Raw genomic sequence first — 57,671 nt, forward strand, 5'->3', positions numbered from 1 at the left:
CACAGCACGTCCCGCAGCCCCGGGTCGAAACCCGCCAGCGCCGCGTCGAACGCCGCCGCGAAGCCGGGGTACGCGTCGTACAGGTCGCGGCCCATCCCGAGGCGCTGCGCGCCCTGGCCGGTGAAGAGCGCCGCGGTCGGGCCGGTCCGGGCAGTGCCGGACAGGCCGGCGCCGTCGGCGATCTGGGTCAGTGCCGCCAGCAGCGAGTCGCGATCCGCGCCCAGCGCGACCGCCCGGTGCGCGAAGAGGGACCGGCCGGCCAGGGTGGCCGCCACGTCGACCGGCGCGAGGTCCGGGTACGCCCGCAGGTGGGACGCGAGCCGGGCCGCCTGGTCCGCCAGGGCCGGCGCGGTCCGGGCCGAGAGCACCCAGGGCAGCACCGGGGGTATGCCGACGGCGCCGGTGCTCGGCTCGTCGGTGGCTGGCTCGCCGGTGGCCTGTTCGATGATGACGTGGGCGTTGGTGCCGCTGAGGCCGAAGGAGGAGACGGCCGCCCGGCGGGGCCGGTCCGGCGACGGCCACTCCCGGTTCTCGGTGAGCAGCTCCACCGCGCCGGCCGACCAGTCCACGTGTGGGGTGGGCCGGTCGACGTGCAGCGTCCGGGGCAGCACCCCGTGCCGCATCGCCTGCACCACCTTGATCACGCCGGCCACGCCGGAGGCGGCCTGGGTGTGGCTGATGTTCGACTTGATCGAGCCCAGCCACAGCGGCCGGCCGGCGGGACGGCCCTCCCCGTACGTGTCCAGCAGCGCCTGCGCCTCGATGGGGTCGCCCAGCGTCGTGCCGGTGCCGTGCGCCTCGACGAGGTCCACGTCGGCGGGGACCAGCCCGGCGCCGGCGAGGGCCTGGCGGATCACCCGCCGCTGGGAGGGCCCGTTGGGCGCGGTGAAACCGCTGGATGCGCCGTCGGAGTTGACCGCCGACCCGCGTACCACCGCGAGCACCGGGTGACCGTTGCGGCGGGCGTCGGAGAGCCGCTCGAGCAGCAGGACGCCGGCGCCCTCCGCGCAGCCGGTGCCGTCGGTGGCGGCGGCGAAGGACTTGCACCGGCCGTCCGCGGCGAGGCCGCGCTGGCTGCTGAAGTAGAGGAACATGTCCGGTGTGGACATCACCGTCACGCCGCCGGCCAGGGCCAGGGTGCAGTCGCCGCGGCGCAGCGCCTGGACCGCCCAGTGCAGGGCGACCAGGGACGAGGAGCAGGCCGTGTCGACCGAGACGGCCGGCCCCTCCAGGCCCAGCGTGTAGGCGACCCGGCCGCTGACGAGACTGCCGCCGCTGGTGCCGCCGGCGTCGTCACCGAGCCCGTAGTCGTGGTACATGACCCCGGCGAAGACGCCGGTGGGGCTGCCCCGCAGGGCGGTCGGGTCGATGCCGGCCCGTTCGCACGCCTCCCAGGAGATCTCCAGCAGGATCCGCTGCTGCGGGTCCATGTGCAGCGCCTCGCGCGGGCTGATGCCGAAGAACTCAGGGTCGAAGTCCCCCGCGTCGGGCAGGAAGCCGCCGTTGCGGGTGTAGGTCCGGCCGGGTTCGCCGGGGCGGGGGTCGTAGAGGTCGTCGACCGGCCAGCCCCGGTCGTCCGGGAACGCGCCCACCGCGTCGACCCCGTCGGCGACCAGCCGCCACAGCTCGTCCGGCGTGCCGACACCGCCCGGGTACCGGCAGGCCATCGCCACCACCGCCACCGGTTCGTCGTCCCCGCGCGCCTCCGCCTGGGCGAGTCGCCGACGCGCCTCCCGCAGGTCGGCCGTGGCGCGACGGAGATAACCAAGCAGTTTTTCCTCATTGTTCACAAGGACGACCCCGCATTTCCGTCGGCCCGTCGGCATTTCCGGGACACTTTTTCTCCGCCGTCCGAATCAATTCCGAATGCTGCCGGACCGCTTTGAAACTATTCAGCGGAACCGGGCGGGCCAACCCCTGCGACAACCCCGACGACCCCTTAACCCGGCGGTCGCCGCGGCCGGCACCGTCACCACTCGGGCGGCACCGTCTCCCGCGCGGTCACCAGGTCGCCGAGCTGCGGGAACTGCGCTATCGCCTCCGGCGCGGTCAGCAGCGGCCGGCGCGGGCCACGCAGCACGGACCAGAGCACCCGCGGCGTCATCATCGACGTCGGCGGCGCCATCTGCGCGGCCACCCGGAATAGCGCACCGGCGACCCGCGGGTCCGCCCCGGCGGTCACGGTGTACCGGGCCGCCATCCGCTGCTGGCCGGCGCTGGGCGGCTTGCTGACCGTGGAGCTGGCCTCGGGGAACCAGCGGTCGGCGCCGAGCGCCATCTGCCACGGCCCGTCGGCGGCCTTCGCGACGTCCTTCTGGACCCGCCGGGACAGCCCGCGCACCAGGCCCTTGCGGTCGAGCGCCGCGCGGAAGGCGACGGCGCTGCGGGCGGCCACCGACATTCCGGTGGCGTACGTCGGGTTGACCACCGAGGCGGAGTCGCCCAGGGCCAGGAAGCCGTCCGGCACCGGCAGCTTGTCGTAGAACCGCCGCCGGCTGGCCAGGTCCTTGTAGGACCGGATCTCGCTGACCGGCTTCGCGTGCTCCAGCAGGTCGGCGACGATCGGGTGGCGCAGGTTCCGGGCGAACTTCAGGAACCCGGCCTCGTCGGTCGGCGGCTGCCCGCCCCGGGTGCCGATCAGCGCGACGATCCACCGGCCCTGCTCGTTGGGGACGAGCGCGAGGCCCTGCCCGGGTCGGCCGGTGGCCGGCTGGGCCTGGATGAGGATGCCGGGGAATCCCTCGTGGAAGCCGGCGGGCGCCTCGAAGAAGCGGCTGGAGTAGGCGAAGCCCGCGTCCACGACGTCCTCCCGGACGGCGGGCAGGCCGAGGTCGGTGAGCCACTGCGGCGCCTTGGACCGGCGGCCGGTCGCGTCCACCACGAAGTCGGCGGAGACGGTCGTGGTGCCGCCGTCGCGCCCGGCGAGCCGTACGCCGGTGACTCGGTTGGCGTCGCCGAGCAGCCCGGTCGCGGTGGTGTTCTGGACGACCCGGATCCGGCCGTCGCGCAGGGCGTGCTCGCGCACCACGTGGTCGAGCAGGACCCGGCTGCACGCCAGGACGAAGGGCTCCTGGGCCTCGGTGCGCCGGTACCACCCGCCGGCGGAGAGCACCAGGAAGCCGCCGAGCAGTTCGCGGCGCTGGGCGCCGGCCCGCTCCAGCGCGGCGGCGACGCCGGGCAGCAGCGAGTCCAGGGCGAGCACCCCGCCGCCCATCAGCATGTGGTTGTGGTGGGCCTGCGGCAGTCCGCGCCGGTGCTGGGGGCCGTCCGGCAGCTCGTCGTGCTCGTAGACGGTGACGGTGTCGGCGTGCGGCAGCAGGGCGGTGGCGGCGAGCATCCCCGCGAAGCCGCCGCCCAGGACGACCGCGCTGGTCACCGGTTGCTGCCGGCGGCAGCGGCGCGACGGCGCGCCTCGTTCCCGAGCTCCTGCAGCGTGCGCCGGAGGTCCCGCTGCATGGCCTTGAGGTAGAACAGCTTGAAGATCGGCACGAAGCCGCCGTGCAGTTCGTTCTGGCGGCGGACGGTCACCTTGCCCGGCCCGGCCTGCGTGAAGGTGTTCTCGATGACCATCTTGCCGCCCGGCATCCGCGACTCGGTGGCGTAGAAGCGCTCCGGCTCGACCTTCAGCACGACGAACGAGCCGAGCGGGGCGCCCTTCGGCCTGGTCCAGCCGATGGCGCCCGGCTCGAAGGCGCCCTCGAAGCGGGAGACCTTGAAGTGGGGGTCCCACTGTGCCCAGTTCGCCACGTCGATGGCCGTCCGCCAGACCGTGGCGAGATCGCCGTCGATCGTGGCCGTTTCGCTGAATCTGCACAGCATCGGGATACCTCGCGTCCTTTTAATGGTCGGCAACCGGCCTTCATCCGCGTGTTATTCAAGCGTGGCGTGGTTTTGGACGCCAGACACCCGCTCCCCCTGAGAACGCCTGCCCACCCCTACCATTTCCGTGGACCTGGAGTGAGCCCCTAAGTCTGGTGCGGGCGCGCACTTTAGGGGTCCGTCCGGAGCCGGATTCTCTGGTGGGGTTGGTAGGAAGTTCCGCAGGCCGTCGACGGCACAGGTTGATCGCTGGCGCCGGCGAATTCAACGAACCCATTCACCGAGGAGGGCCTGATGGGCCGAGTCGAAGGCAAGGTCGTGGCGATCACCGGCGCGGCGCGGGGGCAGGGCCGCAGCCACGCGGTACGGCTGGCCGAGGAGGGCGCCGACATCATCGCGCTCGACATCTGCCAGGAGAGCGGCGTCACGCCGTACCCGCTGGCCACCAGCGAGGAGCTGGACGAGACCGCCCGCCTGGTGGAGAAGGCCGGCCGGCGGGTCTTCACGAAGATCGTCGACGTCCGCGACCGGGCCGCACTGCAGGCCGCGATCGACGAGGGCGTCGCCGCGCTCGGCGGCCTGCACGTGGTCGTCGCCAACGCCGGCATCTCGGCGCTGGGCGCGGACAAGCCGGTGGAGGCGTTCACCGAGACCATCGACGTGAACCTCAACGGCGCGATCAATACCGTGCACGCCGCCCTGCCGCACCTCGGCGAGGGCTCGTCGATCATCGTGATCGGCTCGGCGGTGGGCCTGATCCCGGGTCACGGCGACCCCGGCCCGATGGGCCCGGGCGGGGCCGGCTACTCGGTGGCCAAGCAGACGCTGGTGCTCTACGTCAACTCGCTGGCGCTCCAGCTCGCCCCCTCCAACCGGCGGATCAACGCGGTGCACCCGGCGAACTGCAACACCCCGATGATCCAGAACGACACCATGTACGGCATCTTCCGCCCGGACCTCGAGAACCCCACGAAGGAGGACGGCGAGCAGGGCTTCTACGCCTTCCAGGCGATGCCGATCCCGTACGTGGAGCCGGTCGACGTCTCGCACGCCGTCACCTACCTCGCCTCCGACGAGTCGCGGTACGTGACCGGGCTCCAGCTCAAGGTCGACGCCGGCGCCCTCGTCAAGCGCGGCGCCTGAGCCGGCCGGCGTCACACTCCATTTCGGAAGGATCAGCAGATGCGCTTCGGCCTGCTCTACCACCACCAGATTCCCCGGCCGTGGTCCGAGGACAGCGAGGAACGACTGCTCCGTGAGTCCCTGGAGCAGATCGAGCTCGCCGACAAGCTCGGCTTCGACTACGCCTGGGCCACCGAACACCACTTCCTCGACGAGTACTCGCACGCCTCCGCGCCGGAGGTCTTCCTCGCCGCCGCGGCGGCGCGTACCAAGCAGATCCGGCTGGCCCACGGCATCGTGTCGCTGCCGCCGGCGGTCAACCACCCGGTCCGGGTCGCCGAACGGCTCGCCACGCTCGACCTGATCTCCGGCGGCCGGGTGGACTTCGGCACCGGCCAGGGCAGCACCCAGATGGAGCTGGCCGCGTTCGGCGTCGACCGGGCGACCAAGCGCGAGCAGTGGCGCGAGGCGCTCGGCGTGGTCACCCGGATGATGACCGAGACCCCGTTCACCGGGCACCAGGGTCAGTGGGTCGACGTGCCGCCGCGCAACGTCGTGCCGAAGCCCAAGCAGAAGCCGCACCCGCCGCTCTGGGTGGCGTGCAGCTCGCCGGAGACGATCGAGGCCGCCGCCCGCAACGGGATGGGCGCGCTGTCGCTGGCGTTCGTCACCGTCGAGGAGGCGGCGCAGTGGGCCGAGACGTACTACCGGACCATCGAGTCCGACGAGTGCGTGCCGGTCAGCCAGGCGGTCAATCCGAACTTCTCGGTGGTCATGCCGTTCATGTGCCACCAGGACGAGGAGGTGGCCCTGGACCGCGGCCTCGACGGCGCGCACTTCTTCGGGTACGCCTTCATGCACTACTACATCCACGGCGCCCACCACCCGGGCACCACCGACCTGTGGGCCGAGTTCGAGCAGATGCGGGGCGTCTACGGCTTCGTCCGGGACCGCGACCCCGCGATGGACGCGGCGATGGACCCGACGGTCAAGGCACGGCTCGACGCCCAGCGGCGCGCGATCGGCACGCCGGAGCAGCTGGCCGCGGTGGTCCGCCAGTACGAGGAGGCCGGCGTCGACCAGATGGTCTTCCAGGTGCAGATCGGGAACACCAAGCACGAGCACATCATGGAGTCGCTGGAGCTGTTCGCCCGCGAGGTCATGCCGGAGTTCACCGCCCGGCGGTCGGCCAGCGACGCGGCCAAGGCGGAGCGGCTGGCGGTGCCGGTGAAGGCGGCGCTGAGCCGGGTGCCGCAGGCGAAGGTCGACGTCTCCGACTACACGGTGGTCACCGACATGCAGCAGGGGCCGCCGCCGGCCGAGGCGCCGGCGCCGGCGCAGGCCGGGTAGCCACCGGCAGGTACGGAACCGAGAGCGTCTGACCCGGCCCAGCCGGGATCAGGCGCTCTTTTCCGTCAGGTCGCCCGCCCGGTGCCGCGCGGTGATGATCCGCAGCGCGGTCGCGACGTCGTGACCGGAGGGCGAGTGTTCCGGGTCGATCAGCCACTGGGCGAGCAGGCCGGTCAGCAGCGCCTGGTAGAACGAGCCGACCGCGCGGGACTCCGCCTCACCGGCGCCCTCGGCGACGGTGCCGAACATCTGGGCCAGGCCCTGACGCCCCTGCTCCAGGCCGGAGGAGAGGATCTCCTTCACGGCCGGCACGTGGTCGACGTGGGAGATCGCCTCGAAGCTGGCCAACAGCACCTGCCGGTGCTTGGCGAAGAGGGCGATGATCTCCGTCCAGATGACCTCGAACTGGGCCATCGGCTCCAGGTCGCTGACGGCGTGGGTGGAGAGCGTACGGGCCAGCTCCGTGCCCCAGTCCCCGATCGCCTCGATCAGCGCCTGGTTGAGCAGGGCCTCCTTCGACCCGAAGTGGTAGCCGATGGAGGCGAGGTTCGTCCCCGAGGCCGCCACGATGTCCCGCGCCGTCGTGCGGGCGTATCCCTTCTCGGCCAGGCAGCGCTTCGCGCCGACCAGCAGGGCCTCACGATGTCCCATCGACCGTCGGGGCCACGACCGGGAAGGCCGCTGCCCCGTACCTCCTCCGCGCCGTCCGTCTGGTGCCGGATGCGGTGGTCGCGGTCATCGGCGACCTCCGCGGTACGTCGAGCCGTACCGCACCTGGCAGCCACTTTACTTCGTCCCCGCCGGGCGACCGGTATGTCGGATCGGCGGGATCCGGGTGGGACGGTCCGGCGGACGGCCCGGACCGGGACAGGGAGCAGCGCCCGGGCCACGGGGGAGGCCCAGGCGCTGCACGTGCCGGAGAGGCGGGCGGGTGACCCGCCTCCCCGACGGCTTCAGGGGGTCGGCACCAGTGGCGGCCGGGCGGCGGCCGGCGCGGACTGCGCCGGCGACTCCCGGCTGAGCCGGCTCGGCCACCAGATCCGCGGGCCGATGTGCACGGCCAGCGCGGGGATGAGCAGGGTCCGCACGATGAACGTGTCGAGCAGGATGCCCACCGCGACGAAGATGCCGATCTGGATGGAGGGCACCAGCGGCAGGGCGATGAAGGTGGAGAAGGTCGCGGCGAGCACGAGGCCGGCGCTGGTGATCACCCCGCCGGTCACCGTCAGCGCGTGCAGGACGCCCCGCCGGGTGCCCATCCGGCGGCTCTCCTCACGGGCCCGGGTCATCAGGAAGATGGTGTAGTCGACGCCCAGGGCGACCAGGAAGAGGAACGCCTCCAGCGGCATGCCGTAGGAGATGTTGGCGTAGCCGAGGGCGTGCAGGATGAAGCCGGTCAGGCCCAGGGCCGCCGCGAACGACAGCACCACGCTGAGGATCAGCAGGATCGGTGCCACCAGGGCCCGCAGCAGCAGGATGAGCACGAGCAGCACCACGCCCAGGATCAGCGGCATGATCAGGAAGTCGTCCCGCTCGGCGGCCGTGGCGGTGTCGAGCTCGACGGCGCTCATTCCACCGACCACCGCGTCCGAGCCGGGCACCGCGTGGACGGCGTCCCGCAGCCGCTCCACGGTCCGCTGGGCGGCGGCGCTGGCCGGCGGGTCGGTCAGCACCGCCGAGATGGCGACCCACCGCCCGTCGGCCGACGGCAGCGGAGCCTGCACGCTCGCCACGCCGGGGACACCACCGGCCGCGGTGGCGACCGCGCTGGCGGAGCCCGTCGTCGCGATGATCTGGGCCGGGCCGGTCGAGCCGCCCGGGAAGTGCTGATCGATCATCTTCTGGGCCCGGACCGAGCCGACATCGTCGGCGAAGTAGTCGGTGCTGGGCAGGCCGAGGTGCAGGTTGGTGGCGCCGAAGACCATCGCGGCGAGCACCACCGCGGTGCCGATCCAGACGGCGCGCGGCCGCCGGCCGACGAACCGGGCGAGGCCGCCGTAGATCCGGTGCTGCGCCGTCGGTGCGGGCGCGTTCTCGGTGTAGCGCGGCACGAACGGCCAGAAGACCCAGCGGCCCAGCACCAGCAGCAGGGCCGGCAGCAGCGTGGTCATCGCCACCAGCGCGGTCACGATCCCCACCGCGCCGACCGCGCCGAGGCTGCGGTTGGAGTTGAGCTGGGCGAAGAGCATGCAGAGCAGGGCCGCGGTGACGGTGGCCGCCGAGGCCAGGATCGCGCCGAACGACGCCCGCAGCGCGGCGCCCATGGCCCGGTGCCGGTCGGGGTGGCGGCGCAGTTCCTCGCGGTAGCGGCCGATCAGCAGCAGCGCGTAGTCGGTGCCGACGCCGAACACCAGGACCGTGAAGATGCTGCGGCTCTGCGGGTCGACGGTGAGGTCGGCGTACCGGGCCAGCAGGTAGACCACCGCGGTCGCGACCTGGCTGGCGAGAGCGACCGCGAAGAGCGGTACGGCCCAGAGGATCGGGCTGCGGTACGTGATGAGCAGCAGCAGCGCGACGATGCTGCCGGTGGCGATGAGGACGGTGACCTCCATGCCGGAGAACGCCTCGTCGATGTCCGTACCGGCGCCGCTTGACCCGCCGAGCGCCGAGCGCAGGTCGCCGGGCGCGTCGGCCAGGTGCTTCTTGATGGTGACGCTGTTGGCGGCCTGGGCGTCCTCGTCGCCCGCGAGCGAGAAGGCCAGCAGCAGCGCCTTGCCGTCCTGACTCTTCACCGCCGGCGGGATGGCACCGTCGCGGGCGAAGCCGAGGAAGGCCGCCCGGTCCTGCTCGACCCGGCCGGCGTCCGCGGCGGTCACGCCCGACGCCCGGTTGTAGACCACCACCGCCAGGTGGGCGTCGAGGCCGGGGAACTGCTGTTCCACCCGGTTGAAGGCCTCGGTGGCCTCTGCCGAGTGCGGCAGCCAGACCACGCCGTCACTCTGCTGGTAGTCGCCGAGCTTCATGGCCATCGGTGTGACACCGACGGCCACCCCCAGCCACAGCATGAAGACTGCCCACTTGCACCATTTCCAGGCCACCGCACACTCCCTCCGTCGGGATCCATCCTGTGCGGACGGCGGCGGGATGGACACCGGCCCGGCACCCCTATCGTTGGTGGGCCTAACCCCCCAAAGTCGGTGGGGCGTGGGGCCGTCAGGGCAGCTCGACCCTTACCAGCCCGGCGTCACACCACTCCTCCACCCAGATGTCGACCTCGGCGCGCATGTTGACCGGGTCGATGTCCCAGAGCTCCGCCAGCATGTCGGCGGCGGCGGCGCACTGCCCCTCGTGCTGGCGCAGCGCCATCCACACGGCCGCGCCGATGCGCCCGCACCGGATCCGCCGGCCGGTGTCGCCGAGGAGGAACTCGAGGTGGCCGTCCTCGAGCATCCGTGACGTGACGCCCCGCGCCGGTCCCACTCGCACGTTGCCCCCCGTACCTTCGGATGCCGCGGGAGATCCCCGCCAGCTCGCCCGTCGTCCGGCGCCGCCTCGGCGCGGTGCGCCGCCGGCTGCCGTACTCCGATCAGCCCTGCGCGGACGTCTCCACGTCCGCTACGACGGTGGACATGATGCTCTCCAGGGCCTGGGCCAGCTCCCGGCCGGACGGGGCACGTTCGTCGTCGACGAGCCACTGCGCCATCACGCCGGTGACGAGCGCCTGGTAGAAGGATCCCACCGCCCATGCTTCGGCGCCGTCCCGGACCGGGTCCAGGTCGTGCAGCATCCGGGCGAGACCGTAGCGGGCCTGTTCCATGCCGGCCGCGAGCTGCTCGCGTACCTGCGGCACGTGGTCGACCTGGGCCAGGAACTCGAAGCTGGCCACCCAGGTGCGCCGGTGCCTGATCACCACGTCGACCAGGCGGGTCCAGGTCGCCTCGAAGCGTTCCAGCGCGTTCTGCCCCTCCTCGGGCGGTTCCGCCACGGCGCGGGCGATCTCGTCGCCCCAGTCCTGCACGGCGTCGATGAGGGCGGCGTTGAGCAGCGCCTCGGTGCTCTTGAAGTGGTAGCCGATGGCGGCCAGGCTGACCCCCGCCTCGGCGGCGATGTCGCGGGCGGTGGTGCGCGGATACCCGTTCTGGTACAGGCATCGCTTCGCAGCGGCCAGGAGGGCTTCGCGATTTCCCATGCCGCAGAGCGTAGCTCAGATCTATACGGATGTTTTAGAAAGATGTCGTGGACGTTTGTTTCATACGGTTGTACAGTACGGGAATGACTGACCTGGAAGCGACGGCCGGCGCCGAGCCCGGCGCCAAGGCGACCGCCAAGGAATGGCTGGGACTGAGCGTCCTGACCCTGGTTTGCCTGCTTCTCACCATGGACATCGGCGTCCTGTACTTCTCGGTTCCACTGATGAGTGCCGATCTCGAGCCCTCCGGCTCGCAGCTCCTGTGGATCATGGACAGCTACGGGTTCGCGCTCGCCGGCCTGCTGATCACCATGGGGTGGCTCGGCGATCGGATCGGCCGCCGCAAGGTGCTGGTCATGGGGGCCATCCTCTTCGGCACCGCGTCCGCGCTCGCGGCGTACTCGACCAGCCCCGAGATGCTCATCGCCTCGCGCGCCCTGCTGGGCATCGGCGCCGCGACCCTCACCCCGACCACGCTGGCGCTCATCCGCAGCATGTTCCACGACCCCAACCAGCGCAAGACCGCCATCGCGGTGTGGAGCGGGGCGCTCACCGGCGGCGCGACCCTCGGCCCGATCATCGGTGGCCTGTTGCTGGAGAAGTTCTGGTGGGGGTCCGTCTTCCTCATCAACGTCCCGGTGATGGTCCTGCTGGTGGTGCTCGCGCCGATCGTGCTGCCCGAGCAGCGCGACCCGTCGCCGGCCCGGTTCGACCTGCTGGGCGTCACCCTCTCCCTCGCCGCGATCCTGCCGACGATCTGGGGCATCAAGGAGCTCGCGGTCAACGGCTACAGCAACGCGGCGGTCGCCGCCATCGTGGTCGGCGTCCTCTTCGGCTGGGCGTTCATCCAGCGCCAGCGCACCCGTGAGCACCCGCTCATCGACCTGGTGCTGTTCCGGTCGCGGGCCTTCACCGGCTCCGTCATCGTCAACCTGATGGTGATGCTGGCCTTCGTCGGCATCAGCCTCTTCACCAACCAGTTCATGCAGCTGGTGCTCGGCAAGAGCCCGTTCGTGGCCGCCCTGTGGTCGCTGGCGGTCGCACCGGCCATCGGCATCGCGATCGGCGTCACCACCGCGGTGTCCAAGAAGGTCCGTCCGGGCTACATCATCTCCGGCGGCCTGCTGCTGATGACCGCGGGCTTCATCGTGCTGACCCAGGTCAGGGTGACCTCGCACATCCTGTTCCTGCTGGGTGGCGTGGCCTGCCTGGCCGCCGGCATGCTGGTGGCCAAGACGCTGATCGCCGAGATCATCGTCACCGCCGCCCCGGCGGAGCGCGCCGGCTCGTCCGCGGCGGTCTCCGAGACCGCCAGCGAGTTCGGTGGCGCGCTGGGCTTCGCCGTCCTGGGCAGCGTCGGCACCGCCGTCTACCACCGGGAGATGCTCGACGTGCAGATTCCGGGCGCGCCGGAGGCCGTCGTCGAGGCGGCCCGCGGCACGCTCGGCGGTGCCACGGCCGTGGCGGCGAACCTGCCGGAGGGCATCGGCAACGCGCTGCTCGCCACCGGGCGGCTCGCGTTCACCCACGGCCTCAACAACGCCGCCCTGGCCGGGGCCATCGCCATGGCGGTGGTCGCGGTGCTGACGGGTTACCTGCTGCGCAACGTCCCCGTCTCGCCGGCCGGCGCGGCGACGAGCGAAGGGGCGGAGGCGACGGCGTCGCCGCAGACCGGCACGGTCGACGCCTCGGCGTAGTCAGTCATGCTCGGCCCCGGCGCCGGTGAAGCCACGGCTTCACCGGCGCCGCTCCGCGTCGGGGGCGACGGCGTCCGCCCGTGGGCCGCCACCACCGACCGGGTACGGAGAACGGGGCCGCCCCCTGAGGGACGGCCCCGTCGACGTGTCCGGGCTCAGCCGGGGAGCCGCACGGCCGGCACCAGCTCCTCGGCCAACAGGTCGATCACCCGGGTCGCCTGCCGGACCAGATAGAAGTGCCCGCCGGGAAAGACCCGCAGGTCCATCCGTCCGGTGGTGTGCGCCGACCAGGCCCGCGCCTCGTCCATGCTGGTCATCGCGTCGCTGTCCCCGGTCAGCACGGTCACCGGGCACTGGAGCACCGGGCCGGGCCGGTGCCGGTACGTCTCGACCGCCCGGTAGTCGTTGCGGATCACCGGCAGGAACATCTGCTGCAACTCGGGATCGGTCAACAGCCGGCTGTCGGTCCCCTCCAGCTGCCGCAGCTCCGCGAGGATGCCGGCGTCGTCGCGCAGGTGCACCGACTCGTCCCGGTAGCGCGACGGCGCGCGCCGCCCTGACGCGAAGACGTGGGTGAGGCGGTGCCGGCCGGCCCGTTCGAGCCGCAGGCCCACCTCGTACGCCAGGATCGCGCCCATGCTGTGCCCGAAGAAGGCCAACCGGCGGTCGTCCAGCGGGGCGAGCGCCGCCGCGATCCCGTCCGCGAGGGCGTGCAGATCGCCGACGGGCGGTTCGGAGCGGCGGTCCTGCCGGCCGGGGTACTGCACGCCGAGGACCTCCATCCGCGGCGCCAGGGCGGCGGAGACCGGGAAGTAGAAGCTCGCCGAGCCACCGGCGTGCGGGAAGCAGACCAGCCGTAGGTCACCGCCGGGCGCGGGATGGAATCGGCGGAACCACGGACCGGGATCGGGCGCTTGCTCGGTCACTCGGGACGTCCTTTCGGTGGGCCGGGCCGCGCGGGGGCGCCGACGTCCTGCCCGGCGCCGCCGTACCCGTTGCCGCCGGACCCGCCGGCGCGGCCGGGCGCACGTCGCGCGGGATCTGCCGGCGGACGGTCTGCGCGAACTGATCGTTCGGACGCTATGGGCCGCCGGGAGGGCCCGCCAACCCTTAGCGCCCCCTGACTCGGGGCCGGCCGGACGGGCACGCGGTGGGCGTCCCCGCGTGCCCGGCGATAGGGGTTGGCCCGGTCACCGGCGGCTGGCTAGCGTCGGTACACCGGATCGGCCGGCACTCGGCGGGGGCGGACGGAGAGCATCGGGAGCGGCGGCCATGACGACCGGTAGCCTGCTGGCCACCAGCGACCTGCACGTGGCCCACCCCGCCAACCGCGCCATCGTCGAGGGGCTCCGCCCGGAGCACGACGACGACTGGCTGATCGTCGCGGGCGACGTCGGCGAGACCTTCGCCGACATCGAGTGGGCCCTCGGCCTGCTGAGCGCCCGCTTCGCCCGGGTGATCTGGGCGCCGGGCAACCACGAGCTGTGGACGCCCCGATCGGATCCGGTGCAGTTGCGCGGCGACGAGCGCTACCGCGCCCTGGTCGCCATGTGCCGCGGGCTCGACGTGCTGACCCCGGAGGACGACTACCCGGTCTGGGCGGGGCCCGGCGGCCCGGTGACGATCGCTCCCCTGTTCGTCCTCTACGACTACTCGTTCCGCGTCCCGGGCGCGGCCGACAAGCAGCAGTCCCTGGAGCGCGCGTACGCCGCCGGGGTGGTGTGCACCGACGAGATGCTGCTGCACCCCGATCCGTATCCGAGCCGGGAGGCCTGGTGCGCGGCCCGGCTGGAGGTGACCCGGCGGCGGCTGGCGGCCTGCGATCCGGCGCTGCCCACGGTGCTGGTCAACCACTTCCCGCTGGTCCGGGAGCCCACCGACATCCTGCGGTACCCGGAGTTCGCCCAGTGGTGCGGCACCACCGCCACCGCCGACTGGCACCGCCGGTTCCGCGCCGCGGTCAGCGTCTACGGCCACCTGCACATCCCCCGGACGACCTGGCACGACGGCGTACGGTTCGTCGAGGTGTCGCTGGGCTACCCGCGCGAGTGGGGCGCCCGCCCGGGGCCGCCGCAGGTGCTCCGGCACGTCTTCGCCCCGGCCCACGCCGCCGCGCCGGGGCTGGCCGCCCGGCGGTGACGGCACCTCCGGTGCGGCCCGGGCCGATAGGATCCACCCGACCCGCCGGGCCGGGGGCGGGCCGCGTACCGGCCCGTGACCGGCGACCCCGGATCGACTCGACGATGGAGCCCGCGTGCGTGTTGTCCTTGCCGAGGACCTGGCCCTGCTACGGGACGGGTTGATCCGCCTGCTGGAGGCGTACGACTTCGAGGTGGTGGCGGCGGTCGACAACGGCCCGGCGCTGGTGCACGCGTTGATCACGCACCGGCCCGACGTGGCGGTGGTCGACGTCCGGCTGCCGCCGACCCAGACCGACGAGGGGTTGCGGGCGGTCATCGAGGCCCGCAACGAGGTGCCCGGCCTGCCGGTGCTCGTCCTGTCCCAGCACGTCGAGCAGCTCTACGCCCGCGAGCTGCTCTCCGACCGCAACGGCGGCGTCGGCTACCTGTTGAAGAGCCGGGTCTCCGACATCGGGCAGTTCATCGACGCGGTGCGCCGGGTGGCCGCCGGTGGTACGGCCCTCGACCCGGAGGTCGTGTCACAGCTGCTGGCCCGGAACACCCACCACGAGCCGCTGCGCGACCTGACCGCCCGGGAGCGGGAGGTACTCGCCCTGATGGCCGAGGGGCGGTCGAACGCCGCGATCGCCGCAAAGATGTTCGTCACCGAGAAGGCCGTCGGCAAGCACATCACCAACCTGCTGGGCAAGCTGGGCCTGCCGCCGTCCGACGACGACAACCGCCGGGTGCTGGCGGTGCTGGCCTACCTCAACGCCTGACCACACCTCCGGACGTCGCCGGCCGGGCCCGGGCCGGGCGGGAGCCCGGACCGGCCGACGCCGTCCGCTCAGCGCTCGCTGTCGAGCATCGCCATCTGGGCCTGCGGATACCGGTCCCCCGCCGCCGCGCCAGGCGGCACCGCCGCCTCGATGGCGGCCAGGTCCGCCTCGTCGAGCGTCAGCTCCGCGGCGGCCAGGGCCTCCGCGAGCCGGTCCCGGCGGCGGGCGCCGACCAGCGGCACGACGTCCGTGCCGCGGGACAGCACCCAGGCGATGGCGACCTGGGCCGGGGTGACTCCCCGCTGGTCGGCCACCGCACGCAACGCCTCCACCAGGCTCAGGTTGTGGGCCAGGTTCTCCCCGGTGAAGCGGGGGCTGTGCGCCCGGAAGTCGGTCGCGGCCAGCGCGCGGTCCGCGGACCACCGGCCGGAGAGCAGGCCGCGGGACAGCACCCCGTAGGCGGTGACGCCGATGCCGAGTTCCCGGGCGGCGGGCAGCACCTCGGCCTCGACACCCCGACTCAGCAGCGAGTACTCGATCTGCAGGTCGACGATCGGGTGCACGGCGGCGGCCCGGCGCAGCGTCTCGGCACCCACCTCGGACAGGCCGACGTGCCGGACGTACCCGGCCTCGACCAGTTCGGCGATCGCGCCGACGGTCTCCTCGATCGGCACCGCCGGATCGAGCCGGGCCGGCCGGTAGACGTCGACGTGGTCAGTGCCGAGCCGGCGCAGCGTGTACGTCAGCCACGTCTTCACGGCCGCCGGGCGGGCGTCGAACCCGAGCCACTCGCCGCCGGGTCCGCGCAGCGCGCCGAACTTGACGCTGATCGTCACCGCGTCCCGGTCCCGGCCGGCGAGGGCGTCCCGGATCAGCAGCTCGTTGTGGCCCATGCCGTAGAAGTCGCCGGTGTCGATCAGGGTCACCCCGGCGTCCAGCGCGGCGTGGATGGTGGCGATGCTCTCGGCGTCCTCCGACGGGCCGTACATGCCGGACATGCCCATGGCACCGAGGCCGAGGGCCGAAACGGTCGGCCCGGTGGCGCCCAACTGACGGTTGATCATGTCTGCTCCTCCAGCTTCGTGTCCCGACCACTGTGCGACGGTGACCGGGGGCTCGGGCAGAGCAGGCTCAGCCTGGGATCGCCGATCCCTGGCTGTGGCGGGCGCGGCTGGGGCAGCCTGGTACGCGTGAGCGAGGCGACGGGTGGGGCGGGGCGGATGCAACGCGTGGAGCTGGCCGACTTCCTGCGCCGGCACCGGGAGCGGCTGCGCCCGGCCGACGTGGGGTTGCCGGTGGGGTCCCGCCGGCGGACGCCGGGGCTCCGCCGGGAGGAGGTGGCCGCGCTGGCCAACGCCTCCCCGGACACGTACGTCCGGTTGGAGCAGGGGCGCGGCCCGCAACCGTCGGAGAGCATGCTCGCGGCGATCGCCCGCGCGCTGCGGCTGACCACGGACGAGCGCGATCACCTGTTCCACCTGGCCGGCCGCCGCCCGCCGGCGGTCCACCGCCCGACCGGCCACGTCCGGCCCGGCCTGCTCACCCTGCTGGACCACCTGGTCGACCTGCCCGCGCAGGTGATCGACGACCTCGGGGTCACGGTGGCGCAGAATCCGCTCGCCCGGGCGCTGCTGGGCGACGACGCCCGGCACTCGGGTTGGCGACGCAGCTTCGCGTGGCGGTGGTTCACCGACCCGGCGGCCCGCGCCCTGTACCCGGCCGAGGACCACGACCGGCAGTCCCGGGTGATCGTGGCGGACCTGCGGGCCACGGCGGCCCGCCGGCACGGCGACGCGGACGTGGCCGATCTGGTCGGACGGCTGCGCGCGGGCAGCGAGGAGTTCGCGCGGCTCTGGGCGACCCACGACGTGGCGGTGCGCCGCTTCGACCGCAAGACGCTGCTGCATCCGGTGGTCGGCGCGGTCGAGGTCGACTGCGAGACCCTGGTCACCGCCGATGCGTGCCAGAAGCTGCTGGTGCTGACCCCGAGGTCGGGCACCGACGCGGCCGAGCGACTGCGCCTGCTGCGGGTGATCGGCACCCAGGAGCTGGAATCGGCGGTGAGCGGGGTGTCCCCCGACCCGGGAATGAACCGCGGCTGACCGGCCGGACCCGCCGCCCGTCGGGGTCACTACGCCCGGGACCGGTTGACCCGCCACGCGCGGAGCAGGGTGCCGGGCCGGGCCAGGGAGTTCGGATGGCTGCGCATCTCCACCACGGCGTCGAAGCGTCGGGCGACGGCCGGGTCGGTCACCGACGCGGCGACGATCTGGTCGCTGACCCACCGGGACACCCGGAAGCCACGCGGGCGGGGGCCGGCCACCGACGGTCGGGCCAGGTCGGCCGAGGTCGACATCCCCCAGGCCGCGTCGACGACGATCCGCTGCCGGGCGAAGAACTCCCGGGCGTGGCGGCGGGGATCGGCGCCGGAGCGGAGGTACTCCGACAGGCAGGAGGCGTGCAACGCGGCCGACGACATGCCCTGACCGTAGATCGGGTTGAACGAGGAGACGGCGTCGCCGACGGCCACCAGGCCCCCCGGCAGCCGCCCGAGGCGGTGGAAGTCCCGCCGTCGGCTGTCGGCCTGGTGGTAGGTCCGGACCGGGCCGAGCAGCTCGTTGTCGACCACCCGGGCGAACTCCGGCGGGAAGTCCTTGCGGCAGCGGCGGATCAGGTCGTCGCCGTCGCGACCGGGCCGGGTGTCGCCGTAGCCGCCGAGCATCACGATCCACCGGCCGTCCTCGACGGCGGAGAACGCCGCGCCGGCCACGTCACCGCCGTTGCCGGGGCTGAAGCCGGCCAGGACGGCGTTGGGCACCGGGTTCTCCTCGGTACGCCGGAACGTCGCGGTCGCGTAGTGCAGGTCGATGGTCAGCCGCCGCTGGGGCGGGCGCTGCCAACCCTCCCGTTCCAGCCAGTCACCGAGCCGACTCGCCCGGCCGGTGGCGTCGACGACGAAGTCGGCGGGGGTGGTGGCGGGGCCGGTGGCGGTCTCGTGGCGTACCCCGGTGACGGCGCCCCCGTCGCAGTCCAGGCCGGTCACCCGGGCGCGGAGCACCGTCACGTTGGGCAGTTCCCGGGTGCGACGCCGCAGGAGCCCCTCCAGGAAGGGACGGCTGGCCGCGATCATGTCGACGTCCGAGCCGGGCACCTTGCGCCGCCCGTCGAGGTAGCTGCGCCGGGTGGCCGCGGAGACCAGCGGCGCCCTCGGCCACGGCCTGCCGGGAGAAGCCGGGGAACCACCGCTCGAGCTGGCCCAGGCCGGCGGGCAGCAGCACGTGCATCTGGGTGCCCTGCGGCACGCCGGCCCGTGCGCCGCCGCCCAGCTCGTCGCGATCCACGACCAGCACGTGTTCCGCGTGGTCGGCGAGCACTCGGGCGGCGAGCAGCCCGGCGACGCTCGCCCCGAGCACGACGGCCCGGCCGAGCACGACCGCCGGCCGGGCCGCCGGCGGCGTCGCGCCGATCCGGGCGAAGGCGCGCGCGGGAGACTGGTACACCACGACCTCCCCTCGTCGACGTGGCGCGACGCCGACGCGTCGGCAACTCAGCGTCGCCACCAGTCAACGGAAAGTCATCGTCGCTGGCCATCCGGCCGACGGCCGACCCGGGTCACCCCTTCGGTGGAACCCGCCCGCGACTTCGGGCCCGGGCCCGACCCGGCGCTCAAGGCAGCCGTTCCGGGCCGGCCACCGGTGGATGACCGGTCACCGCCCCGATGCGGGACCCGTCAGTTCACCGCCGCGGACGTCTGCGGGCCGTCCGGTCGCCCGTTGGACGGCGCGTCGGGGCGACTGGCCGGCGACAGGCAGGCCGTGACCGTGGCGGTGACGCCGTGCGGGCCCTGGGTGAGGATCAGCCCCTCGGTGAGCTGGTGCGCCAACCAGAGTCCGCGTCCGCCGGCGACGTCCACGGCGGCCGGCCGCACGGGCAGCCTGCCCGTCGGGGTGCCGTTGTCACTGATCTCGCAGATCAACACGTCGCCGTCGCACCGGAGATCGAGGCGGCCATGGCCACCGCCGTGGCGTACCGCGTTGGCGACGAGCTCGTGCACGGCGAGCACGAAGTCGTCACCGGTGTCGCCGGTGAGCCCGGCGGCGTTCACCGCGGCGTGCAGCCGGTGGCGCAGGGCGGTGACGCTGGAGGCGGCGAAATCCTGCGACAACAGGACGACGGCGGCACCGGGCACCGGGATCGGATGCCCCGCGTCGGGTGCCGCGGTATCGTCGCTCACGCTCGCAGGCTACACATTGCCGGAAACACCGCGACCGTTGCGAAGGGGCAACCATCCGCAGGTCACCGGAGCGCTCTCACCGATGCGACCCGGTCGCGACCGACCGACGTCGAACCGGGGCCCGCCGAGCCCGGCGTCCCTAGCCGGCGACCGTGACGTCCACCGGGCCGACCCGCAGGACGCCATCGGTCAGCGGCGTGCAGCGGATCCCGCCCCTGCCCCGTAACGCCTTCCACGTGCCGGGGCCGACGGCCACGTCCATCCAGGCGCACGGGCGGGCCGGCTGCTGCACCCGCAGCCTGACCGGCCCGTCCCCCGAGTCCAGCACCAGCACCGACCCGACCAGCTCGTCCACGGCGACGCCGCTGGTCAGGATGTTGCGCCGGACCTGCACCAGGTCGGCCCCGGGTGGCAGCGACTCCGCGGCGATCACCGTCACGCTCGCCTCGCGGTGCGCAGGCCTGCCGAAGTACCGGTCGCCGACGATGCCCAGGCCGGCCCGGATCCGGATCTCCTCGACCAGTTCACCGGGGGCCGCCGGCGCCGGACCGTCGGCGGGGCGGCCGACGTAGCGGTGCACCGGCGAGGCCAGCAGCTGGACGATGCGCGGCATGCCGGTGATCCTACGAGCCGCAGCCCGCGGCGCCGACGACCTTCCTGCCGTCGTCGCCTGCCCCGGGTCGCGGCACGGATCTGGCTGCCGGCTCGGCGACCCCGAGATCACACCGGGGCGCCGACCTCCCCCAGCCGGCCCCCGTCGAGCCGCAACCAGCGCTCCACCCCGATGTCGGCGAGGAACCGCTCGTCGTGGCTGACCACCACGAAGGCCCCCTGGTACGCCTGCAGCGCGCTCTCCAGCTGAGCGACGCTGACCAGGTCCAGGTTGTTGGTCGGCTCGTCCAGCAGCAGCAGCTGGGGGGCCGGCTCGGCGCAGAGCACGCAGGCCAGGGTGGCGCGCAACGGCTCCCCGCCGGAGAGCACCCCGACCGGGAGGTGCGCCCGGGCGCCACGGAACAGGAACCGGGCGAGCAGGTTCATCCGCTCCGCATCCGGCACGCCGGGCGCGAAGGCGGCCAGGTTTTCCGCCACCGTACGGTCGACGTCCAGCAGGTCCAGCCGCTGCGACAGGTAGGCGACCCGGCCGTCGGCCCGTCGGGTCGCGCCGCCCTCCGGCGACAGCTCGCCGGTGACCAACCGCAGCAGGGTCGACTTGCCGGCGCCGTTCGGCCCGGTCAACGCGATCCGCTCCGGTCCCCGGATGGTCAGCTCGATCCCGTCCCCGGCGAAGAGGGCCCGGCCGCCGTGCCGGACCTGCATCCGTTCCCCGGTGAAGACGGTACGACCGGCCGGGACGTTCGTCCCGGGCAGCTCCCCGGTGATCCGCTGGTCGTCGCGCAGGGCGCGTTCGGCCTCGTCGAGCCGGGCCCGGGCGTCGCCGACCCGCGCGGCGTGCATCCCGCTGGCCCTCCCCGCCGACTCCTGCGCGCTGCGCTTCAGACCGCCGGCGACGATCCGGGCCAGGCCGGCGCTGCCGAGGTTCCGGGCGGCGTTGCCCTGTCGGCGCTCGGCCCGCTCCCGGGCCTGTTGCATCTCCCGCTTCTCCCGCCTGACCTCCTGCTCGGCGTTGCGGACGTTCTTCTCGGCCACCTCCCGCGCGGCGCTGACCGCCTCGGCGTACGCGGTGAAGTTGCCGCCGTATGCGCGGACCCCGCCCCGGTCCAGTTCGAGGATCCGGTCCATCCGGTCGAGCAGCGCCCGGTCGTGGCTGACCAGCAGCAGGCAGCCGCCCCAGTTCTCCAGCACGCCGTAGAGCTTGTGGCGGGCCTCGATGTCGAGGTTGTTGGTGGGCTCGTCGAGGAGCAGGACGTCGGGCCGCTTGAGCAGCTGAGCCGCCAGGCCGAGGGAGACGACCTGGCCGCCGCTGAGGGTGTGCAGGCGCCGGGTGAGCGCGACGTCGGTCAGGCCCAGCCGGTCCAGCTCGACCCGGCTGCGCTCCTCCACGTCCCAGTCGTTGCCGACGGTGGTGAAGTGTTCCTCGGCGGTGTCCCCGGACTCGATCGCGTTCAGGGCGTGCAGCACCGGGGCGATCCCGAGAACCTCGGCGACGGTCAGCTCGCCGGCCAGGGAGAGGGTCTGCGGGAGGTAGCCGACCACCCCGTCGACCGTCACGGTGCCGCCGGTCGGCCGCAGTTCACCGGCGATCAACCGGAGCAGGGTGCTCTTGCCGGCGCCGTTGGACGCGACCAGGCCGGTGCGGCCGGCGCCCACGGTGAAGGAGAGATCGTCCAGCACCGGGGTGTCGTCCGGCCAGGAGAAGGAGAGGTGCGAGCAGACGATGAACGCGTCGGACATGCGAGGAACCTCATGGGTGACGTGGGCGCGCCGGGGCCGCCCAGCGGGAGACGGGTCGGTGGAACGACGACATGGCCACGGCGGCTGCGCTCTCGCGCGCCGGCCCGGTGGCCGCACACTCCGGTCTCACCCGGAGATGTCGTCGTCACCTGCCACGTCTGGTCTCCCTCATCCGGTCGTTCGGTTCCGACCCTAACACCGCCCCCCGCTGCCCGGTCCACCCTCGCGGTCCGTCAGGTGAGGTAGTCGGAAGGTGGCACGCGGGAGGGGGGCGCGGGTGGACGGGGCGGCCGACATCGCCGGGCGGTGCGTGGTGATCAGCCGGGCGGCCTTCGGCCGGGGTGACCTGGAGGCGGCGATCGAGGACCTGCACCGGCTCCCGGCCGACCTGCCGGTCCGGGGCGTTCTGGCGGCCGACCTGCTGGGGGCCCTGGTGCGCGGGAGTCCGTCGACGGATCCCCGCCGGCTACGGCAGCTCGACCGCCTCCTGGAGATCGCCGGGGGGGGCCCACCCGACACCCCGGAGTGGCCGCAGGTGCGCGCGGCGGCCCGAACGATGGCGGTACTGCGCGCCGGGGTGGAGGGAGAGGTGTCGGACCCGCGGGTCGCGCTCGCCGAGATGGAGGCCTTCCTCGCCCTGACGACGACCGAGGGCGACGACGCGACGGTGGCGCCGCTGCGGGACGGGATGAGGACGATGATCGGCGCCCTGCGGGCGATGGACGACGGTGACGAGGCCACGTTGGAGCGGCTGCCCGGCGAGGCCCGTCGGCTCCGCGACGCGTTCGCCGGCAACCCGGCGCTGGCGACGCTCGGCGACGCCTTCGCCAGCCTGACCGACATGATGGCGGCGAACCACCGGGGTGACGACCCCCGACCGGCCTTCGACCTGCTCCGCGAGACGGTGGAGCGGCTACCGGCCGACGATCCGCTCCGGGCCTCCGTGGTATCCCTCGAGACGATGGTGCCGCTGCTGGCGGCGATGCATGGCGAGGGTCCGGACGGGACGGTCCCCACCGCCACGGCCGAACAGCTCGCCGCCATGACGACCCTGGCGCAACGGCCCGACCTCTCCCCCAGCGACCGCGCGATGTACCACGCCGGGATCGGCGGCACGATGCTCGGTGCCGGCGAGGAGACCGACCCGGCCCGTATCGAAGACGCCGTCGCGCACCTACGGACGTCGGTGGACATCGCCCCACCCGACGACCCCCGTCTCGCCTCGCACCTGTTCGGCCTGGCCCTCGGGCTGGTCCGCCGCAGCGAGGTGACCGGCTCGTTGTCGGACGCGGTCGAGGCCGACGAGGTGCTGGGGCGGGCGAAGCGGCTGGCCGGTGGGCCGGCCCACCCCCTGTGGTCGGCGATCAACGAGCTGCTGTCGCAGGTACGGCGGCGGCACGCCGGCGCGGCCGACCCGCACACCGTCGCCCTGGAGGGCCTGCGCGAACACGCCTGGCGGGTGCTGCTGCAGACCGACCTGAGGGCGGCCAACGCCGCGGCGCGCCGGGCCGCCCAGGACGCCGTCGACGTCGCGCGGCAGTGCCTGGTGTTCCACGATCCGGCCAGCGCGATCCGCGCGCTCGACGCGGGTCGGGGACTGGCCCTCTACGCGGCGACCGAGAACCGGCAGATCCCCGGTCGCCTCGAGGGCGCGGGCCGACCCGACCTCGCGTCGCGCTGGCGGACGACCACCGCGTCCGGCGCGGCGGAGGAGGTCCCGATCGACCTGCGTCGCGAGGTGCTCACCGTGCTCACCGAGCGGAGCAGCGCGGGGGCCCTGCTCGACGCGCCGACGCTCGGCGAGATCCGCGCCGCGCTGCACACCCTCGACGCGGACGCGCTCGTCTACCTGATGCCGGGCGCGGCACCGGTGCCCGGCTACGCGGTCATCGCGCCGGCGCAGGGCCCGCCCGCCTACATGGCCCTGCCCAACCTGCACCTCTTCGACGACCTGGACGTGGAGCGCTACCTCAGGGCCCTGGTCCGACGCGACGCGGTCATCGCGGACCCGGAGCGGGACCTGACCGCGCTCGACGACCCCGCCGACTTCGCCGGCAGCCTCGACGCCATGTGCGACTGGGCGTGGCGGGCGGCGATCGGCCCGCTGGTGCAGCGGTACCTGCCCGCCCTTCCCGGCCCGGCCACCGGGCGACCGCCCCGGATGGTGCTGGTGCCGATGGGGGAGCTCGCCCGGATCCCGTGGCAGGCGGCCCGCCGGCCGGACGGCACGTACGCGGTGCGGCTGGTCGCCATCTCGCAGGCCGCCTCGGCCCGGATGCTCTGCCACTCGGCGGCCCTTCCTCCGGTCGCGCCGACCCCGGTGGGCCTGGTGGTCGGGGATCCGGACCCGGGCGGTGCGGCGCCGGACCTGGCCGCGGCCCGGGTCGAGGCGTACGCCATCCACCGGTCGTTCTATCCCGGCGGCCGGTACGTGGGCCGGCGGGTCGACGGGTCGCCGAGCCGGTCCGGTCCCGGCAGCGTCGACGAGGTGCGGGCCTGGCTCACCGGCGACAACCCCGGTGCCGGTGCGATGCTGCACCTCGCCTGTCACGGCGTCATCAACACCGACCCGGCGGCGGCCACCTCCTACCTCCTGCTGGCCGGCGGTGGACGGCTGACCGCGGAGGAGCTGGTCGAGCTGACGGCGCGCTCCCCGGATCGGGCCATCGGGCTGATCGTGCTCGCCGCCTGCCGGACCGGGCTTGCGATCAGCGGCTACGACGAGGCGTACAGCCTGGGCACGGCCTTCCTCGCCGGCGGCGTCCGGTCGGTGCTGTCGACCCAGTGGGCCATCCCCGACCGGGCCACCTCGGTGCTGATGTACATGTTCCACCACCACCTGATCGCGGAGGGACTGCCGGCGTGGGAGGCGCTGCGGCGGGCGCAGGGCTGGATGCTCGACCCGGACCGGTCCATTCCGGAGGGGATGCCGGCGCCGCTGCACCGACACCTGGCCCACGACGAGCTCTCCCACGTCACGGCCTGGGCCGGATTCGTCCACTGGGGACAGTGATGCGACCGCACGGAGACGAGAGGGGCCGATCGTGAACGAGGACAAGGAGACGCGGCTGCGGGCTCAGCTGGCCCGGCTGACCGGCCCCGCCCGCGTCCGACCCCTGATGGAACTCTCCCAGATCCTGGTCGACCGCTACTGGCGGATCGGCCCCGGGCAGGCGACCGGGCAGCCGATGCTCGACGACGCGATCGACTGCCTGGCGGAGGCGTACGACATGTTCGGCCCCGGCGACCCCCTACGCGCGCAGATCGCCGCCCAGCTGGGCTGGCTGCTGAGCGCCCGGCACGTCGCGCACGGCGGCCCGCACGAGGACCGGGAGAAGGCGATCGGGCTGCTGGAGGAGGCCGTCGCGGCGGTGGGACTGCCACCGGTCTTCCCCCTCATCGCCCGCTTCGCCCTCGGTCAGCTCTACGTGACCGGGCTGGTACGCGGCCTCGGCTCCAACGGGGTCACGGGGCTGCTGAGCGGCACCCCGGCGGACCCCGCCACGCTGGCCGAGGCCGAGCGGGCGGTGGAGTGTTTCCGCCAGGTGGTCGCCGCCGACCAGTTGGGCGCCGAGATGGCCGAGGCCACGAAGGTCATGCTGGAGATGGCCGAGGCGGTGCGGGACTTCTTCCGTACGCCGCGGGGCGGCGCCGTCCCGTTCGACCTCGGACCCATGATGCGGCTGATGGCCACCCTCCAGGAGATGCAGCAGCGGATGAGCAGCGGCGCCGTGGCCGGACTCTCGATGCCCTCCCTGTTCGACCTGTCCGCCACGGCCACCGTCGACCCGCTGGACCGTCCCGTCACCGTCGTGACCGTGCCGGACCGGGCGGAGGCATCCGTACCCACACCACGGCCGGCGCCGGCACCGCCCGACCCGGCGGCGCTGCGCCACGCCGTCAGGGAACGGCTCGGCGGCGGCGAACCGTCCGCCGCCCTCGCCGCGCTGCTGCGCCCCGGCGCCCCGGCCCCGCAGGTCGGGCTGGTGGACGACCTGGTGGGGCTGGCCAGCTCGGTCGCCCACGCGGCGGGAGTCGCGGCCACCGCCGCGGACCGGGTCACCCTGGCGGTGGCGGTGTACCTGCGCGGCAGGGACGACGCCGACGACGGCTGGGGCGACACCGACGACGACGCCCGCTCGGCCGCCGGGCACCTGCTGGCCGCCGCGGACGCCCTGCCCGCCGAGCCGTCCGGCGTCGTCCCGCTCGCCGTGGACCTGGCCCGGCTGCTCGACGAGCGCCACCCCGCCGGACGGCTGGGCGAGACCCTGCACGCCGGCTTCGCCCCGGTGGCGGCGGCGCTGCGCGGCGTACGGGTCGCGGCACTGGCCTGGCCCCGGGCGGACGGCACACTGCTGCTGCGCGCGGAGACCGGCCGGTTCGACCACGTCCCGCCCGGTCGGGCCCTGCCGGACCGGGTCGTGGTCGTGGGCGCCGGCCCGTTGCCGGACGACGACCCGGCAGTGGTCTCCCACGTCACCTCGGCCCGGCAGGCGGCCGAGCTGGCCGCCCGGGTGCCGATGCGGGTCACCGAGGCGCCGGTGCTCGTCGCCGATCCCCGGGGCGACCGCGGCCCGGCCGAGGTGGAGCGGCTCCGACGCCTCTACCCACGGTCGGTCGTGCTCGGCCGGGTCGGGTCGGGCGCCGACGGCGCCGGCACCCCGGACGAGGTCCTCGCCCACCTCGACGCGTCGATGCTGCACCTGGACTGCGGCGTCGACGCCGACGGTGCGCTGGCCCTCGCCGGGCCGGCCGCGCTGACCCCCGCCGCGATCGCCGGGCGGGCGGGCCGCGCCGGGGCGGAGGGTGGGCTGGCCGTGCTGCCACCCGTCGGCGCGGGATCCGGGCCGCTCGCCGACGCGCTGCTCACCGCCGGCTTCACCGCCGTGGTCGACTGGGTCCGGCCGGTACCCCGCCCGGTCGCCACGCTGATGCTCACCATCCTGCACACCGAACTGGTCCGCGGTGGGCTGCGCCCGGCCGCCGCCGTCCGGGCGGTCGGCCGACGGCTCCGCGACTCCGGGAGGATCGCCCCCGCCCAGCTGCCGGCGACCCTCGCCGGGCGCACCGACCTGGACCTCACCGACCCCGCGTACCGGACCGCGATGGTGCTGCGGGGGCTCTGAGCCGACCGCTTACTCCCGGGGCACCGCCACCTCCAGGGGGACGGTCACCGTCGTCCAGTCGTACGCGCCGTCCTCGGCGGACGCCGCCAGGTCGCGGTGCTGGACGGCGCGACCGACCCGGTCGAGGAACCCCCGGACGGCCAGCGGCCCGCGGTCCACCCCGCGCGGCGCGCCGAGCGCCGGCATCTCGAACGGTTCCGGACTGAACTGCTCCTCGGCCACCACCAGCTTGAGCCAGTCCCGCACCCGGGCACCGGGCTCGGGTACCGAACCGGGCGTCGCCACGACCCGGCGTCCCCGCAGGGCCGCCGCCCGCCCGCCCGGCGCGACGAAGTCCCCCGGGAAGAGCTCGGCGTGCACCCGGAACCGCTCGGTCAGGTCCAACAGGACGCAGAACAGCTTCCGGTCACCGCGGTTGTGCAGGCGGATGAAGAAGGTCGGCGGCGTCCAGCCGCCCGGCCCCCGCCCGTAGCGGAGCCGCACCACCCCGTCGGCGTCGGCGGCGACGGGCGGCCGGTCGAACGGCGCGAGGCGTTCCCCCGGTCGTGCCGCGACCACCTCCACCGTCACCGCGCCGGCCAGGCCGGTCACCGGGTTGTTCAGCTCCCGGAGCTGCCGCCACCGGGCGATGTGCTCCAGGACGTGGACGGTCTGCCGCGCCCCGTCCCGGTCGACGTCGGTCAGCTCCCCGGCGAGCCGGACACCGCGCCGGTCCAGCACGGTGACCACCCCGCGCCGCGGCACGTGCACCCGCAGCTCCGGCGCAAAGTCGACGTGCGACGGGTCGACCGGGCGCAGGTGCGGCGACGGCCCGCCCCCGGGACCGGCGGAGCGCAGCGCGGCGAGCACCGTCGCGGCGGTGGCCCGGTCCTGGCCCGGCCCACCCACCGCCACGGTGGTGGCGGGCAGCGGCACCCGGCTGAGCGCCATCCGGTACTGCCGGTCCCGCTCGGGCTGCCAGCCGACCGGCTCGACCAGGCTCCGTTCCGGGAGCACCTGGACCACCCGGACCTCCCGCACCGGGAACTCGCCCACCACGGCCAGCCGGATCTCGTCCGTCGCGGCGTCACCGACCAGGCCGTGACAACTGCCGGCGCCGACCTCCCACCCCTGGCGGGCGTACCGCAGCAGCAGGCCGGAGGCGGGTGGGGCCAGCCGGCTGCCGAGGAAGGGCCGGTCGGCCATCCCCCGGGCGGCCGGCGTCAGCTGCGGCACCTGCCGGTACGCGTTCTGCTCCACCTCCGTCTGCGCCGCGACCAGCAGGTCCCGGTACGTCGCCGCCGGGCCGAGCCGGCCGAGGGCGTTCAGCAGAGCCCAGCTGAACAGGCCCCGCCGCCGGCCGCCCAGCTCCATCTCCTGGGCCAGTTCGTGGGACCGGCAGGCGGCCAGCGCGACGTGCTCCGGGGCGGGCGTCCCTTCGGGCGCCGCGTGCACCAGCTCCGGCAGGAGCAGCTCCCGGACCGGCGCGGCGGCCATCGGCGCCACCATCCGGGCGCGGGTGCCCGGCAGTTCCCGGGTGCCGCCCGCCGAGTGGCAGCAGTCGAGGACCACCGCCACGTGCCCGGCCCGCCGGGCGACCTCGTCGAGCAGGATCGACAGCTCCTTGTCCAGCAGGTCGGGCACCCCGCCGTCCCTGCTGTCCGCGCAGACCAGGGTCTGCAACATGCCCGTCGGCTCCACGAACCACCACGTCGGGGCGGGCGCCTCGGATCCGTGTCCGCTGAACCAGAACAGCGCGGAGTCCGCCGGGCCGGCCTGACCCAGGTGGGACCGGAACGCCTCGATCACCGCCGCCCGGGTCGCCTGGCCGTCGTGCAGCGACAGGGCGTCGAGGGCGACGCCGGGCGCCAGCCGGGTCGCCAGGAAGGCCCGCGCCTCCGCCACGTCGGTACGACACCCGCGCAGGTCGGGCACCGCCGGCGCCCGGTACGCGTTGATGCCGACCAGCAGGGCGTACAGGGTGCTCATGCCGTCTCCTCCGGTCCGATGTGCAGCCAGCCGTGCTCGACGAACCCCTTCGCGGGCAGCTCCACGGTGACCGGGGCGAAGTCCACCGGCAGCGGCGGCTCGGTGGCGTGCCGGATGACGTCCTGGAACAGCACGTCGGGCAGGCCCAGGACGAAGTCGACGGCCGGACGGGCGGTCAACGCGTCCCGCAGCGGCGGGCTGTCGAGGATCCGATGCACGGCGATCGCCGACGCACCCACCCACCCGTTCGGCGCGGGCTTGACCAGGCCCCGGTGCAGCGCCACCCGCATCCGCAGCCGGTCCGCCGTCGGCCGGCCGGCGTTGAGCGCGCGCAACTGCCGGCCAAGGCCAGCGACCAGGCGGGAGATCACCACCGACTCGTCGATCCCGGCCGGCAGTACGGTGAACTGGCCGTCGCCCTGCGGCTGGGGCCGGACGGCGGAGTCCGGCACGCCGGCTCCCCGCCGGACCCGGGACAGCAGCTCGACCAGGTCGCGCTGGACCTGCTCGGTGCCGGCGGTGCTGCGCCGGCTGTAGCCGGTGACGTCGACGGCCATGCAGAGCCGGACCGCCGCGCCCTCGACCGTCCCGCCGGCCTCGAGCGCCTCGTCGAACGTGACCGACTCGCGCAACCCCGCGCTGTACGGGTCGCGTCCGGCCGTCACCCGTACCCGCACGTCGAGCGTCCCGGCGACCCGGGTCGCGCCGGCCGGCAGCTCCAGCAGGGCGTGCATGCCGTGCACGCGGGGCACCAGCAGGTCCCCTCGCGGGTCCTCGTACACCCAGCCGAACTGGTGGCGGTGGATGCCGAAGACGTGGGCGCGGGGCGTTCCCGCCCGGCTCGCCAGCCGGGCCAGCCAGCCCGGTCGGGCCCGGGCCGCGGCCACGGTGTGCACCGCCGTCGCCGAGGCCGGCTCGGCGAGCGCCGCCGGCCAGCTCAGGCCGAGCGTGCCGCCGTCGCCGTCGAGCCGCGCCGCGAGGGCCGCCGGGTCGGCGAGCGTCACCTCGAACCGGGCGGCCGTGTACCGCTGCCGCCGCGGCAGGGTGTCGAGATCGAAGGCGAACAGGGCGCCCACGTACCGCCCGCCGGTGGCCTCGGCACGGCGGCGCAGGTGCACCGGCAGGTCCTCGCCGGGCACGGGATACAGCAGCGGTCGCCCGCACCGTACGCCGATCGGCTCGGTCGGCCCGTCCGCTCCTGGGCCTCGGCCACCGGCGGGTACCAGCTCGCCGAGGGCGAGGAGGTCGGCGTCGCCCAGCAGGCCGGTTGCCTCCTCGACCGGGCCGCCGGTCACCGCGACGGCCCGGTGAGGCCGCCCACCAGGCCGGACCTCGCCGGCGTCGCGGTACGCCAGGTGAAGTCGACGCCGCCCAGTGCGACGGTCTCCCCCGGGCCGCAGGTGCCGACCTCCCGGGCGGCCACCGAGCCGTCCCGGGAGTAGCCGATCACCAACCGGACCTCGGACGCGCCGACGGAGGAGCGGCGGGCGGTCACCTCGCCGTACCCGGGCAGCCCGGTCGAGTCCGCGGTGATCGCGGTCCGGCGGCCGGTGAGCACCAGGTCGCGTTCGCCGCCCGAGTCGTCGCGGAGACGCAACGTGCCGGCGAGGGCCGGGTGCAGCCGCCGCGCGCGGCCCCACCAGCCGGCGGCTGCCATTGCCACCAGCAGCGCGGCGCCCAGCGCCCACCACCCGATGCTGCCGCGCTGGGCGGAGAGGGTGCCCCGGGTCGGGCCGCCGTCCAGCCGGGGGGCGAAGTCCGCGCCCAGCTCACCGGTGAGCACCGCCGCCCACGGGGAGTCGACCTCGCCGTCGAGGGTGAACGCCGCATCCCCGGTGACCCGGGCCAGCGGCGCGACCCGGCGGGGGCCGGCGTCCCAGTCGACCGTCACCGGGACGGTCGCGGTGCCTCCGGCGGGCAGCTCCACCGGCCCGCCGGGCACGGACACCCGCACGTCCGACCGGTCGCTGCGCACCACGAGATGGTCGACGACCAGCGGGATCCTCGTGGTGGTCGACCGGAGCCGGACCTCCAGCCGGGTCCGGCCGGCCCCGATCCGTCCCGCGCCGGCCGGCCAGCTCACCCGGACCCCGTGGGACACGTCCTCGCCGAGGAGGCTGCGCGCCTTCGCCGCGCGGGCCGCCGCCTTCGGCTGTTCCAGTTGGGCGCCCAGCCGGTCGATCGACGTGGGCGCGAGCACCCTGGCGCCGGGGTAGACCCGGGCGAGCAGCGGCGCGCCCGTCGACCCGGTCAGCGGCACGGCATACGCGTTCAGGGACGTCTTCCTCAGCGACCGGGCGGAACGGACGAGCTGGTTCCAGGCGTAGCCCTGCTCGAACGGGTACGCGCTGCCGGCGGGTGGGTCGTGCCGCCCATCGGTGAGCAGGACGACGGTGGCGATCGGCGGCGTCCCCCTGCGTCCCAGCAGCCGGAGACTCGTCTCGACGGCCGCGCCGATGTCGGTGTGCCGCCCGTCCGCGCTCCTGGGCAGCTTCGCCACCAGCTGGTCGGGGGCGCGGCCGGCTGGGCCGTCGTGGACCACCCGCGCCGAATCGGCGAAGGTGACCAGGGCGACCCGGTCGTCCGGGGCGAGGGCGGCCAGGAACGTCCGCAGCGCCCGCTTCACCTGCTCGTACCGGCCGCCGTCGCGCATCGACCGGGACACGTCGACCAGCACCACGTAGTCGGCCGCCACCCGGTTGACGCCGAGCGCCGCGTACACCTCGTCGCTGTCCCCCGGGGCGCCCGCCGCCGGCGCGACGGGCAGGCAGGCCACCGCCACCGCCGTGAGCGCCGCCGCGACGGCCGCCACCGTACGCCGAACCATGCTGATCGTCCTCCGCCCCTGCCGTCCGTCGTCTGTCCCTGACGGACGGCGGAGCTGTCCGTCAGAGAAGACCGAGACGCCCACCGCGACTGCCGGATGGATCAGGGGAGGGAGCGCCGGTGCACGAGGAAGCGCACGGTCCCGAGGAGGAAGCCGTCGTCGTCGACCCGGATCCGCCGGCACCGGCGGTCGAGGTCCCCGCGCAGCCTGCGGGGGAGATCCCGCCGGAGCCGGTGGTCGGGTCCGCGCCCGCACCGGCCACCGAGCCGGACCGGCTGGACGAGCTGACGCAGCGGCTGGGCGGCGAGCTGACCGGGCTGGCGGAACGGCTCGGCGGCGAGCTGGCCGGGCTGCGGGCCGAGATCGCCCGCACGCACGACCGGGCCGCGGCCCGCGAGCAGGTCATCGACCGGCTGCACGAGGAGAACCAGCGGCTGCGGGCCGGTGAGCGGCTGCTGCTGCTCCGCCCGCTCCTGACCGACCTGCAACGGCTGCGCCACGACCTGCTGCGCACCGCCGCCGGGCTACCCCCGGCGTTCGACGCGGCGGCCGCCGCGGACATGCTGCGCAGCTACGCCGCCAACCTCGAACTGACGCTGGAACGGGGCGGCATCACCGTGGTGGCCCCCGCGGTCGGCGCCGCCTTCGAACCGTCGACCCACCGGGCCACCGCGACGGTGCCGGCGAGCGACCCCGGCCAGGACGGCACGGTCGCCGCCGTGGTCCTCGACGGCTACCACGACGTCGAGGCCGGGCGCACCGTCGTGCCCGCCGCGGTCCGGGTGCACCGCTGGGTCCCCGACCCGGAACCCACCACGGTCGAGCCCCATCCGGAGCCGGAGAGCGGCAAGCAGCCCACGCCCACCCCGTGACAGCCGATCGATCGGCGGACAGGAGCAGGATGTCGGACGAGAACCTCACCTTCTACGGCATCGACCTGGGTACCACGTACTCGGTCGTGTCGTACGTCGACGAGACCGGACGGCCGGCCGTCGTCCGCAACGTCATCACCAACAACGAGACCACCCCCTCGGTCGTCTACTTCGAGCAGGACACCGGTGAGGTGGTGGTCGGCGAGGCCGCCAAGAACGTGTCCCGGCTCTACCCGTCCCGGGTGGTGGAGCGGGTCAAGCGGAGCATGGGCAAGGAGGCGCAGTGGGAGTTCGATGGGACCACGTACACCCCTGAGTCGATCTCCGCGCTGATCCTCAAGCAGCTGGCGCAGGACGCCGAGTACTACACGAATCGTCCGGTCCGCAAGGTCGTGATCACGGTCCCCGCGTACTTCGGCCTGCTGGAGCGGGACGCCACCCGCAACGCCGGCCGGATCGCCGGCCTGGACGTCGTCGAGGTGGTGCCGGAGCCGGTCGCCGCCGCCCTCCAGTACGACCTCGACGGCGCCACCACCCGGACGGTGCTCGTCTACGACCTCGGCGGCGGCACCTTCGACACCACGATCATCCGGATCGGCGCGGACGCCGTCGAGGTGCTCTGCACCGACGGCGACCAGCAGCTCGGCGGCACCGACTGGGACGCCCGCCTGGTCCAGTACCTGGTGGACGAGTTCGTCGCCCGCGCCCAGCCGGCCGAGGACCCGACCCTGGACGAGGAGTTCATGCAGGACCTCGCGCTGACCGCCGAGGAGGTCAAGCGGCAGTTGTCGACCGTGACGTCGCGCAAGGTGCCGATGCGCTACGCGGGCGCGTCCGCCTCGGTGGAGGTCAGCCGGGAGACGTTCGAGGAGATCACCGGCGACCTGCTCGACCGGACGGTGGTGTACACCGAACGCACGCTGCGCACGCTCGGCGAGAAGCTCGGGGTCGACGACCCGGCCGCCGCCGTCGACGAGGTGCTGCTGGTGGGGGGTTCCAGCAAGATGCCCGCCGTGGCGAGGAGGCTGACCGAGAAGTGGGGCTGGGCGCCGCGTCTGCACGACCCCGACCTGGCGGTGGCCAAGGGCGCGGCCCGCTACGCGCTCAGCCGGGCGCTGTGGGCGTGGGACGGCGAGGGCTCGGCGCCCACCGTCGAGGAGCAGCGTGAGCGGGTCCAGGCGCTGGCGCTGGCGACCGGGATGGACGAGGAGGCGCTGACCGCCAGCGCCAACAAGCGGATCGTCACCGTGCTGCCGAAGTCGTTCGGGGTCAAGCTCCAGGACACCTCGGCGGCCGACTGGCGGTCCCAGCCGGAGAAGCTCTACGTCGAGCATCTGGTGCACGCGAACGAGTCGTTGCCCATCAGGCAGCGCGAGCTGAGCGCCCGCACGGTGGCGGAGGGGCAGACCGCGATCGAGATCGAGCTCTACGAGCAGGCCGGGGCAGCGGAGAGCCCGGAGCTGTCGGCGAACAAGCCGGTGGACAGGGGCAAGGGTCAGATCAGCCAGCTACCCCCGCTGCCCCGGCACTCGCCGATCAGCATCACGATGGACGTCAGCGACGGCGGTCAGCTGAAGCTGCACGCGGTCGAGCCGAGCAGCGGCAAGGAACTCCTCATCGAGGTGCAGGTCAGCGTGCTCAGCGAGGAGGAAGTGCAGGAGGCCCGGGAGGTCGTCGCGGGGCTCACGGTCCGGGGCTGACCACGATGGCGTTCGACCAGCGCGGATACCTGCGCGACGTGATCGGTCCGCTGCGGGACCGGCCGGGCGGCCTGTCGCCCACCGATCTCGCCCGGCACTACGCGGTCACCCCGGACATGTCCGCGGCCGAGCTGCGGGAGCACCTGACGGCGGTCCGGCGACTGTGGAACCAGCGCTCGGGCGGCGTCGACACCGCCGCCCGGGTCTGCGCGCAGCTGTTCAGCCGGGACGAGCAGCTGCGCGCCGAGCACGGCGTGGCCATGTTCGAGCCGTCGTGGTGGCGGGAGCGGATCGAGGAACACGGTCGCGGGGCGCGGGCGGAGTCCGAGCGGTTCGCCCGGGACCTGGCCCAGGCGTACGGCGCCCTAGGCCGGATCACCCGGGGTCAGCTCAAGGAGATCGCCGGGCACTGGCCGGGCCTGGACGCCGGCCAGATCGACGAGGCGGTCCGCCGCGCCGGCCTGGCCGTGGTCGACCCGGTGGAGCTGCCGACCGAGCCGGGCATGGAGCGCACCGGCTACCGTTCGCTGCTCCGGCTCCAGGACCTGCTCGGCGCGGCCACCGTCGTCCAGGTGGTGCATCCCGACGACACTCCGTTCCGGCTGCTCGGGGCGGAGGCGGTGCCGCTCGACGCGGCCACCGTGCGAGCCCGGACGGAGGAGGCGAACCGGCTCGCCGACGCCGCCGCGGTGCGACACCGCAAGGAGGCCCTCGGCCTGCTGGAGCGGGCCGCCACCGACGGCGTGGACCTCCGCCTGCTGGCGCTGTTCCAGGTGGTCGACCGGCTCCGGTCGGGGCGGGCCAGGGGGCTCGCGGACGGGATGCTGGTGCGGATCGCCACCGACACCGGGCTGGAGCACTCCGACGCCCGGTCGGTGGTGGCCAACCTGCCGCTCGACGCCGACCAGGAGGCCGGTCCGGCCGGGCGGATCCGCGACCTGGTCGCCGACGGGCAGCTGCTCGCGGCCCGGCAGGCCCTCGCGGTGCTGCCCGCGGACGACCCGCACCGCGACGAGCTGCGCGGCCAGGTCGACACCCTGCTGGGCGAGGTCGAGTCGCTGCGACGGGCCGCCGACGAGGCCGCCCGGTCGGAGCGCGAGGACGAGGCGGCCCGGCTGTTCCGGTCGGCGCTGCGGATCGCCGCGGACGACGACGACCTCGCCGACCGGCTGGCCGCGCTCGCGCCGCCGCCCCCACGTGACCTGGCGGCGCGGGCGATCGACACCGGCGTCCGGCTGACCTGGACGGCACCGCCCGCCCAGACGGCCCAGGTGCGCTACCGGGTGGTCCGCTCCGACCGGCCGCCCCGCTCCGCCGGCGACGGCGAGGTGGTCGTCGAGGGCTCCCTGACGGAGGCGACGGACGCGGCCGCACCACCCGCCCGGCCCCTGCTCTACGGCGTCTTCGCCAGCGTCGGCGGGGACTGGTCGCGCCCCGCCACCGTGGCGACGCGCATCGTCCCGCCGGTCACGGCCGTGCAGGTGTCGGTCCGCCCCGACGAGGTGTCCTGCTCCTGGCGGGCGCATCCGGCCGCGGAGAGTGTCCGGGTGCGTCGCACCCTCGGCCGGCCGCCGGCCTCCGCCGAGGACGGGGAGCCGGTGACCGCGAGCCGCGCCGGGCTCTCCGACGACATCGGGGACGGGAGCACCGACCGTTACTACGGCGTCGTCGCGGTCTACCGGGACGAGCACGGCGCCGAGGTCGAGGGGCCGTTGGTGGTGGCTCGCGCCGTCCTGCGGGACGCGGCGCCGCTGCACGTGGAGCGGCTGCGCGCGCACGTCACCGCGCTCGACGCGCGGACGGCCACCGCGCACTTCGCCTGGCTCACTCCGACCGGCGGGACAGTGTCCATCCGCCGGTCGGAGCTGCGCCCGACGTGGGCGGCGGGCACCCGGATCCGCCGCGACGAGATGGAGGGGTACGGCGAGGCGCTGGTCAGCGACCGGATCGTGCAGGAGGCGGAGACCCTGCTCGAGGTGACCGTGCCCAGCGGCCGGTTCGTGTACGTCCCGTTCACCGTGGACCGGGCGACGGACACCGCCGTGGTGGGCGAGCCCCTCGCGCTCGGGGTGACCGAGCCGGTCCGGCAGCTCGTCGCCCGCCGCACGGGTGACGAGGTCAACGTGGCGTGGGTGTGGCCACCATCGGTGAACCTGGCCGAGGTCACGTTCACCCCGCCGCAGGGCGCGCCGACGGTGCGGCGACTGACCCGGGGGCAGTTCACCGAGTCGGGCTGCCGCCTGCGGGTGGGTCCCGCCGGTGGTCGGGTCGCGGTCCGGACGGTGGAGCGCGGTGCCGGCGGCGAGACGTACTCCGCCGCGGAGTCGGTGCCGGTGGACGGGGTGCCCGTCGCGTTCGGCTACCGCATCCGGCGCGACGGTGGCCTGTTCAGCCGCAAGCGGCTGCTGAGCGTCGAGGTCGACCAGCCGTGCGAGGGGGTGGAGCTGGTCCTGGTGGCCGCCTCCGGGGTCGCGATGCCGGCTCGAGCCGAGCGCGGCCGCGTGGTGAGCCGGGTGACCGGGCTCTCGCTGCACCCGGACGCGCCGTGGCAGCTGCCGTTCATCCTGCCCGCCGGGCTGGCCAAGCCGTACTGGCTGCGCTGTTTCGTGGTCCAGCCGCCGGGGGCGCGGGTCACCGATCCGATCGACGAGATGAAGGTGTCCTGACATGACGACCCTCTCCTGCCCGTACTGCTACGGGAAGATCGACCCCCGCGGGCCGTGGTTCCGGTGCACCGGGCGGCGGTCGCCGGGGAAGGAGCCCTGCAAGCCGCAGTGGGACGAGGCGCGGGAGCGGGAACTCGGCATCAAGGAGCTGGTGCTGCCGTCGTTCGCCGGGCCCCGACGCGCCCTGCGCCCGGTGACCGCCGCGCCCTGCCCGCACTGCGGGACCGAGTCCGCGGTCAAGGTATGCCCGAACTGCCACAGCCGGCTGCCCGCGGCGTTCGGCGAGGGGCGCAGCCCGCTGATCGCCATGGCCGGCGCCCGGCACACCGGCAAGAGCGTGTACCTCAAGGTGCTGTCGCACCAGCTCCGCCGGGGCATGGGGCAACGGTTCGGGGCCGACGTGCGGCTTGCCGGCGACGGCCAGTTCCGGCCCGAGACCGGGGGCGGCATCGACTTCCTCGACCCGGCCGGCGAGCTGTTCCCGGACGGGATGCTTCTGCAACGTACCAACCAGGCGGCGCGCGGCCGACGTGAGCCGATCGTGTTCGCCTGGCGGCAGAACCGCCGGATCACCGGCTACGACACGACCTTCCTGTCCTTCTTCGACACCGCCGGCGAGGACCTGCTCGACCAGGAGACGGTCGACAACCTCGGCTACCTCGGCGCGGCCGACGCGCTCATCCTGCTGCTCGACCCGTTCATGATCCCGCAGGCGCGGGACCGGATCCGGCTGCCGGCCTCCGCCGTCGACACCCACGCGAGCACCATCGACGTGGTCAACCGGGTGACCGAGAACCTGCGGATCAGCCATCGCCTCGGTGGTCGCCGCAACATCCCCATTCCCGTGGCGGTCGCCTTTGCCAAGATCGACGCGTTCTTCGACGTGCTCGGCGCCGACCATCCCCTGGTACGCCGTCCGGAGCCCGGCCCCTACTACGACGAGCAGGCCGGACGGGAGACCCACGAACACGTCCGCGCGCTGCTGCACGACTGGGGCGCCGACGACATCGACACCCACCTGACCCTCAACTACCGGAACTTCCGCTACTTCACGGTCTCCGCGCTCGGCTCGGAGCCGGACTACGACGCCAACAGGGTCGACGTGCGCGGGGTCCAACCGTTCCGGGTGGACGAGCCGCTGCTCTGGCTGCTCAGCGAGTTCAACGTGGTGCCGCGCCGCCAGGCGGCCCGATGAGCGGTCACTTCGAGACGCTGATCTACACCGACTGCCGGCCGGGGCAGGGGTTGAACGGCAGCGCGGGCCTGCAGTTCCAGGCCCGGTCGGCGGACTCCGCCGCGGCGGCGGAGACCCTGGTCAGGGACCACCTGCTCTACGAACCGCCGTCGCGGTGGATGGCCGACCGGCGGCCCGTCGAGCAGTACCCGCCCTCGTTCGCGCACATCAGCTCCGGTGGCGTCCTGGCCACGGCGGCCGGGCTCTACCTCGGCCGGGAGGCGAACGGCACCCGGGAGGGCAACCAGCTCACCCACGCCATCGTCACCACCGACCCGGCCAGCTACGCCGACCTGCGGCCGGCCCAGTTGTTCCAGGCCGGGTTCTGGTCGACCGCGCCGGCACCGACCACCCGCTCGGATCCGGTGCTGCTCGGCGACGCAGTGGCGGGCAGCCACTCTCCGACGCACGCGCAGGCCTTCGTCCTCGACCAGCCGCACGGCCGGGAGACGTTGCTGGCGCTGGTCTGCGCGCTCGCCGACGCCGGGCGGCCCGGGCGGCCGCGGGTGCTCTTCGTGGGCGACGACATCGCCTCGATCGTGGGCTGGCTCGTCGCCGGCACCCTCCTGCTGCCCCGCGAGCGGGCGCTGGAGCTGGGCTTCAAGATCTTCTCGGCCGATCCGGCGCGCTCGGCGTTGCCGGTCGTCGCGGTCCTGCCGGAGTTCGCGGGCCCGGCCGGCCGGATCGACAACGCGCTCGGCTACGCCGTGTTCGACCTGCACCGGCACCGGCACACGCCGATGGAACCGACCGCGTCCGCCCGCCGGTGGGTCGACCTCTTCCTGACCGAGGACCCGCGGGACGTGGTGGACGCCCTGGGTGTCGCGACGGCGTCCGGGCTGGCCGGCGACGGCGGCGCGGCGGAGGAGGAGGCCGCCGCCGCGCTCGGGCTGGCCGCCATCCTGCACCGCCTTCCCGAGCCCCGGCACGCCGAGGCCATCGTGGGGTGGTTGCGTACCGGACCGGAGGGGATGCGCCGGGCGTACGGCGCCGACGTGGCGGACCTCTTCGCCGAGACGCCCGAGCGCTGGCCGCAGCGGGTGCTGGTGCTGCTCGACGAGGTCGGTTGTGACGGCCTGCTGCCCGGCAAGGCGGCCGACGTCCGGCTCGCCCTCATCATCGGCGAGTTGGAGGACGCCCGCGTCCGGGGCGCGGTGACCGACCGCCGGCTGCCTCCGCTGCCAGCCGGCGAGTGGCACCCCGACCACGACGACCAGGCCCGGCAACTCCTCACCGAGGCGCTCACCTCCGGCGTGGCGCCGCAGCGGTTCGAGGCGCTGCTGCGGGTGGCGACCCGGTTCGACGTGGACGTGCAGTGGTCCGACATCGCCGGAGCCGCCGAGGATTTCGTCGGGTACTGGGCGGACCACCCGCGGGATGTCCGCCCCGCCGGCCTCGCGTGCGGCGACGAGCTGGACGAGCGGCTCCTGGCGGTGCTGGCGGATCGCGCCCGGCTCGGCGCGACGAAAAGGGCCGAGGTCGGCGACGGCTGGTGGCGGTCACTGCTGCGCCGGGTCGAGACGCTGGCGTCCCCGCTGGCGGAGGCGGTGCTCGGCGCGGCGGTGCGGCACCGCGACGAGCGGAACGCGGTGATCGGGCGGTTCCTGACCGCCAACGAGGATCCCGACCGCTTCTCCTGGTTGGCGGGGGCGCTGTGGAGCCAGTCCGCGCCGACGACGGCGGAGCTGGAACTGGTGCTCGCCCTCGCCCCGGCCGGCGCGCGCCTGCCCGGCCAGGTCTTCCGCAAGGTCGCCGACGAGGTCACCGGCGGCGCGGCGCCGGACCCGCGCGTCTTCGACCTCTGTCACCGGCTGGTCGCCCGCGGCCTGATGACACCCACCGCCCGGATCGCCGCCGAACTGGCCGAGGACGAGAAGCTGACCGACGCCGTCGCCGCACTGCGCCGCAACCCCGACGAACGTGGCAAGGCGGTCCTGCTCAAGCGGCTGCGCGACTGCCCCGCACGACTGGTCGAGATGCGGCAGGCCGAGGTGGTCGTGGCGCTGAGCGGGGTGGTGGCCTTCCTCAACCTCGACGGGGTCCTCGACCGGCATCCGTCCCTGATGCCCCCCTTCGTCGACCGGCTCGTCGACGCGTTGACGACCGAGGACGGCGAGGCGCCCGCGGTGCTCGCCTACTACCTGGTCTCCGGCTCGGGCCCGCCCGCCGCGCAGCAGGTCAAACGCCTCGAACAGGCGCTCGGGCAGTGGTTGACCCGGTCCCCGGACGGTCAGCTCGAACGGGCCGACCAGCACTTCGCCCGGCTCGACAGGGCCTGGCGCAAGGGCTGGCAGCGGTACGCCGACAACTACAGCGGCCGGCGCCGCAGGTACCGCCTCGCCCACCCGTTCCGGGATCGGTGAGCCGTGCGGTTCATCGGGCGCGTCCTGCACTTCGCCGTCAGCCTCGGTCTGCTGTTCTCCGTCGCCCTGCCGCTGGCCAACCTCACGGCGATCGCCGGCCTGGCCGCGGGGGTCGCCGTGGTGCTCGGGGTCGCCGCTGTCGTCCTGCTCGGTCGCGCCTCCTGGGTGCGGGTACGCACTCCCGACGACGTGCACGGCGGCGCGCTCGCGGGTCGGGTGGCGCCGGCATTCGTCCGGCGTGACCGGGCCTGGCCGCAGTACTTCGCCGCCCAGGTGCTGCTCGACGCCCGGGCGCTGGTGGAACGCGTACGGCTGATCACGCGTGCGGTCTGGGTCCGGCCCCGCCGGTGGGCCCGGGCCCACCGGGTGTGGCTCTGGTGGCCGTTCTACGTGCCGGTCCTCGCCGTGCAGGCCGGGGTGACGCTGGGCGTGGTGGCCGGGGTGCTGGGCGCCGGGCTGGTAACCGCCGGGGTCTCGGCGGTCGCCTGGCTGGTCGGGGTGCCGGTGGTCCTGCTGCTGCGCGGGGTGGACCGGGGCTGGCAGGCGGCGTTGGGCGCGCGGGCGAGCTGCCGGCACTGCCACCAACTCGCGGCGGTTCCGGCGTACCGCTGCCGTGGAGCGCACCCGCCCGGCCACCGGCTGACCGGCGCGGACCTGCACCGGGATCTGCGCCCCGGGCGGCTCGGCGTGCTGTGGCGGCGCTGCGGCTGCGGCGCGCTGCTGCCCACCACCGTTCTGCGCGCCGCGTTCAGCCGCCGGCTGGAGGCCTGCTGCCCGAGCTGCGGGGAACCGCTGCTGCCGGGCGCCGGGGTGGTCACCGACGTACGGATGCCGGTGTTCGGCGCCGCGTCGGCCGGCAAGACGCAATTGATCATGTCGGCGCTGGCCGGCCTGGAACGGGGCGGGAAGCAGGCCGGCGTAGAGGTGTCCCTGCCGGACGAGCACAGCCGGCAGCGGCACGAGGTGTACGCGCGGCTGATGCGCGAGGGGGCGTCGCCGGCCAAGACCGAGGCGTCCGGCCCGCCGGTGGCGATCACCCTCCGGCTGGCCCGGGGGCGGCGGGTGGCGCTGGTGCACCTCTTCGACGCGGCCGGCGAGAACCTGGTCGACCGGGAGCAGAACGCCCGGCTCGCCTACCTCGACCACGCGCGTTCCCTGATCTACGTCCTCGACCCGTTCTCGGTCCGCCGGGTACGCGACGAGTTCGCCGGCGGGGCGCCGGAGGTCTTCGCCGCGGCCAACCCGGCGACCTACGACCCGGAGGACGCCTACAACGCGACCGTGCAGCGGTTGCAGGAGTACGGCGTCCCCACCGACCGTCGGCGGCTCGCCTTCGTGGTGTCCAAGGCGGACCTGCTCGAGAAGATGTCCGCCGGCCCCGGGGGTTCCGCCGGGGTGCGGGCGTGGTTGCGGGAGAACGGGCTGGGCAACCTCGTGCTGTCCGCCGAACGCGACTTCCGGGAGGTGCGCTTCTTCCTGGTCTCCGGGCGGGATGCCGGCCCGGACGGCGGGTTCGGGCCGGCGAACTGGATCCTCACCAGGGAGTGGAGCGGTCTTGGCTGAGCAGGGGCAGGGACGGGTACCACCCGGTCACCGGGCGGCACGGCTGGTGATCCTCGGCGCGCTGCTGGCCGCGTTCGCCCTACCCGGCGCGGGCGGGTTCACCCGGGGCGCCTGGGACCAGGCCGGGCAGGTCGTCGCGTACTTCCTGGGGCCGTTGCGGGGCAAAGCCGAACCGGTGCCCTCGCCCACGCCGTCGGCCACTCCGGCCAGGCCGAAACCCAAGCCGAAGCCGAAGCCGAAGCCGACGCCGACCAGGAGCCGGGCCCGCTGAGCTCAGCCGGCGCGGATCACCGTGCCGTGCGGGCCGACTGACAGCCGAAGGGCCGCCTGCCCGGGATGCGCGAAGACGTGCTCGACCAGGGGCTCGCGCACCAGACGGTCCAGGACGTCGCGGATGCTGCGCACCCCCAGCCGCAGCGCCTCCGGCCGGCGCATCACCTCCTGCACCCGGGCCACGACGCTCTGGTCGTCGAGGGCCAGTCGCACCCCCTGGCGGAGGGCGCTGGCGACCAGCTGCGCGAGCAGCTTGCGGACGATCCGGTCGACGAACTCGGGCCGCAGGATGTCGAAGACGGTGATGCCGCCGCCGAGGCGGCCGAGCAGTTCCGGCCGGCCCAGGGTGGCGGTGAAGTGGTCCCGCACGGCGCGTTCGAAGTGCGCGCTGACCTTCTCGTAGTCGGGCAGTTCACCACCGTCGAGCCAGCCGTACGTCTCGGCGGCCCCCAGGTTCGAGGTGAAGATGATGATGGTCTCGGAGAAGTACGCCGTGTTGCCGAGCGCGTCGGTGAGCCGCCCGTCGTCGAGGACCTGGAGGAACTTGTCGAACACCGACGCGTGCGCCTTCTCGATCTCGTCGAAGAGCAGCACGCTGAACGGGCGCTGGCTCACCCGGTTGGTCAGCTCACCACCGCGTTCGTGGCCGACGTACCCGGGTGGCGCGCCGGTGAGCCGCTCCGCGGAGTGCGCCTCGGCGAAGGTGGACATGTCGAAGCGGGCCAGCGCGGTCTCGTCGTCGAAGACGAACTCGCTCAGCGTCCGGGCCAGCTCCGTCTTGCCCACCCCGGTCGGCCCGACGAAGAAGAAGATGCCCTTGGGCCGGGACTCGGCGTTGTGCGGGTCGGCCACGAAGTCGATGCCGACGGTGGCCGAGGTGAGCGCCCGGCGGACCCGGTCGACCGCGACGGGCTGGCCGATGACCCGCTCGCCGGCCATCGGCCCGAACCGGGCGAGCCGGTCGCGGACCCGGCGCCAGGGGTCCTGACGCGGGCCGAACAGGGTGCGCTTCATCAGCGTCCGAGGTTCGTCGAGCGGGATCTCCTGCAGGTTGCTCATCCGCCACAGCCCGTCCAGCTCGCTGACCGCCATGCCCTCGCTCAGGTTGGCCAGCACCCGCAGGTCCTCCGGGGCCTTCTGGGCGGCGGCCGCCTGGTGGAAGTGGCGGGCCTGCTGGTGGAGGTAGACGTGCCGCTCGTCGAAGGTCGGCAGGGCCGCCTCGACCACCTGGACGTACGGGCGGTCCCGGTAGAGCCAGGCCGGCAGGGCGGCGAGGTCGTCCGCGACCAGCACGAGCAGATTGCGCAGCTTGCCGGTCTGGGCCGCCTCGGTCATCGCCTTGGCCATCGTGCCGAGCAGCCGTCGCTCGGCGTCGCCGCCCCGCTCGGGCGGGGAGAGCATCAGGTCGGCCTGGTCGATGAGGAACGCCGACGACGTGCCGCCCTGCCGCAGCACCCGCCGGATCGCGGCCAGCGAGTCGTACGGGTTGGTCAGGGTCGGCGCGGGCGCGTCGCGCAGCGCGGCGGAGAACCGGTTCCGCACTGTCGCGGACCGGTCGGTGGCGGCGGTCGGCTCGGACGCCGAAGGCCGGCCGGCGTCCGGGGCGGCCAGCAGCCGGTGGAACTCCCGCTGGTCGTCCAGGTTGCCGAAGCTGAGCCCGTCGACCGGATCGTAGTAACCGGTCAGCTGATAGCCGAAGATCGACAGTAGCCCGGCGACGGCGGTGCGCAGTGGATGGAACGAGCGGTCCCAGCGGACCAGGTCGCGCACGTTGCCGTGGATGACGACGTGCCGACCGCGGGCGATCTCGGCGGTGACCCGCTCCAGCCAGGCCGCCGCCGGTGGCGCCGTGGGCCGGCCCGGCGACGCGGCCGTCACGATCGGCTCCGGTCGTCGTGGGCCGGTCGGCGCAACGCCTCCACGGCCGGTGGCCGGGGCTGGCCGGGCTTGCCCTCCCAGTACAGGCCGTCGGCCGTCACCCCCTGGTCGGCGAGTTCGGCGTGGAAGCGTTCGAGCAGTTCCTCGGTCAGGTCGCAGCGGGAGATCACCCCGTCGACCGTGTTCTCCACGACGATGTCGGAGCCGTCGGTGCGGTACTCCAGCCGGTTGCCGTCGGTGTCCCCCGCGTAGACGGTCAACTCGATGGGTGAGCCGTCGGCGCGTTCGGCGACGAAGACCACGGCGTCGGCCCGCTCCGCCAGGCTGTTCGGCACGACCCGCAGGCCGGCGGCCGGCAGCGCGGCGCTGGCCGCCTCCACGATCAGTGCCATCCGGTCGAGCTGGTCGAGGCGGGCGTCGGTCGCCGCGGTCACCGCCTCGACCCGGCCACGCAGGTCGGCGACGCGCCGCTCCCACCGGTCCACGTTGCCGCCGGCCGCCTCCTGGCGCAGGCCGGTCACCTCGGCGCGCAGCTCGGACTCCTCGGCCACCGCGAGACCCGCCGCCGCCGCCTCGGCCAGCACGTCGGCCAGCTGGGCGGAGAGCTCGTCGGTCTCCGTGGCCAGGCGCAGCAGGTGCGCCTGCCGGTCGCGGACCGTCTCCAGGTGTGCGCCGACCGCCTCGCCGAGCTGGCGGTGCAGGTCGGCGAAGCCACGTACGTCCCCCGCGCGCCGCCGGGTCTCGTCCAGCAGCACCGCGATGTTCCGGTGCCCCACCGGGTCGAACTGGTCCCCGTCGGCCAGCCCGCGCAGCGGTGCGACGGCCAACTCCACCGCGCGGCCCTGCTCCTGGCGGGTCAGTTCCCGGGACACCGCGACGGTGAGTTCGTCGGCGCGTCGTTCGGCGCCGCGCAACTCCCGGCCGATCCGGCTCAGTCCGGCCTCGTCGGTGGGGCGGCGCAGGCCGGCGACCCGGTTGGTCTCCGCGGTCACCTCGGCCTGCTGGGGCAGCCCACGCGACGTCTCCACCAGCTCGCGCAGTCGCGTGGTCAGCGCGTCGCGGCGTACGTCCGCGGCCCGGATCCCTGCCGCGAGCCGGCGCTGGCGCTGCTCCTCCCGACGCCGCCGGCGCTCCTCCGCGCGCTGCCGCCGGGCGGCCTCCATCTGGGCGCGGCGGGCGGCGTTGAACGCGACGGTCGTGTACATGGGGCTACCGGACATCATCGGCCTTTCTCGTCGGAGGGGGCGGCGGCCCCGAGCGGTGCGATCTGGACGCCCTGATCCCGCATGGCGGTCTCGAACCCGGCGCGGAAGTCGGGCACCGGAGGGACCCCGATCCACTGGACGCCGTCCTCGGCCAGCTGCAGCTCGATGCCGGCGGACGTGTCCTGCGCCGGCGGCGCGTGCCGGTCGGTGAGGAAGTGCAGCCGCTGGTTCGTCGAGCCGCGCCAGAGCAGGTCGGCGTGGCGGGCGGCCACGTACGGGCCGTCCACCAGGATGTCGAGCTGGCCCAGCAGCCGGAGCTGGTCGGGGTCGTGCTGCCGGCGCAGGTGCTCGATGGTCCACCCGCTGAACGACATCACCGACCAGTCGCGGTCGGCGCGGATCCGGTCGACGAGCGCGCTGAGCCCCGCCGCCTGGGCCATCGGCTCGCCGCCGGAGAAGGTCACCCCGGTGATGTCGGACGGCAGGGCACCGAGCCACCCGGCCAGCTCGTCGACGGTGCGGGTGATCCCACCGGTGAACGGCAGGTCCTCCGGCGCGACGCAGCCGGGACAGCGCAGCGGGCAACCCCGTACCCAGATCACCGCGCGCAGGCCCGGTCCGAGCACGGCGGTCCGGTCGGCGACCCGGCTGATCTCGATCGTCGTGGTCATCGTTGACTCCCGGGGAACGGATCGGGTGCGCCGGCGGCGACCATCCGGCACCAGGGGCAGTCGCGGTGCTCGCGCGGATACACGTGGGTCGGCATGGCGGGACAGCCGACGAGCTGGTCCCGCAGGTACGCCAGGACGGCGGCCCAGGACTGCGGGCCGGGCCGCGCGGCCGGCGCGTCGAACCCGGCGTCGAGGGCCTCGGCCAGCCGGCGGCGCAGCACGGCCGGCAGCGCGTACGGCGGTACGGCGGCGACCGGCGACCGGAGGTCCGCCCCGAGCAGCCGACAGCGGCGCAGCCGGACGTTGTCGACCTCCTCTACCGGCCCGGTCGCCTCGGGCGGCACACCCCCGTAGGGGTGGAAGCCGAGGCAGGCCAGTTGGGCGGTCAGCACGGCCAGCGCCCAGTTGTCGCTGGCCGCCTCCCGCCGCCGGCCCGACCGGCCGAGCTCCTCGGGCGCGGTGTATTCCGGGCGCGAGAACGGGCACGGCAGGTCCTGCCCGGTCGCGCTGTCGTGCAACTGCCAGCCGTCGACGTCGATCAGGCAGACGCCGCCGGCGGCGGAGACGAAGACGTTGGCCGGCGCGAGGTCGCCGACCAGGTGCCCGCGCGCGTGCACGGACCGGACGAGCCGGGCCAGCTCCTCCGCCACGGTCAGCCACCAGGCCCAGGTGGCGCCGGGCAGCATCCGGGCCCGGGCGGCCGGGTTGAACAGCAGCGGCAGGGGCGCGAACCGGGGTGGCGCGAGCCGGGGGGCGGCGTACCCGAGGAGCCTTCCGTCGTCACGGCGGTGCACCGCGGCGGTCGGCCAGGCCACCACGGGTCCGCCCGCCCGCACGGTCCACCCGGTCGGTTCGGCGAGCAGGACCCGGGTACGGGCGGCCAGCTCCGCCGGGTCCGCGCGGTGCAGGACCTTCGCCACGGTGTCCGGCCGGTGCCGCAGCCGGAAGACCCGCCCCTGGGAGCCGACCGAGCCGACCGGCGCGTCCAGGGTGTCGGCCGTCCGGCGGCCGTCCGGGCCGACCAGCCACACGTCGTGGCTCATCGGGGCACCGCCAGCAGGAGGGTCCGGTCGTCGTCGGTGAGGGCGCCGACCCGCCGGCCGCTGAGCAGCCGGATGAGCGCGGCCGGGTCGGGGTCGGCGGCCTCGACGAGCGTGAACAGCTGCGCGAAGGCCGCCGCGCCGGGCTGGCGGGGCCGGCTGCCGTCGTACTCGACGAGGAGGTTGTCGAGGCCGTCGGTGCACACGGCGAGCCCGGTGAGGTCGGGCAGCCGGGCGACGAGCCGACGGGCGTGCCTCCCGGCGCGTGCGTTCGGCAGCAGCGTCGTCGCACCGGGCGGCCGGTCGGCGCCGCCCGGCGGGGCGAGCAGCAGGTCGAGGTTGCCGTCGGCGGCCCGGACCACCACGATGCCGTCACCCACGGCGAGCACGGCGACCCAGGGCGGACGGGCGACCACGACGGTCACCGTGGTCGCGAGGTCCGCCGGGTCGAGTCCACCGGCGGCCCGGGCCAGCGCCCGCGCCGCGCGGCGGAACCGGCGGAACAGCCGGTCCGCCGCGACGTCCAGCCACCCGGACCAGGCGGCGGCGGTGGCCGGTGGCCGGTCGCCGAGGAGCGCGACGAGCAGCTGCACGGCCAGGGTGACCACCAGCGACGCGCCGGCCCCGGCGCAGCGGCGGCTGCCCGCGCCGTCGGCCGCCACCAGCAGCAGGGTGCCGTCGACCTCCCGGACCGCGTACGCGTCCTGGCCGCTGACCCCGGCGCGGGCGTGCGCCCCGCCCGCCGCGCTGCCGCCCAGGACCGACCAACGCGCCGTCATCGGAGGTCGTCCCCGTACACCTGGCTGCGCACCCGCTCGAAGTCGACGTGGTCGGAGGTGGCGACCAGGATCAGGTCGAGCAGCTTCCGCAGGTCGAGGTCGTCCAGCGGGAAGTAGCCGCTGGGGGTGGCGAGGGCCCGCATCACCTCGTCGTCCACCCCGGGCACGCCGAACGCGAACAGCTGCATCCGCCGCGTCGACCGCCACTGCTCCAGCCGCCGGGCGAGCGGCCGCCAGTCGTCGGTGGGGTTGCCCTCCTCGTCGGTGGGGGTGCCGTCGCTGACCAGGATCAGCCGGGGCCCGCCGGTCTGCTGGGCGTGCACCGTCTGTACGTGCTGGCGTCGCTGCTCGACGAGGGTGAGCGCCAGGTCCACCGCCGCCACCATCGGCGTCGCGCCTCCCGCGACCAGGGTCGGCAGCTCCAGCCGCGACGCCGGTACGAACGCCCCGTCGTCCTCGGCCGACGGCGTCCCGTCGCCGGAGACCACGCGTACGCCGCCCGCGCCGAACGTGACGACCACGAACTCGACGTCCCGGAGGGGTCCGCGCCCCTCCGCACGCACGGTGGGCAGCCACCGTGCCAGTTCCCGGTTGAGCGCGTCGATCGCGCGTACGCCGTTGCTCTGGGTGGCCGCCATCGACCAGGAGGTGTCGATCAGGAGCGCCACGAAGCGCCGCCGGTGGGTGTCGGTGATGAAGGGGACCTCGTCCGGCTCGTCGGTGTCCTCCTCGAACAGGGCGAAGGGGTTCATGGTCCGACCACCGCCTCGGCCAGCCAGCGCCCGCCCGGGTCGGACCGCCGTCGGACGCGGGCGCCGGGCGCGGGTGGCGGCCCGTCGCCGACCCACCAGGCCGCGACGATCACCCCGCCGGCCTCGACGAGACCTCGCGGCTTCAACGTCGCGTGCACGGTGCCCAGCTCGTGACCGGGTGGCGGCGGGGTACGCCGGACCAGGTGCCGGACCCCGAACCCGCCTGCCCGGAGCCGGGCGGAGAAACTCGCCACGTTCTCATCTGACGGACGGCCACCGGGCGGGCCGCTCCGGCCGACGAGCTGCCCACGGCCCGGCTCAGGTGCGCGGGCCGTCGGCGAAGGTCCAGGCCATCCCGTACGCGTAGCCCTGCTGCAACCCGTCGAAGGCCGACGTCACCTCGCCCACGGCGTCGGGGTGGAGCCGGTCCGGGCCCGGCACCCGTTCGTCCACGGCGCGGGGCGGGACGCCGTTGAGCCGCCAGGCCGTCGCCGGCCCGCCATCCACCGGGAACCGCAGCCGGACGGTGCAGTGCGCGCACGGCGTCAGCGGCTGGAAGACGTAGTGCTCCCGCATCGGTTGCCCCTCGGGCACCCGGTAGTGCAGGCAGAGCTCGTGCCGCTCCCCCGGCGTCAGCGTCCTCGGCAGGGCGAGGGTGAGCCGGAAGAACTGGCCCGAGTTGTGCCGGGTCAGCTCCCGGATCCGCGCGCCGAACAGGACGTCGGCGCGCACGTCGTGCTCCGGACCGTCGTCGCCCGGCCGGCGGGGCAGGCTGAACTGCACGGTCAGCTCGTCGATCGGGCGGATCGCCACGACGGTGCGCGTCTCGTAGAGCTCCGGCGTCGGCGTGTCGAGCCGGAGCAGCGCGTTCATCGCGTGCAGGAGCCAGTCGGGGCCGGCGTCGGCCGTGCCGGTGGGGATTTCCGGTACGGCGGCGCGGACCAGCCGGGCGACCGCCTCGTCGATCCGGCGGCGGGCCGTGCGCTGCTGGACCGACAGCTCGCGGGCGAGTTGGTCGGTGCGGCGGTCCAGCCGGAGATAGGCATGGGTGGGATCGAGGCCGTACGCGAGGACGACGGCCCGGCGCAGGTCGCCGGGCATGTCGGCGGCGAGGGCGAGCAGGGTGGCGCGCACCTTCGCCCGTGCCGCCGATTCCGACTCGGCCGGCGAGACGCCGCAGAGGTCGGCCAGGCGGGGCCCCAGTCGACGGTGCAGCGGGCTGCTCTGCAGGCCCGGACCCCGGCGGAGGTCCAGCAACTCCTGTCGGAGCCCGTCGGAGGGACGGGGTTCGATCCCGGGACGCAGGGTCCTCTCCTTCCTGTGGGTGGTCCGTCAGGACGATGCGGAGGCTACCGGCACTTCGGGAGGCCCGTGGCCCCCGTCGTGTGCCGAGTGTCCCGCCCACGACCATTATCTGGCCAGGAAAAAGGACATCTTCTGGCCAGTGTCGATGCCCCCTGCACACGAGGATGGACGCGTACACGTCACCATTTGCGGGAAACGGGGGATCGATCCGCGCCATGCGGGTGAACACAGTGGAGGGTCCTAGCACACCCGGACCCGGGTGCCGAGCGGCCGATCGGTCGGGCCGCGAACGGATGTCGGTTGCCCTGACGGACGTGCCCGGGTCGACGGGAGGGCCGGCACGGCTCGGCAAATCCGTCGGCTTACGTGCCGTATCAGCCTTCCGGCCGGACGGTTTCGGCACCGATGCGCGGCGAACCGCTTCTTCGACGAGCGGGGGCTCGCCTTCCACACCTACTCGACACATTGTTACTGGTCAGCACCGAAATCTTTTCGGGTGCAATGCGCAGACACCTTGCCGTGGCTCATTCCACATTCCGGAGGAGGCGTCATGACGAACGCGGATGATCCGACTGCACGGCTCTCTCCACGTGGCACCGTCGATGCCACCACCCGGTGCCGGCCGACGCGCACGCCCAGGACGCCCCGCACCCGACCCGCGCTGGACGAGCTGCGCGACCTGGCCCGCCGCGGGGAGCTGACGGCCGCCGCGGCGTCCGCGACGCCCGAGGTCCACGCCCGGCTCACCGGTGCCGCGTACGCGATCGTCTGGCCGATCGTCTTCTCCCGGGTGACCCGTCCGATGGAGCGCCGGCGGGGGCACTGGGCCTGCGCGAACTCCGTCCAGATGCTCGCCGACGACTGCCTCGACCGGCACCACGACGACGTCGAGGCGGTCGTGTCCGACCTGCTCGCCAACGCCAAGGTGCCGATCTTCGACGTCGAACGCTGGCTGTCGGCCCGGCTCACCGCGGCCACCGTGGACGGTCACCGCCGCCGGCGCGGCCGGCGGGGCGCGTTGCAGCGGCCCCGGGTCCCGGCCTGGCTGGCTGCGGAGCTCGGCGGTGATCCCTGGCTGACCGAGCTGGCCGTGCAGATCCTCACCTGGGTCGGCGTGCCCGCCACCGCCGGCACGCAGCTCTGGCCGCTGGACAGCTGGGCGCTACGGCGGGAGGCGGCCACCGGCGACCTGACCGGCAGCGACAGCCCGACGCTGTCCCGGGAGATCGAGCGCGTGCTGGCCGCCATGCGACGGCGACCCCGGTGGTACGCGGACTATGTGGAGCGACCGCTCGGCCGCAAGTGCGCCCCCGTCCTCGCCGTCCCCGGCGACGGGGTCGCCGACCCCCGGCCGTTGGTGGCGACCGGTCCGCACGAGCGCGACGAGGCCCGGCTGGCCGACCTCGCGTCCGCCGCCGTGGCGGCGATCAGTTGTCGGCTACGCCGGGGCGCGGACCCGGTCGACACGGTGGTGGGGGTGCTCGGCGTCGTCTTCGGCGCCGGCACCGGGAGCGAGCAGATCGACCGTACGCCCGACGGCGTGCCGGCCCCGGAGGAGCGGGTGTCAGTCCTGCTCGCCGACGACGCGGCCGTCCGGCGGATCGTCGACGAGGTGCTCCGCATCATCGCCGACAGCCGCCCGTGACCACGTTTCCCGTACCCGGTGGGCAACGGCGTCCGCGAGAGCGGCCGGGTTGGCTCCGGCCGCGACGGCGGCCCGCCACGCCTCGCTGAACTCCCGTTCGAGGAGCCGCCGGATGCGCGTCCGCTGCTCGGGCGAGAGGTCCCCGGGCGGCGGGGCCCCGGCCGGCGGCGGCGTGCTCACGGCCCCGCCACCGCCCTTAGGCTGCCGGTCGACGGGCCGGGGTCGCAGGTAGCCATGTCCCCTCCGATCCGCGCCGCACCGCCCTGCGTGTCATCTGTCAATCATCTGACGGACAGGCGGCCGGACCGCCGGCCCACCGGCCGGGCGCGGGCGATCCACGGTACGAGGAGCGTTACGACCGTCTCCGATGGGACTCCATGTCGCCTCCCCTCGCCAGGCAGCTGATCCCGTCCTCTGCGGGTATTGCACCCCGGACCGGCGGGCGGTATTCCGGGGAAGGACGGGATCTCGCCCGGCCCCACCTCGAGGAGGCCACGGTCATGTCTGCCGTACCGCTGGACGGTGACGCGGTCTGGGCGCAGGGATCGTTCCTGGACCGGATCGCTCCCGCGGATCGTGAGGAACTGCTGGCCCTCGGGGTGACCCGTACCGTGTCGTCCGGCCGGCGCCTGCTGACCGAAGGCGCGCGGGACACCCACGTCGAGGTGATCCGGCGAGGTTTCGTCAAGATCACGACGACCGCGGACGGCGCGGACCGGCTGCTGGCGATCCGCCTGCCCGGCGATCTCGTGGGAGAGTTCGCGGCGATCAGCGGGCAGGGCCGCTCCGCGACCGTGACGACCTGCGGCGACGTGGTGTCCACCGTCATCCGGCAGGTGGACTTCCTCCGCTTCCTCGACCGTCGCTCCGCCGTCGCCGCCCAGGTCACCGCGACGGTCGGCCAGCGCCTACGGTGGGCGAACGAACGCCGGGCCGAGTTCGCCGCCTATCCGGTGCACGTACGGCTGGCCCGGGTGCTGGCCGAGATCGCGACGAGCTGCGGGCGGACCGACGACGACGAACTCGTCATCGGGGTGGAGTTGAACCACGCGGAGCTCGCCACCCTGGTCGGCGCGGCGACGGACACCACCCAGCGGGCGCTGCGCACGCTCCGCGCGGAGCGGCTGATCCGCACCGGGTACCGCCGGATCGCGGTGCTCGATCTGGCTGGTCTCCGCGCGCTCGCCGCCCACGGCGGGCCGCGGTGACCCCATCCCGGACCGCGCCGCGCGGCGACGGGCGCTGGCATGATCGCGTCGAGGCGCCGGCCCCTCGGTGGGACCGGGCCGGCTGATCCGGCCCAGCCCCACCGCCGTGCGGGTGCGGGCCACCGAGGGGAGGCCCCCGGTGCCGGTCAGCGGTCCTTGAGGAAGTCGAGTACGCGCCGGCGGAGCAGCGCGGCGGCGTCCGCGTCGTACGACGGCAGGCTGCTGTCGGCGAACAGGTGCCCGTCACCGGGATAGAGGAAGAGTTCCGCGTGCTCGGCCGACTCGACGAGCGCTCGGGCGGCGTCGATGTCGCCCTCGTCCACGAAGAACGGGTCCGCGTCCGCGGAGTGCACCTGCACCGGCACCTCCGTCGGCCAGGAGGTCCCGAACTCCTCGGTCGGGAGGCAGGAATGGAACAGCAGCGCGCCGCGGGCGCCCGACCGGGTCTGGGCCAGCTTCTGCGCCGGCATCACCCCGAGCGAGAAGCCGGCGTAGACCAGCTCGGCGGGGAGGTGATCGGCGGCGCGCACCCCGCGTTCGAGCAGTTCGTCGAAGCCGACCTTCCTCGCGTACCCCAGGCCCTCGTCCAGCGTTGCGAAGGTGTGGCCGTCGTAGAGGTCGGGCGCGTGCACGGTGTGCCCGGCCCGTCGAAGTTCGTCGGCGAAGTCGAGGACTCCCGCCGTCCGACCCTGCGCGTGGTGGAACAACAGCACCTCAGCCATGCGGCCCCTCACTCTCGGACGGACGACACGTACGGGTGCCGCCACCAGTCTTGCCGCTAACAGTCCAAGAGTTTAGATTGATCCAACAATGTCGAGCAATAGGCAGATCCCCGACTACGACCTTCCCGACACGGTCGAGGTGGCGACGCCCCAGCAGCTGCGCGCGATCGCCGACCCGCTGCGGGCCACGATCCTCGACCTGGTGCTGGAACGGGCCGCCACCGTGGCCGAGCTGGCCGCCGCCGTGGGCCGTCCGAAGAGCACCGTCGCCCACCACGTGAGCGTGCTGGTCCAGGCGCAGATGCTCCGCGTGGTGCGGACCCGCCGGGTCCGCGCCATCGACGAGCGCTTCTACGGACGTACCGGCCGCACCATCCACGTGGGCGTCGTCCGGCGCCCGGGCGACACCACGACACCGGTGTGCATCAACGGCCTGTCGGTGGCCGCGGCCGAGTCGGTCCCGGCCCACGAAGCGGACCGGCTCTACACGACGATCCGCCACGCCCGGATCCCCGCCGAGGCGGCGGCGCAGTTCTGGCAGCGCGTCGAGGCGCTGATCCGGGAGTTCACCGAACTGCCGCGCTCCGGCGACACCGTGTACGGCTTCGCCGCCGGCCTCTACCCGACCGACCATCCCACGCTGCCCGAGCCGGACGACGCCGACGCCGACTGAGCCACCGACTATCCGCGGGTCAGGCGGGCGAGGTGGGCCAGCTCCCGGCCCGCCGGCTCGCTCGACCCGCTCGACCGCAGCCGCCACCGGGTCGTCCGGCCGTCGGGGCCGAGCAGCTCGCCGCGCCCCAGCGCCCGGTCGATGTCCTGCCGGACGCTCGCCTCGAGGTGTGGTTCGGTCGCGAACAGGATGCGCAGCCGCACCTCGTCGCCGATTCGCTCCACGCTGGTGTGGTGGGACGCGATCGGGCAGGGCGGCTCGTGTTCCCAGTGGCCGCACAGGACGGTGGTGATGGCGGCCCCGGGCGCGCCGAGGTCGGCGTCCGGCGCCATCTGGACCACCGCCTGGTGGGCGAACCCCTGCCTCATGCCTCCCATTGTGGCCCCGCCGGCCGACGGCGGAACGGATCCACCGCCGGCCGAGGGGCGTACCGGGTCAGGACAGCTGCGGGTAGAGGGCGGCGACACCGCCCGACAGGCCGGACCGCACCTGCCGGCTGGTGTCGTCGGCGACGATCTCGAACAGGTCCGCCTCGATCCCGTCGACGGCGATCCTGGCGATGTCCGCCGGGTCGGACTTCGGCGCGGAGACGTTGGCGGTCATGTCGGTGTCCATGTAGCCGACGTGCAGGCCGGCCACCCGGATGTTCCGGTCGGCGAGCTGCGCGCGCAGCGCGTTGGTCAGGGACCACTCGGCAGCCTTGGCGGCGCCGTACGCCCCGACCTGCGGGAAGCTGATCCAGGAGAGGGCGGACAGGATGTTCAGGATGGTGCCGCCGCCGTTGGCCGCGATGGCCGGGGTGAACGCGCGCACCACCGACAACGTGCCGAAGTAGTGGGTCTCCATCTCCAGCCGGATCGCCGCGAGATCGGCGTCGAGCAGATCCGCGCCGGTGCCCGAACCGGCGTTGTTGATCAGGAGGGTGACGTCGCGGGCCACCTCGGCGGCGGCGGCCACGGAGGCGGGGTCGGTGATGTCGAGCCGGAGCGGGGTGACGCCCGGCAGGTCGACGCTGTCCGGATTGCGGGCGGCGGCGTAGACGGTGGCGCCGCGGGCCACCAGCTCGCCGGCGAGGTGGCGGCCGAAGCCGCGGTTGGCGCCGGTGACCAGCGCGGTACGTCCTGCGATCTTCATGTCCTGCTCCTGAGGGGTGGAGGGCTGTCCTGGGGTGGCCGGTCAGGGGCGAAGCAGCCCCGGCCCGGGGCGTACGTCGAGCTCGCCGGGCGTCACGTCGTGACCGGCCTCGCAGCGCAGCCGGGCGTGCACGACCGCGCCGCAGTCGTGGTGCTCGACCCGCACGGACGGACCGGCCTCGTCGGCGGCCCAGCTGTCGCCCCACTGCCGCAGCGCGACCAGCACGGGCAGCAGTTCCTGACCCTTGGCGGTCAGCACGTACTCGTCCCGGGTCCGCTGCCCGGGTTGCCGGTAGGGCCGGAGTTCGAGCAGCCCGTCGGCGACGAGGCGCTTCAGTCGGGCGGCGGCGACCGGCTCGCTGATGCCGACCCGCCGGGCGAAGTCGTCGAAGCGCCGGGTGCCGAACGAAGCCTCCCGGAGCAGCAGGAGGGTGGACCGGTTTCCGACCACCTCGAGCGCGCGGGCGATCGAGCAGTTGGTCGTGAGCCAGTCGTCCCGCTGGTCCAGGAATTCGGTCATGCGAGTGACGCTACCCGGCTGACTTAGATAAACCAAAGTCAGCTAGGTCACGGGAGCCTCGGGAATGCCCCTCGGCCGCCCGAGGTTCGTCCCTCCCCGCCACCCGTCCGGCGTGGCTTCCGTGGCGCGCCGCCTCACTGCGTCGCGGTCACCAGGCAGCGCCGCAGCTCCTCGACCGCCTCGGGCGGGCCCTCGACCGTCACCCCGCTCCGCTCCCCGGCCCGGCCCCACAGCCAGCGCAGCATTGCCGTCGGCGGGCCGGAGACCGTCACGTCGGCGGCGTCCTCCACGTCGCCGTCCACCCGGAACAGCCCGGGGCCGGTCCGCACCCGCCAGGCGGCGCCGTCGGTCCGCACGGTGTACGACCGGCCGGGCGAGCCAGCCAGGATCCCGGTGAAGTAGTCGGCCCACTCCCCCACCGAGTACTCCACGAACACCCTGAGCAGCTCGTCGATGCCGTCGACGGCGAGGTCGTCGGGGACGGGCGCCACCGGCACGCCGACGCCGAGCTCGGCGTCGATGCGGTGGATGACGGTCTCCTGCGCCATCCGGCGGATGAGGAAACCGACGGTCTGGTCCGGCCCGTACCAGCAGCCGACCGCGTCCTCCGGCCTGCGGGCCGCGAACTCGGCGCGCAACTGCGCGTACGCCCGGTCGAGCAGCGCGAGCGGCTCCTCGTCCGCGAGTTCCGCCGGCGGCCAGGACTCGGGCTCGGCACCGTCGCGCATGGCCGTGGTCTTGTGCAGGTACACCAGGCCGACGTGCCGGGCCAGATCAGCGACGCGCCAACCGGGACAGCTCGGCACAGCCGCGGTGAGGTCGGTGGGCGCCACGGCGCGCAGCCGGGCGAAGTCGGCCGCGAGGCAGTCGAGGAATCGGGTCGTCTCCATGCCCGAGAGCCCACCACGGACCTGTGACACACCGCGTCGCGCCGGACCCACCGGGAGAGGGAGCGGTTTTCCGCAGCGGTCCGTCCGCTCAGCGCAGGCTGACCGGTGGGCCGAACCGGACCGGAACGCCGGGGGAGTACAGGACGCTGGCCGGTGGCCCGGTCGGGGCCGGCAGCCCGGCGGCGGCGACCAGCTCGTCGTCCAGGTGCAGCAGCTCGGCCCGGCGCAACGACCAGCGGGGATGCCAGTTCGGCAGGTGCCGCGTGCGCCCGTACGCCCGGGTGTGCAGCCCCCAGCGGGCGGTGACGAAGTGCTCCAGCGGGGTCGGTTCGGCGATCGGCCCACCCACCCGGACCACCATCCGGCTCGTCGTACCGGCCGGGCCGGGCCAGCGGCGCCGGCACCGGTAGGTGTAGCGGTCGCCGTCCCGGTCCAGCCGCATCGCCGACCACAGGTACGGCAGTCGCAGGGTCGCCCGGGCGACCAGCACCGGGACCAACCGGGACGCGTCGAGCGAGCGGAACACCACCGCCCGGCGGCCGGTGTCGTCGACCGAGTAGAGCCGGACGTTGGTCTCCGCGAAGGTGCCGAGGTACGGCACCCCGGGCCCGCGGCCCAGACCCAGCCCGACCATGCGGAAGCCGACCAGACCGACGTAGCTGAGCCCGTCGAGGGTGTCCGGGCGGGTGCCGGATGGCAGCAGCGGCGCGACCAGCTCCGGCGCGACCGCCCAGTGCAGGAAGGTCAGATCCTCCCAGCGCTGCCGCAGCAGGGCCCGCGGGAACGTCTGCTCGGGCGCGCAGTCGACCGGCTCGATGTGCACGTACCCATTGTCCCCGACGCGCTCGGCCTCCTCCCCTGGTAGGAGACGAGGTCCGACCGCCGGCCGCAGCCGGGGCCTGCGGTCGGGCGCGATCCGGGGTTCGGCTCACCAGCATCTACAGGTATGACTAACGCACTGCACCGGGCGGCACACTGGCACCGCCCCCTGATGGTCTTCGTCTCGGCGATGGCGGTCCTCGCCGTCGTCTCGGCGGTCGGCATCCTCGCCGACCC

At 74.3% G+C, this 57,671-nt stretch carries 49 protein-coding genes (1 of these 49 running past the window's edge); 19 read left to right on the plus strand and 30 right to left on the minus strand.

From position 1 onward, the window contains the following. The 3 genes from V6U81_RS17275 to V6U81_RS17285 all read right to left on the minus strand — a co-directional run. A partial coding sequence (locus V6U81_RS17275) for a type I polyketide synthase (RefSeq protein WP_334490605.1) occupies positions 1–1,790 on the minus strand: 1,790 nt, incomplete at its 3' end. Positions 1,791–1,969: 179 nt separating this feature from the next. Beyond that, a complete protein-coding gene (locus V6U81_RS17280) occupies positions 1,970–3,376 on the minus strand; it encodes an NAD(P)/FAD-dependent oxidoreductase (protein WP_334490607.1) in 1,407 nt (468 codons plus the stop codon). Continuing rightward, complete coding sequence (locus V6U81_RS17285) at positions 3,373–3,819, minus strand: SRPBCC family protein (RefSeq protein WP_334490609.1); 447 nt, start codon at positions 3,817–3,819, stop codon at positions 3,373–3,375. Before V6U81_RS17285 ends, V6U81_RS17280 begins: the two co-directional genes overlap by 4 nt. A gap of 294 nt (positions 3,820–4,113) precedes the next feature. On the opposite strand from V6U81_RS17285, the gene V6U81_RS17290 reads away from it, so the two are divergent. Both V6U81_RS17290 and V6U81_RS17295 read left to right on the plus strand, forming a co-directional pair. Beyond that, positions 4,114–4,962: a mycofactocin-coupled SDR family oxidoreductase gene (locus V6U81_RS17290; RefSeq protein WP_334490610.1), complete on the plus strand. Its 849-nt coding sequence runs from the start codon at positions 4,114–4,116 to the stop codon at positions 4,960–4,962. 39 nt (positions 4,963–5,001) lie between these two features. Next, entirely contained in the window at positions 5,002–6,291 is a 1,290-nt protein-coding gene (locus V6U81_RS17295; RefSeq protein WP_334490611.1) for an LLM class flavin-dependent oxidoreductase, read from the plus strand. A gap of 48 nt (positions 6,292–6,339) precedes the next feature. On the opposite strand, the gene V6U81_RS17300 is transcribed toward V6U81_RS17295, so the two are convergent. The 4 genes from V6U81_RS17300 to V6U81_RS17315 all read right to left on the minus strand — a co-directional run bounded on the left by V6U81_RS17300 (position 6,340) and on the right by V6U81_RS17315 (position 10,420). Next, complete coding sequence (locus V6U81_RS17300) at positions 6,340–6,942, minus strand: TetR/AcrR family transcriptional regulator (protein ID WP_334490612.1); 603 nt, start codon at positions 6,940–6,942, stop codon at positions 6,340–6,342. Positions 6,943–7,244: 302 nt separating this feature from the next. Continuing rightward, entirely contained in the window at positions 7,245–9,329 is a 2,085-nt protein-coding gene (locus V6U81_RS17305; protein WP_334490614.1) for an MMPL family transporter, read from the minus strand. Positions 9,330–9,444: 115 nt separating this feature from the next. After that, complete coding sequence (locus V6U81_RS17310; RefSeq protein ID WP_334490615.1) at positions 9,445–9,717, minus strand: PqqD family peptide modification chaperone; 273 nt, start codon at positions 9,715–9,717, stop codon at positions 9,445–9,447. A gap of 100 nt (positions 9,718–9,817) precedes the next feature. Next, complete coding sequence (locus V6U81_RS17315; RefSeq protein ID WP_334490616.1) at positions 9,818–10,420, minus strand: TetR/AcrR family transcriptional regulator; 603 nt, start codon at positions 10,418–10,420, stop codon at positions 9,818–9,820. A gap of 83 nt (positions 10,421–10,503) precedes the next feature. Between V6U81_RS17315 and V6U81_RS17320 the strand changes: the two genes are divergently transcribed. Further along, positions 10,504–12,117, plus strand: coding sequence for an MFS transporter (locus V6U81_RS17320; RefSeq protein WP_334490618.1), 1,614 nt, complete (start codon positions 10,504–10,506; stop codon positions 12,115–12,117). 155 nt (positions 12,118–12,272) lie between these two features. Here the strand turns inward: V6U81_RS17320 and V6U81_RS17325 are convergent, their stop codons facing one another. Continuing rightward, entirely contained in the window at positions 12,273–13,043 is a 771-nt protein-coding gene (locus V6U81_RS17325) for a thioesterase II family protein (RefSeq protein WP_334490619.1), read from the minus strand. A gap of 346 nt (positions 13,044–13,389) precedes the next feature. On the opposite strand from V6U81_RS17325, the gene V6U81_RS17330 reads away from it, so the two are divergent. Both V6U81_RS17330 and V6U81_RS17335 read left to right on the plus strand, forming a co-directional pair. Continuing rightward, positions 13,390–14,256 (plus strand): metallophosphoesterase family protein, encoded by an 867-nt coding sequence (locus V6U81_RS17330; protein WP_334490620.1) that lies wholly within the window; start codon positions 13,390–13,392, stop codon positions 14,254–14,256. Positions 14,257–14,371: 115 nt separating this feature from the next. Continuing rightward, positions 14,372–15,016, plus strand: a complete 645-nt coding sequence (locus V6U81_RS17335) for a LuxR C-terminal-related transcriptional regulator (protein ID WP_334490621.1) — start codon at positions 14,372–14,374, stop codon at positions 15,014–15,016. 68 nt (positions 15,017–15,084) lie between these two features. On the opposite strand, the gene V6U81_RS17340 is transcribed toward V6U81_RS17335, so the two are convergent. After that, the gene (locus V6U81_RS17340) at positions 15,085–16,080 is read right to left on the minus strand and encodes an aldo/keto reductase (protein ID WP_334490623.1); all 996 of its coding nucleotides are present in this window, start codon (positions 16,078–16,080) and stop codon (positions 15,085–15,087) included. 156 nt (positions 16,081–16,236) lie between these two features. Between V6U81_RS17340 and V6U81_RS17345 the strand changes: the two genes are divergently transcribed. Next, positions 16,237–17,118 (plus strand): helix-turn-helix transcriptional regulator, encoded by an 882-nt coding sequence (locus V6U81_RS17345; protein WP_334490694.1) that lies wholly within the window; start codon positions 16,237–16,239, stop codon positions 17,116–17,118. Positions 17,119–17,147: 29 nt separating this feature from the next. On the opposite strand, the gene V6U81_RS17350 is transcribed toward V6U81_RS17345, so the two are convergent. From V6U81_RS17350 to abc-f, 4 genes are all read right to left on the minus strand, one after another. Continuing rightward, the gene (locus tag V6U81_RS17350) at positions 17,148–18,167 is read right to left on the minus strand and encodes an FAD-dependent oxidoreductase (protein WP_334490624.1); all 1,020 of its coding nucleotides are present in this window, start codon (positions 18,165–18,167) and stop codon (positions 17,148–17,150) included. A gap of 579 nt (positions 18,168–18,746) precedes the next feature. Further along, positions 18,747–19,250, minus strand: coding sequence for an ATP-binding protein (locus V6U81_RS17355; RefSeq protein ID WP_334490626.1), 504 nt, complete (start codon positions 19,248–19,250; stop codon positions 18,747–18,749). Between the two features lie 139 nt (positions 19,251–19,389). Further along, the gene (locus V6U81_RS17360) at positions 19,390–19,863 is read right to left on the minus strand and encodes an MOSC domain-containing protein (RefSeq protein WP_334490628.1); all 474 of its coding nucleotides are present in this window, start codon (positions 19,861–19,863) and stop codon (positions 19,390–19,392) included. 107 nt (positions 19,864–19,970) lie between these two features. Continuing rightward, entirely contained in the window at positions 19,971–21,602 is a 1,632-nt protein-coding gene (gene abc-f / locus V6U81_RS17365; RefSeq protein ID WP_334490630.1) for a ribosomal protection-like ABC-F family protein, read from the minus strand. 253 nt (positions 21,603–21,855) lie between these two features. Here abc-f and V6U81_RS17370 point away from each other — a divergent pair, with 253 nt between their 5' ends. Together V6U81_RS17370 and V6U81_RS17375 are read left to right on the plus strand one after the other, a co-directional pair. Continuing rightward, complete coding sequence (locus tag V6U81_RS17370) at positions 21,856–24,615, plus strand: CHAT domain-containing protein (RefSeq protein WP_334490632.1); 2,760 nt, start codon at positions 21,856–21,858, stop codon at positions 24,613–24,615. Between the two features lie 31 nt (positions 24,616–24,646). Continuing rightward, positions 24,647–26,728: a hypothetical protein gene (locus V6U81_RS17375; RefSeq protein ID WP_334490634.1), complete on the plus strand. Its 2,082-nt coding sequence runs from the start codon at positions 24,647–24,649 to the stop codon at positions 26,726–26,728. 9 nt (positions 26,729–26,737) lie between these two features. On the opposite strand, the gene V6U81_RS17380 is transcribed toward V6U81_RS17375, so the two are convergent. The 3 genes from V6U81_RS17380 to V6U81_RS17390 are packed head-to-tail and all read right to left on the minus strand — an operon-like array spanning position 26,738 to position 31,523. Next, a complete protein-coding gene (locus V6U81_RS17380; RefSeq protein ID WP_334490635.1) occupies positions 26,738–28,696 on the minus strand; it encodes a caspase family protein in 1,959 nt (652 codons plus the stop codon). Then, positions 28,693–29,991 carry a hypothetical protein gene (locus tag V6U81_RS17385; protein WP_334490636.1) on the minus strand — a complete coding sequence of 433 codons (1,299 nt, stop codon included), beginning with the start codon at positions 29,989–29,991 and terminating at the stop codon, positions 28,693–28,695. Before V6U81_RS17385 ends, V6U81_RS17380 begins: the two co-directional genes overlap by 4 nt. Beyond that, the gene (locus V6U81_RS17390; RefSeq protein WP_334490637.1) at positions 29,988–31,523 is read right to left on the minus strand and encodes a VWA domain-containing protein; all 1,536 of its coding nucleotides are present in this window, start codon (positions 31,521–31,523) and stop codon (positions 29,988–29,990) included. The genes V6U81_RS17385 and V6U81_RS17390 overlap by 4 nt, the downstream gene beginning before the upstream one ends. Before the next feature lie 119 nt (positions 31,524–31,642). On the opposite strand from V6U81_RS17390, the gene grpE reads away from it, so the two are divergent. The 7 genes from grpE to V6U81_RS17425 are packed head-to-tail and all read left to right on the plus strand — an operon-like array spanning position 31,643 to position 42,192. Continuing rightward, entirely contained in the window at positions 31,643–32,395 is a 753-nt protein-coding gene (grpE, locus tag V6U81_RS17395) for a nucleotide exchange factor GrpE (RefSeq protein ID WP_334490639.1), read from the plus strand. A 29-nt stretch (positions 32,396–32,424) separates the two neighbouring features. Then, entirely contained in the window at positions 32,425–34,095 is a 1,671-nt protein-coding gene (locus V6U81_RS17400; RefSeq protein ID WP_334490640.1) for an Hsp70 family protein, read from the plus strand. Positions 34,096–34,100: 5 nt separating this feature from the next. Beyond that, on the plus strand, positions 34,101–36,761 hold the full coding sequence (locus V6U81_RS17405; RefSeq protein ID WP_334490641.1) for a SaeA-related protein: 2,661 nt from the start codon (positions 34,101–34,103) through the stop codon (positions 36,759–36,761). A gap of 1 nt (position 36,762) precedes the next feature. Then, positions 36,763–37,956 carry a hypothetical protein gene (locus V6U81_RS17410; RefSeq protein ID WP_334490642.1) on the plus strand — a complete coding sequence of 398 codons (1,194 nt, stop codon included), beginning with the start codon at positions 36,763–36,765 and terminating at the stop codon, positions 37,954–37,956. Beyond that, a complete protein-coding gene (locus V6U81_RS17415; RefSeq protein ID WP_334490643.1) occupies positions 37,953–40,358 on the plus strand; it encodes a GTPase-associated protein 1-related protein in 2,406 nt (801 codons plus the stop codon). Before V6U81_RS17410 ends, V6U81_RS17415 begins: the two co-directional genes overlap by 4 nt. A gap of 3 nt (positions 40,359–40,361) precedes the next feature. Next, complete coding sequence (locus V6U81_RS17420; RefSeq protein ID WP_334490644.1) at positions 40,362–41,921, plus strand: TRAFAC clade GTPase domain-containing protein; 1,560 nt, start codon at positions 40,362–40,364, stop codon at positions 41,919–41,921. Further along, positions 41,914–42,192 (plus strand): hypothetical protein, encoded by a 279-nt coding sequence (locus V6U81_RS17425; RefSeq protein WP_334490645.1) that lies wholly within the window; start codon positions 41,914–41,916, stop codon positions 42,190–42,192. The genes V6U81_RS17420 and V6U81_RS17425 overlap by 8 nt, the downstream gene beginning before the upstream one ends. A gap of 2 nt (positions 42,193–42,194) precedes the next feature. Here V6U81_RS17425 and V6U81_RS17430 read toward each other — a convergent pair whose 3' ends face one another. From V6U81_RS17430 to V6U81_RS17465, 8 genes are all read right to left on the minus strand, one after another. After that, the gene (locus V6U81_RS17430; protein WP_334490646.1) at positions 42,195–44,072 is read right to left on the minus strand and encodes an AAA family ATPase; all 1,878 of its coding nucleotides are present in this window, start codon (positions 44,070–44,072) and stop codon (positions 42,195–42,197) included. Next, complete coding sequence (locus tag V6U81_RS17435) at positions 44,069–45,277, minus strand: hypothetical protein (protein WP_334490647.1); 1,209 nt, start codon at positions 45,275–45,277, stop codon at positions 44,069–44,071. The genes V6U81_RS17430 and V6U81_RS17435 overlap by 4 nt, the downstream gene beginning before the upstream one ends. Before the next feature lie 14 nt (positions 45,278–45,291). Further along, a complete protein-coding gene (locus V6U81_RS17440) occupies positions 45,292–45,948 on the minus strand; it encodes a 4Fe-4S single cluster domain-containing protein (protein WP_334490648.1) in 657 nt (218 codons plus the stop codon). Next, a complete protein-coding gene (locus V6U81_RS17445; RefSeq protein WP_334490650.1) occupies positions 45,945–46,991 on the minus strand; it encodes a hypothetical protein in 1,047 nt (348 codons plus the stop codon). Before V6U81_RS17445 ends, V6U81_RS17440 begins: the two co-directional genes overlap by 4 nt. Next, positions 46,988–47,767: a protein phosphatase 2C domain-containing protein gene (locus tag V6U81_RS17450; RefSeq protein WP_334490651.1), complete on the minus strand. Its 780-nt coding sequence runs from the start codon at positions 47,765–47,767 to the stop codon at positions 46,988–46,990. Before V6U81_RS17450 ends, V6U81_RS17445 begins: the two co-directional genes overlap by 4 nt. Further along, the gene (locus V6U81_RS17455) at positions 47,764–48,519 is read right to left on the minus strand and encodes a vWA domain-containing protein (RefSeq protein WP_334490652.1); all 756 of its coding nucleotides are present in this window, start codon (positions 48,517–48,519) and stop codon (positions 47,764–47,766) included. Before V6U81_RS17455 ends, V6U81_RS17450 begins: the two co-directional genes overlap by 4 nt. Further along, positions 48,516–48,773: a hypothetical protein gene (locus tag V6U81_RS17460; protein ID WP_334490653.1), complete on the minus strand. Its 258-nt coding sequence runs from the start codon at positions 48,771–48,773 to the stop codon at positions 48,516–48,518. Before V6U81_RS17460 ends, V6U81_RS17455 begins: the two co-directional genes overlap by 4 nt. Positions 48,774–48,837: 64 nt before the next feature. After that, on the minus strand, positions 48,838–49,776 hold the full coding sequence (locus tag V6U81_RS17465) for a hypothetical protein (RefSeq protein WP_334490654.1): 939 nt from the start codon (positions 49,774–49,776) through the stop codon (positions 48,838–48,840). 598 nt (positions 49,777–50,374) lie between these two features. On the opposite strand from V6U81_RS17465, the gene V6U81_RS17470 reads away from it, so the two are divergent. Continuing rightward, a complete protein-coding gene (locus V6U81_RS17470; RefSeq protein WP_334490655.1) occupies positions 50,375–51,469 on the plus strand; it encodes a hypothetical protein in 1,095 nt (364 codons plus the stop codon). 500 nt (positions 51,470–51,969) lie between these two features. Further along, on the plus strand, positions 51,970–52,677 hold the full coding sequence (locus tag V6U81_RS17475; protein WP_334490656.1) for a Crp/Fnr family transcriptional regulator: 708 nt from the start codon (positions 51,970–51,972) through the stop codon (positions 52,675–52,677). 146 nt (positions 52,678–52,823) lie between these two features. Here the strand turns inward: V6U81_RS17475 and V6U81_RS17480 are convergent, their stop codons facing one another. Beyond that, entirely contained in the window at positions 52,824–53,444 is a 621-nt protein-coding gene (locus V6U81_RS17480) for a dienelactone hydrolase family protein (RefSeq protein WP_334490657.1), read from the minus strand. A gap of 43 nt (positions 53,445–53,487) precedes the next feature. Here V6U81_RS17480 and V6U81_RS17485 point away from each other — a divergent pair, with 43 nt between their 5' ends. Then, a complete protein-coding gene (locus V6U81_RS17485; RefSeq protein ID WP_334490658.1) occupies positions 53,488–54,072 on the plus strand; it encodes a helix-turn-helix domain-containing protein in 585 nt (194 codons plus the stop codon). Between the two features lie 8 nt (positions 54,073–54,080). On the opposite strand, the gene V6U81_RS17490 is transcribed toward V6U81_RS17485, so the two are convergent. From V6U81_RS17490 to V6U81_RS17510, 5 genes are all read right to left on the minus strand, one after another. Continuing rightward, positions 54,081–54,440, minus strand: a complete 360-nt coding sequence (locus tag V6U81_RS17490) for a hypothetical protein (protein ID WP_334490659.1) — start codon at positions 54,438–54,440, stop codon at positions 54,081–54,083. A 67-nt stretch (positions 54,441–54,507) separates the two neighbouring features. Next, a complete protein-coding gene (locus tag V6U81_RS17495) occupies positions 54,508–55,206 on the minus strand; it encodes an SDR family oxidoreductase (protein ID WP_334490660.1) in 699 nt (232 codons plus the stop codon). 42 nt (positions 55,207–55,248) lie between these two features. Further along, complete coding sequence (locus tag V6U81_RS17500) at positions 55,249–55,725, minus strand: winged helix-turn-helix transcriptional regulator (RefSeq protein ID WP_334490662.1); 477 nt, start codon at positions 55,723–55,725, stop codon at positions 55,249–55,251. Positions 55,726–55,859: 134 nt separating this feature from the next. Then, complete coding sequence (locus tag V6U81_RS17505) at positions 55,860–56,615, minus strand: maleylpyruvate isomerase family mycothiol-dependent enzyme (protein ID WP_334490663.1); 756 nt, start codon at positions 56,613–56,615, stop codon at positions 55,860–55,862. An 88-nt stretch (positions 56,616–56,703) separates the two neighbouring features. Further along, on the minus strand, positions 56,704–57,438 hold the full coding sequence (locus V6U81_RS17510; RefSeq protein WP_334490665.1) for a YqjF family protein: 735 nt from the start codon (positions 57,436–57,438) through the stop codon (positions 56,704–56,706). A 123-nt stretch (positions 57,439–57,561) separates the two neighbouring features. On the opposite strand from V6U81_RS17510, the gene V6U81_RS17515 reads away from it, so the two are divergent. Next, positions 57,562–57,671, plus strand: the start of a protein-coding gene (locus V6U81_RS17515) for a hypothetical protein (protein WP_334490667.1). 820 nt of this gene lie beyond the right edge of the window; the window shows 110 of its 930 coding nt (coding positions 1–110); it begins with the start codon at positions 57,562–57,564; the stop codon falls past the right edge of the window.

Origin of the sequence: Micromonospora lacuserhaii, from assembly GCF_036902735.1 — a bacterium.
GTDB lineage: Bacteria > Actinomycetota > Actinomycetes > Mycobacteriales > Micromonosporaceae > Micromonospora.

Bases quoted from the DNA above. Each gene is read 5' to 3' on its own strand.
- V6U81_RS17410 (WP_334490642.1), top strand. From the start codon at position 36,763: ATGACGACCCTCTCCTGCCCGTACTGCTACGGGAAGATCGACCCCCGC.
- V6U81_RS17320 (WP_334490618.1), top strand. From the start codon at position 10,504: ATGACTGACCTGGAAGCGACGGCCGGCGCCGAGCCCGGCGCCAAGGCG.
- V6U81_RS17450 (WP_334490651.1), bottom strand. From the start codon at position 47,767: ATGACGGCGCGTTGGTCGGTCCTGGGCGGCAGCGCGGCGGGCGGGGCG.
- V6U81_RS17400 (WP_334490640.1), top strand. From the start codon at position 32,425: ATGTCGGACGAGAACCTCACCTTCTACGGCATCGACCTGGGTACCACG.
- V6U81_RS17405 (WP_334490641.1), top strand. From the start codon at position 34,101: ATGGCGTTCGACCAGCGCGGATACCTGCGCGACGTGATCGGTCCGCTG.
- V6U81_RS17415 (WP_334490643.1), top strand. From the start codon at position 37,953: ATGAGCGGTCACTTCGAGACGCTGATCTACACCGACTGCCGGCCGGGG.
- V6U81_RS17440 (WP_334490648.1), bottom strand. From the start codon at position 45,948: ATGACCACGACGATCGAGATCAGCCGGGTCGCCGACCGGACCGCCGTG.
- V6U81_RS17470 (WP_334490655.1), top strand. From the start codon at position 50,375: ATGACGAACGCGGATGATCCGACTGCACGGCTCTCTCCACGTGGCACC.
- V6U81_RS17345 (WP_334490694.1), top strand. From the start codon at position 16,237: ATGCAACGCGTGGAGCTGGCCGACTTCCTGCGCCGGCACCGGGAGCGG.
- V6U81_RS17300 (WP_334490612.1), bottom strand. From the start codon at position 6,942: ATGGGACATCGTGAGGCCCTGCTGGTCGGCGCGAAGCGCTGCCTGGCC.
- V6U81_RS17435 (WP_334490647.1), bottom strand. From the start codon at position 45,277: ATGTACACGACCGTCGCGTTCAACGCCGCCCGCCGCGCCCAGATGGAG.
- V6U81_RS17285 (WP_334490609.1), bottom strand. From the start codon at position 3,819: ATGCTGTGCAGATTCAGCGAAACGGCCACGATCGACGGCGATCTCGCC.
- V6U81_RS17485 (WP_334490658.1), top strand. From the start codon at position 53,488: ATGTCGAGCAATAGGCAGATCCCCGACTACGACCTTCCCGACACGGTC.
- V6U81_RS17490 (WP_334490659.1), bottom strand. From the start codon at position 54,440: ATGAGGCAGGGGTTCGCCCACCAGGCGGTGGTCCAGATGGCGCCGGAC.
- V6U81_RS17495 (WP_334490660.1), bottom strand. From the start codon at position 55,206: ATGAAGATCGCAGGACGTACCGCGCTGGTCACCGGCGCCAACCGCGGC.
- V6U81_RS17390 (WP_334490637.1), bottom strand. From the start codon at position 31,523: ATGGTTCGGCGTACGGTGGCGGCCGTCGCGGCGGCGCTCACGGCGGTG.
- V6U81_RS17500 (WP_334490662.1), bottom strand. From the start codon at position 55,725: ATGACCGAATTCCTGGACCAGCGGGACGACTGGCTCACGACCAACTGC.
- V6U81_RS17455 (WP_334490652.1), bottom strand. From the start codon at position 48,519: ATGAACCCCTTCGCCCTGTTCGAGGAGGACACCGACGAGCCGGACGAG.
- V6U81_RS17475 (WP_334490656.1), top strand. From the start codon at position 51,970: ATGTCTGCCGTACCGCTGGACGGTGACGCGGTCTGGGCGCAGGGATCG.
- V6U81_RS17330 (WP_334490620.1), top strand. From the start codon at position 13,390: ATGACGACCGGTAGCCTGCTGGCCACCAGCGACCTGCACGTGGCCCAC.
- V6U81_RS17340 (WP_334490623.1), bottom strand. From the start codon at position 16,080: ATGATCAACCGTCAGTTGGGCGCCACCGGGCCGACCGTTTCGGCCCTC.
- V6U81_RS17445 (WP_334490650.1), bottom strand. From the start codon at position 46,991: ATGAGCCACGACGTGTGGCTGGTCGGCCCGGACGGCCGCCGGACGGCC.
- V6U81_RS17360 (WP_334490628.1), bottom strand. From the start codon at position 19,863: ATGCCGCGCATCGTCCAGCTGCTGGCCTCGCCGGTGCACCGCTACGTC.
- V6U81_RS17380 (WP_334490635.1), bottom strand. From the start codon at position 28,696: ATGAGCACCCTGTACGCCCTGCTGGTCGGCATCAACGCGTACCGGGCG.
- V6U81_RS17290 (WP_334490610.1), top strand. From the start codon at position 4,114: ATGGGCCGAGTCGAAGGCAAGGTCGTGGCGATCACCGGCGCGGCGCGG.
- V6U81_RS17295 (WP_334490611.1), top strand. From the start codon at position 5,002: ATGCGCTTCGGCCTGCTCTACCACCACCAGATTCCCCGGCCGTGGTCC.
- V6U81_RS17505 (WP_334490663.1), bottom strand. From the start codon at position 56,615: ATGGAGACGACCCGATTCCTCGACTGCCTCGCGGCCGACTTCGCCCGG.
- abc-f (WP_334490630.1), bottom strand. From the start codon at position 21,602: ATGTCCGACGCGTTCATCGTCTGCTCGCACCTCTCCTTCTCCTGGCCG.
- V6U81_RS17315 (WP_334490616.1), bottom strand. From the start codon at position 10,420: ATGGGAAATCGCGAAGCCCTCCTGGCCGCTGCGAAGCGATGCCTGTAC.